This window comes from Priestia sp. MDV22-iso46 (genome assembly GCF_058629175.1).
The window spans coordinates 1-57,671 of record NZ_JBZVWT010000013.1; the positions used below are offsets into that span (position 1 = coordinate 1).

Consider the following 57,671-nt stretch of genomic DNA (forward strand, 5'->3'; position numbering starts at 1 on the left):
TAACTGTTAAGTTTGGAGTGGGATAGACTAAAGAGATGGAATCTAACTATAAATCTGTAGTAAGTAACTGTTAAGTTCGGAATGGGATAGACTAAAGAGATGGAATCTAACTATAAATCTGTAGTAAGTAACTGTTAAGTTTGGAGTGGGATAGACTAAAGAGATGGAATCTAACTATAAATCTGTAGTAAGTAACTGTTAAGTTCGGAATGGGATAGACTAAAGAGATGGAATCTAACTATAAATCTGTAGTAAGTAACTGTTAAGTTTAACTTGAGTTTGACTAAAGCTGAAAATCTGACTGTGATTCTGTATTTAATTGCTGTTAGGTTTGATTTAGGTTGAACTAAAAGGGGTGTGTGATTAAAAAACTATATTTAGTAGATATCATATTCAACTTAAGTTTAACTAAAGTCGAAGAAACTAACTATAAATCTATAGTAGGTGATTTTTGGATGTGAGGTTAATTGGGATTTTAATATTTCTTTAACTCTTAGAAGGATGAAAATGTCGACGATCAAACGCATGACATTATTAAGGTTTCTTTGCGAAAAGAAGCGAACAAATGGGTGGTCTATAGTATCGAAGAATTGAAAACAGAAATCATGAAATGAGGTGGCAGAAGTGGCATTTAAAAAGCAACTGGAAGACTACAGGTTTAATTTAAATCGCAATCGATCATGGAAGTATACAGCCGTTTTAATCTTTTTCTTTATCGGTTTTTTATCCTTACTTACATCAAAATTTTACTTGAAAACAGAAGATCCGTTGTATCATACGAATACCTATGAGGCGGTTTCTTCCAACATAACAGGAACCGTAACGATTGAAAATCGTGTGTATCATCCGTCTAATGCCTCACTGGATATGGTTATCAAAATGGATCAAACAGATGAAGAAGAAGTAAGCTTTGTTGCACAAGAAAAAGCGAATCCAAGCATCAAATTACCTGTTCATTTATTGTATGAAGATGATGGCTATTATGTGGTAAGAATCAGCGATTTATCTCCAAATTGGGAAGCCCTTGCCTTTGATCTGTATCAAGAAAATGAAGAAAAAGAAACGGTAAACGTGGATGATGTAACGAGTGATTCAGAAACAGATTCAACAGAAGAAATAGACGCTCATGCATTAATTACAACGCTCTATTCTGACCAAAGAAAAACGAAAAGTGAAGAAGGAAAAGGAACAAAAAGCAAACAAGAATATGCGCTTTTGGTGAATGATTTAGAAAAACAGTTTGTCAAAAAGAAAATGAAAAACTATGAAAAAGCAATCACGGTAGAAGCCAAACATAAACGTCAGACTCAACAAGAAATGAATGAATTACAACGTGATATGAAGTATCAAGTGGACGAGGAAAAAGCCGATACCGAATCAAAATTGCGATGAAAAAGGATGCCATTCAGTCGAGTGATGAAAGCATTCAGCTCTATAAAGATGAACAAAAAAGTTTACAAGAAAAGCTTCAAAAATTGAATGAAAAGCAACAAGATTTAGCCATGAAGTGAAAAAACACATGTTAACAGTAGGTTCACATGTGTTTTTTTGAGGTTCACAGTAGGTTCACATGCTCAATTTTCACGTTCACAGTAGGTTCACGTGAAGGAGTTTACGTCAACAGTAGGTTCACATTCAACAGGTTTTCTTGTACCCACGGTTTCGCTAGGCTCTGCCTAGCCCCACACCTATGGTGGGGGCAAAAACCCCTTATGCTCTTCTCTCTTTTTAGGGGAAAGAGCACTACTACAAAAGAGAGGTCAGATAAAATGGAAATTATAATTCGATATGTTGATCCAGTTGCACTAAAAAAATTGATAAAATCGCAAAAGAACCCTTGGGGCGGTAGGCTTCCACCAAGGATTCTTTACCCGAATCATGAAACTTTTTATGCATCGTTGACATGACTACGTTCTTTGGATAGTTGAAAGAAACAAGAACGTATAAAAAGTACACCTTTTATACATATGCTTATACGGAAAAATATAGTATCTGCAGCAAAAATGTGCTATTGTTTATTTGCAGTTATTTCTTTCATATTCACCTACGTGTGAACCCTATTAAAAGCAACCTCGCTTGCCAATGCCGAGGTTGCTTTTTATTTTGTTAACGATAATAATGACTTTCACATCGTATAATAGATTTAAATATTTTGTCCGTAAAAGTATATTTTTCATTTAAATAGACGTTTTTTGAATCATTTTTTCATTATCTAAAAAGGTGTAACTTTTGGGACTGTTTTATTAGGAAGAACTAAATTTTAAAGATCCTTAAAATTAAAAGATAAGCATATATTAATTATGGTTGATTATGAAATGGCTATCATCGTAAACCAAATTGCACATAAAAATAACTGAATTCTTGAAGATGGAGGAAATCAAATGAACTTTGTCCCATATGTAATTGAGCAAACACGAACAGGTGAACGAGCTTATGATATTTATTCACGATTATTACAAGAGCGTATTATCTGGATAAGTGGAGAAATTAATGGCGAAACTGCATGTAGTATCATTGCACAATTATTGTTCCTGCAAGCAGAGGATGACAAAAAGGACATTATTATTTACATTAACTCACCAGGAGGATCCATCACAGATGGCTTGGGAATTTACGATACCATGCAACAAGTTCGTCCTGATGTAAGTACATTATGCATTGGAATAGCTGCATCAATGGGGGCTTTTTTACTTGCAGGTGGTAAAAAAGGAAAACGATTTTCCCTTCCCAATAGTGAAATTATGATTCATCAACCATTAGGCGGGGCTAAGGGGCAAGCATCTGACATTGATATTAGTGCTAAAAGAATCTTAAGTATGAGGAATCGACTAAATAAGTTACTGGCTTATCATACAGGAAGAACAATAAAAGAAATTGAAAGAGATACAAATCGTGATTATTTTCTAAATGCCGATTCTGCAAAAGAGTATGGTTTAATTGACCAAATTCTAACAAAACAAATTTAAGAGCAAAGAGGGATTAGGGATTCAATGGTGTTATGCACAAAAAATCAACACTTAAATATAGCATTCATCAAATATTCATAATAGAAAATGAAACTGATAATTCTTTCAATGGGAAAAAAATACTTTTTTATTCAGTAAAATATATCAGTTGAGGTTTATCTGAGTTTGTTACCGAATTTTTTTGAAAAGGTTATTCCTCTCTTTGTCATACCGATACTACTACTTAAAAAGGGTGTATAATTAGTATGACAAAGTAGGACTTATTTAGGTAGAAATATTACAGATTATTAAATATACCAAATACCAAGATCTATAATTTGGATAATTTAAGAGGACAACATAGTTAGACCATAAAATGATTAAGAACATCAAGGGGGATAGTACACACACTAACGCCTTTTTTATTGACTTCTTTATTTTTTAGATGAAAAGGGGTGAGATAACGTTGAGTAAGAGTCAGAGAATCTGGACGGACGAAGAAGATTTATTCGTTACAGTACAATATGGACGAATGACGTTACAAAACATTGGCGAACATTTAAATCGGAGTAAAGAATCTGTTAATAAACGTATTAGTAGATTAAAACTTCGGACCGAAGAAACACGGTTACGCAAAAACTGGACGGAGAATCAAGATACTTTTCTTAAAGAAAACATCGATACCATGAGTAATCGTGAAATAGGCGAACATTTAGGGAAAGTAGCCAGTTCTGTTGTTACACGTATCAAAGTATTAAATCTTGAATGGAAAGAAAAAGTTCGTAGATGGACGGATGAAGAAGATGAGTACCTATTAAATTACTACGGCTCCGCACCTCTTAAACATATATCAGAAAGTTTACAAAGAACTGTAAAAGCCTTAGAGTCTAGGTTAAATCGTTTGGGTGTATATGGAGCAAAAGCAAATACAACAAACATTACAGTCTACGAATTAGCCGAGTGTCTTCAAGTTGATGTTCATACTGTTTACAACTGGATTAAGAATAACAAAATGCCCTATAAAAAGATGGTAGCGAAAACGCGTGAATTTATGTTGATTGACGTACTGATTTTTTGGGGATGGGTTGAACAGAATAGAGGGCTTATTAATTTTTATAAAGTGCCAAAGAACGCTCTTGTTCCAGAGCCAGATTGGGTAGATAAACAAAGGGACATTGATTATCTTACTCGTCCTAGGAATGAAAACAAAAACTGGAACGATGAGGAAGATGCTCGCCTAAGGCACATGTTTTACGGAGAAGGCCGTACTCAAAAAGAAATAGGCGAATTAATGGGACGTTCTACTAGGGGCATTCAAAAACGATTAGACCGGTTACGAAAAATGAAAGTTACTGGTTGAAATTGGTGAATTTAGTGAAAAATCCAAATATGATAGGAAGTATAATTGGAGTTGAGACAGGACTTCATTAAACTGAGTGAACGCAGAGCTAAGAATGAATACCATAAGATATGCGCTTCTTAAATAGAGCAGACTCTTAAAGTTAGTTTAATACCAATACCTTAAAACCATTTTGTCTTCTGCAGCAGGCTGTCTAACAAGCCTGCTGTTTTTTCTCTTTTCAACCTTGTATGGCTTACGATTTTCTTGTTGCATTCACTTAATATAACCCTGCTATTCAGTTACGAACACGAATTATCGGTAGGTGATTAGGAGTAATACTATCACTATACCTTTTTCCTTATCATGATATTAATCCAATAATATTGCATTTAGCAATGATCATTATAACGAGCCAAGTTATCTTCCACTGATTCTTCTAAGATTTTCTGAATGACAGTTATCGAAAGCTGATCAATATTTCTGAATCGAATACATCCTTTTCCGACATTTAGGTCTCTTAAAGAATCTATATTCTTTTGCAGAATAGGAGTATTTAGAAAGTACAGACTCATATAATTTTTTTGAGAAGCAAATGCACATAGTGAACCGTTTAGTTCATAATAAGGCATTCCATATTTAATTGACTCTATAGCATTAGGTACTATTTGAATAATTAAGTTGCGAAGTTGGATCAAATCATGCTTTCGATTGTCTGGCACTACTTGATCCATATACTGTTCTACTGTTTCAATGGTGTTTGTCATACTATTTTCTTCCTCCTATAATCTAGTTCAGTACTATCTAATTATTCTTAGCTAATTTGACATCGACTTAGCCGGTGTGTTTGTCATGTGTAAAATATTACTCCATCATCTTTTCTACTCTTACTATTACAAGGAAATAATTACAAACCCTGCTAATTAACTAATATTCTTTACATAACACACATTTGAGAAATTTATTTTTCAAAGTTATAGATACGGAGAATCAACCATTTCAACATGTAAACCTGTTAAAACTACTTTTTCTAAAGCATTAGAACATTTGTGAGAGGTTCCTATGTACATATAATAATCATAGCCAAAATGGACAAAGAACTGGTTTCCTAACTCTAATTTACACCACACTGCATTTCGTAATGTTAGCTTTACTAGCTCTTTTACTTCTTGAATACTTATCCATTGTCCTATCCATAATTTTGATATAAATTCAGTTGCATTTTGAGCTTCTATATCTTCAGACCATTGTTCTAACCCTTTTATATAAAGTTTGTTAATATTCATTTCATTCATGAATGTTACAACCGCATTAATATAATTTTTTTCCACTTTCAAATACTCATCCATATTTATCTTTACTCCTACTTCAGAAAAACAAGTCCATTCATCATTGAGAAAGTAACCATTATTATCTCTTTTTAAGGGGTTATACTTCGTTACCCTCCTAGAATACAACTAACACTCATCTCCTTTTCAACAGTATAGGTATTATACATGCTCGTTAACATACAAAAAACTTTTGGATGTAAGAAGAAATCTATTTGTTAAGGATAATTCGGTATTCAATTTGTACTTCCTGCAATCTTATCCAACTTATCTTTAAACCAATATAGGAAATAGGTATCGATAGTATCCAGAATAATATAAAATATTAAGTGCAAGTAACTTATGGAAAAGGAGGTGGAAGCTATGGCTAAAATCACAGGAAAAGAAAAAGTAGAGTTTTACTTAGATGGAAATTTATTAATGGAAGGTCCAGCCTCTGAATTTTTTAACGAAGGAAGCATGCATGGGGAAAATATTCCATTAGGTTTAGGAGATAGGTTTGATATGATGAATTTCCCGGTAATGGGTGACACAATAAAACTTCGAGTTATGAAAATGAAAGAGGATCTTCTAGATTCAGGAGAAATTCACACGCTTAAATACTTTCTTTCAAATTATGATGATCAGAAATAATGGCATATCAAAAGCACCCACTAAAACAGAAACGTGTAATTGAAGTAAATAGATAAATAAATCTATAAAAATTATAGTTATACTTTTCATCTAAGTATACTTATGCAGAATTTATCATACCAAACAATATATGAATTTCCGTATGTAAATCTTGGAAGGATAAAAAATGAAAATGAAAATAATGTAGGCGACCTTATGATTCTAATCGGATGAATAGGTCGTTTATTGCTGTTATAAATCTTTTTATAGGGAGCTAATTTGATGTCAAAAGAAAACGTAATGTTAAATTTGAGGATTAATTTATGTAAACAGATTAAAGATTTACTAGAAGAAATAGAGCAGGGGAATTTAGTTTAAAAAAGAATATATATAAAATAAAACCTCCTAATTTTCTTTAAAGCTGGTAAGGAGAAAGTCTAATTATTAGTTTATTAATGATTTCTTTTTAGTCATCTTAATATGTTATTAGTGCAAAAATCATCAAATAAAGCTAATTAAATTGCCCATGGGATTAACAACCCTTTGCTACAGGGATAATTTTTCTCTTCCCCCACTATCTTCTATGCGTATCCATACAAGTTCCCATTTTCTAATATAATACACTTATGTAACAGCCTCCACCTGCAATATTACGTAGCATTTTCATTATAGAAAGTAGAGTGTTTTTTTCTACACGCAGTTAAAAAGTTTTCTCGTTCAGTTTATAGTAACTATGTGGTATCCGGTTTTTAACTGTCTGAATTTTAGAAGGAGGAATACCTTGTGAATACAGCTGTTAATGAATTGTATGATTTTGGAACAGTCGTAAAGAGGAAGCTATTAAATAATAATCTTTATGCTCATTATTTGAGTGATGCAATGAAAAGAGGAAATCATTTTGAATTTTTATATTATTTTTTGACAGCAACTGTAGATAGTCAAACACCTATACCTGAACATGTCTCTAATGTTTTTTTGAAGGTTCTTAGAGATAAAACAAAGTTGAGTGATCTTACTCCATTTATCACGGGAATGGTCGGGAAATAAACAAAAGTTAAGAGGTGTATGTCTTAAATCCTTTAATTGAGGCACCCATTTAGGAATCGGTTTAATAGTTCAGTTTAATCGGGATATGAATATGATTTAAAGCTACGTCAATTACATTCGTTCCAATGATCAAATAAATCGATTAAATAACAGGAGGAGCACTTTATATGGATACTATATTAAGAGTATCATCAATATCAAATCCAAATTTAGTTGCAGGTGCAATTACAGCTGTATTTAGAGAAAGAGGTAATGTAGAAATTCAAGTAATGGGAGCCGGCGCTTTAAATCAAGCGATTAAAGCCGTTGCGATTGCAAGGGGATTCGTAGCTCCCAGTGGTGTTGATTTGGTTTGTGTTCCTGGGTTTAGAAATATTTCAATCGATAATGAAGAACGAACAGGAATCACATTAATTTTAAGCCCTAGAAAAAGACGATAGATTTACATTAAGTAAAAAGGACTTTTTAGCATGTTATTGCCGATAATTGCTGTTATGTAAACTTTAAAATGAATTATCACTCAGTGACTTCTTTTTCCACAATACTTATTATTCTATACAAAGCTAAAGATGTAGTCTCTACATCCGGAAAATGTTCAATATGGCCCGTTTCAATATTCTTCACTTGAAAATGCTTTAGTTCTTTAGAATAACTGAGAGAGAAGGTATGATTTCCACTACAAAAGGTATGAGTGATTTCACTATCTTCATATCGTAATAATGTTTCTAACATTTCTTTAATTTTTATTATTGTCATGTATCAGTAAACCCCTTTCTCACTATTTAAAGAAATATTACTAATTAAAGTTTAATCCATTTTAACATAGGGTATGTTTATAAGTTATTAACTCCAATAATTGAAATAAATTTGTAAAAAAACAAAAAAATGTAATGTTGTATTGGGATTAGGTGCTATATAACGAATGCAGCATAGTTACCGATTCTCCATATATATGGTAAAAAAGATGGATGTAAAATACATCTTTTGAGGGTAAAAATAAAAAGAGTCTTATTTAAAAATGATATTTTTGAGGAGGTAGGAGGTATCTGAAGTTGAGTAGTGCATCTAGATTCAAAATGCGAATTTACAGCCCTAGGTGGGGACTTAAGGACCTTTATCAGTTTAAAAAAACAAAAGGGGGTTGGACGTTTGAAAACTATAGATGTAAGGGTGAAGTAGATAAAGGCGGTAATCCTTTATTTTATAAAGCCCTTATTAATGAATCCATTTCCTATCCTGATCATCTAGAGATTTATATTTCTAGTGCATGGGAGAATGTTAACACGTTAAATAAAGAACAAGTGCAGAACATTTTTGATGAACTATCTGAATGGATATCAGCCAGTAAAAATAACCTCCATTGACCCTTTATCATGGTGAAAGAAGTGTCACTACCATGGGCATGTTCAAGATTTACCAATTGGTTATAAAAGTATTAGCATTTCTTATCTAAAGCCATATCTATTGGGGATCGTACAAGGAAGACTTTTCTTTATAGACAATGAAAAAATGACATTTTACTTTGAGGTATTGATTATTTAAAGCTAACTATAATCAAAAAAATAAGGGGGAGAATTTAAAATGGAGATTATTTATAATCCAAGAGAGAAAATGACTGATTTTATCAGAGATAACAAACAGAATTTTCAGGATAAACTCTTATCAGAGGCTGTTAATGTAGCCACTAAGATTAATGACATTTTAGAAACTGGAAATATTGATCTTTTAAAAAATGCTCAAAAGTTAGCTCTATATGTCGTAGAACAAAAGGAAGAACAACTCATTGCTTTCGCTCAGCAAGAAGGGGTAGCCTGGGCGGAGCACTCCTTAACTCTTGCCTTCAAACTAGAATGGGTACAGGCCATTAGGCGAACGTTGTGGCATTTTCTCTACCAATATGATCGAATAAATAACCAATTTAGCAGCCGTGAAGAATTTTATGCCTTGGAGAAGCGTATTAATGATAGGATTGATCAATTTCTTAACACCTTTCTCATTAGTTATTCCAAGTACAAAGATGAATTAATTGCCTCCCAGAGGGACTTAGTTGGACATCTATCGGTGCCTATTATACCACTTAGCCAATCTGTAGCTGTATTACCGTTGATCGGAATGGTGGACACATATCGTATCCAAACGATTGAGGAGAAAGTATTGATGGGCATATCAGATTTAAGAATTCAAACATTAGTTATAGACCTTTCTGGAATTGCCAACATGGAGATGCATGTTATTGACCATTTTCAAAAAATATTAACTGGCATTTCAATGATGGGATGTAAGGCTATTCTTACAGGTTTACGTGCTGACCTGGTGCGGACAATGATTCACTCGGGAATCTCTTTTGAGGACAAGGCAGAAGCAAAAGGGACATTACAGCAAACATTAAAAGAATATCTCGAACTCCACCAGATGTAGAAGGAATAGAGAAGTTTACCCTACACACAGAAATGAAAATGAGTTTATGAAATTAGAAGCGTTGTTAAAAAAATAAATAAAGTTTATTTTATCTTAGCAATAGTTACTTAGATAGCCCTAGAGTTATAACTCTAGGGTTGTTTTGCGATAGTACCGATAAGCAACATTAGGGTAACTGAAAATGTATGGAGTATACAGCTTAAAAACAGAAAACCACTGCTCCCGTTGAACTGAACCCAAAAAGTTAGGCACTTTATCTAGGCAGCTAATTATTAGTCTTTGTCTAACAATTGGGGTGCGGTTTCTTGATCAGTAGTTTTTTTCGTTTATTGGATGGTAGTCATTAACTAATGTTTTGCGGCGCTTTATATAGTTTGCTCAAATATAGAAAAGTATTTATGTTAAAGATCTTATAGATGAATTAGCATACTGAACAGCTTGATGTAAACTGGAAAAACTTTTAATTTCTTCAAGGTTTATTCCTAAATTAACCATAGTCTGAGCAATTTCTGGACGTAATCCACTAATGATTACGTAAATTCCTAAAAGTTTTAGCGCTGCTATTATTTTGAAAAGTTCATCTGCTACCATGGTATCAATAATAGGTACAGCTGATAGGTCAATGATAAGCCATTTTAATTTGTATTGTTTCCCTTTGTCCAATGCATTTTCCATTAAGTATTGTGCTCTTTTGGTATCTAGATCGCCTACTAAAGGAAGAATCCCTATTTCTTCGGTCATACGGACAACAGGAACAGATAATTCATCAATCGCATATTGAGCATACTTTATTTTTTTCGTGTAATCTTTTACGTACGATCTAATTACAGATTGAATGGCGTCATCTACAATGGTATTAAAGTGAGAAATAATTTCGTAAAAGGCATCAAGAGAGAATTTTTTGTTCTTTGCTTCTTCTTTTATAATCTCTCCGATTACATCCCGATAATAGCTAATCTCCTCTAGGGCTATGTTTAAGGGCAGCTGATTACCTACTAATAAATTGGCCGTATTTTCCCCCCATTGTTTTATGTTATCAATAGCTATACCTTTTTCCATTAAAATAGAATCGGCATAAGTCGTAAGGAGGTCAATTCGAAAATTAGTTAATTCTACATGGATGTTATGAGCCTCTGCAAGGTCTTGTCTTTTATTTTCAGCTAATTCTTCTTTTCGTTGTAAAATTTTAGTTCCAATAAAATGTAAATCTTCTTGTTTTATATAGTTCAAGGCTTGTCCTCCTTTTATATAAAATACTTCTATCTTTTGTAAAGCAGAGTACTTATGACATATTTCGGCATGCTTTATACTCTATGATTAGTGTTGAATCCTATCACATAACAATAAACTTCACATGTCAATTTACTTTAGTTCAGAGAGCTTTACTAACAAAATCTTATAGTCATTCTGGCCATCTCCAATTTCACAGTACCTATTCGTGTATATATGAATAATCGTATACTTCTTTGTAAGATAAATGACCTTTTCTACAATGATCATTAGCTTCTCCTCTTCTTTCATTAGTAAATAAAGCAACTAAAGGAGTTTATGATAAGGATACTTATTCCCACTAATACCCTTTTTTTACACTAATGTAACATAGTGAAGTAGCTATATAGTCATATTTAGTTGAAAAAAACACAACTGTTTAGCCTTGTAAGGTAAGGGTGAGACATCGTGAGGTTAAGGTAATAGCTAAAAAGCATTTTCATTATAGGAGAGGATGAGTCAATGAAAAACTGAACGATCAAAATTTACTCAGTTCTTATAAAAAGACAATTAAGCTTAACTTACATAAGGACTTTATCGGTAGCCTTGAAAAAGAAATACAAAGGATAAGATTACCATACTTTGTATTGGTAAGAAAAAAATAAAGTATATAGTAAAGGGAAGCTTATCAAAGTACAAGAGTTTCCTTTTCTTCACAAAATCTATAACGAGAAAATATTATGATTTCCCCCACTATTATTCTACCCCTTTATAATAAATAGAATTTTTTTAAAAAAAGGTAATTAATTTTTATATTAAGTAAAATCAATCTTAATACATATTATAATGGGACCGTCGATAATCATGTGTAAATAAGAATATGCCTCAATATAAAGAGATAATTAGTTATTAACCAATCAATAGGGTATATTCATGTGCAATACTCCCTGGGCGTTATTCTAAAGGAATCCCTCTTTTTATGTCGAAAATTAGTAAGGGATAAGGAGGATTTTAGATGCCTAAAGATTTAGTGAAAGAACTGTTAGATAAAGGCTTTAAAGTAGTGGACTTAACATGTGTGGGCACTATAGATATCATTTCAGCAAAGGAACTATCTTTAGAAGAAATAAGTACTGACGCCATAGTTAGCATGCTATCACTAGATGAAAACAGCATTAAGTTTTCTCTTGACGAAGAACTCCCTTATTTTGAGGCAAGCACCAAACCATTAGCTGGATATATCAATTCAGAAAGCGAACTGCCCATAATGGAGGATGCAATTATTGACTACAAAGTGTATGTTAAAGAAGCAATTCTTCAGTCTAAGTAGTCAGCAAAAAACAGCTTACATTTGTAAACAGCTTTTAATTAAATACGATATGAAATTCTAATGCAAAAACTTCAAAATACTCGCGGCTAATCTTCTAAGCTTGAAAATACTAATACTAGCAATCTAAAAATGAAACTAACATCCCGTACTATAATAGAAAAAACTAAATACTGGGGGCAATGAATGATGGAAGAATTAAAACAAGAAGACCAAGATGCAGGTAAACTGTATGTGAAAGGGTTTAAGTGGATGCGTTTTGTAAGCTTCTTTATGGTTGTGAACCTCATTTTCACCGTAGCTTTAGTAGCAGTTGCCTTAGTAGCCCCTCAAATTCAAGAAACTTTTCAATGGGTAGCATTTGGTGTATATGGGTTTACAGTACTTTATCTCATCTTTATGCGTGAAGTAGCCTTTAGAAAGACATATGGATTTTTGGTAGTTTGGATGCGAACTGTATGGAATTTTAGCTTTATTGCTAGTGCGTTCGGGGCCGTCACTATGTTTGTGGGAAACACTCACTGGACTTTATTTTAAAGGGATTGCCTGTTTATGTTGAAAGTAAAAATAAAGGAGGAATACATATGAATCCATACGAACAATTCCAATTAAATAAAGAAGTAGAAGAGATGGCTAAACAACGAATTGAAATCCATAAAAAGCGAATGGAATTATCTGAAGAGCTGGAAAACAACTGGGATAATAAAGAACTTCAAGATAGAATCATTGAATTAGAGCAAGAAAGCCAAAAGCTTAAGAAAAAGATTGAAGCTTTACAGGCTAACTTTTAAGCATCCTTTCAGGATGCTTTTTTGGATTAAAGTGTTTTTACCAGAGCTATATGTGTGAACTTAAGTGAATTACTACTTTCTTAAGCGACGTCTAGAAGTTTTTCTATAAATGGACCCAGTATCGGTATATGTACAACAATTTTCTACACCATATCCTGCTCGTACAACTATAGGCGTAGTATCCCTACCTCTAAGTGCCCAGATTGAAATAGAAATGATAGCTAGCAGATTAAAGTTGTAGATAAGTTCATAGAAATAACGAAGCAGCATGCCGAGATAAAAAGACACGGAACGCTGCTTCTTTTATGATCAATGTGTTAGTAGGACTACGATATATGTCATTTTCTATACATGTGTGTATCAAAGGTTATAGGACATCGTGCTTGTGGTATAGACAAAACATTTTATATGCAGCATGTTTTGTTCATTTTCTGCTGAGGCCAAATAATCGTATTATTTGACCTTTTTATTTTACATAATAAGTATTATCAGAAATAATATACGAGAAGGCTCTTTATAGAAAAATAAGTAAGAACCTTGATAAAATAGGGGTGCTTTTACGTATTTATTTCTTCTTTACCATCCAGTAATTCTCGCTTTAACGTGTCAAAGTCACTTTTAGCTACTTTTTCAATCTTATCAAACAATTCATCACCTTTGATTAATCCTTTCTCTTCTAGTACTTCTTCTAACGCTTTAAATCTTACTCTAGATAAAATAACCTCATTTACGGCATTAACCATCAACTTCTGATCTTTTGTAAGTTCTTTTTCTTTGGCTGGTTCTTGTTGTAGCTTAATTCTAAACACGACTTTTGTGTCATCTGATATCTCTGCTGCTTGATAAAAAGTACTGTGTGAAATATTTTTCATTTTAAGTTTCTCATTTGTATCAACAATAGTAAGTTCAAAATGGGGGCTCTCGAAAAAGAAGTCATATAAGTTATAATCTTTTTTTCCTATAACCGAAAATGCAAAACCAATCTTTTTTAGCTGCTCCCCTGTAGTGGAATGTGTAATTGTTTTTTCTTCAAAATTTTCAACATTAAATTCAACATTATTAATAATTAATTGTGTCAACTCAATCACCTCTTTATCTATATGAATACGACGAGACTTAAAAGATTCCCTGTCTTCTCAAAATAAAAAAGGACACTGATGAATTGGTATCCTTAAAGGATTATTTAGAAAACCTTGCGCTTGAAAGGATAATTAGTGAAGGTTGGTTGTAATGTCATATTTAAAGAAAAAATTATACTGTTTTGTGGTTATATAACAATGGTGCTTGTGAAATTAAGGAACAAAATTCATTAGGAAATGTTAAATTAGTATCAGTTTCTGAGTTTAAAGCGCTAAAAAAACATCAGTTTTTTCTAATCCGATGTTTTTTAAGTACTTATAAATTTAGTTTAAAGCGTTAGAAAAGATAGATTTTCACGAATGAGTTGTTAACTTTCGTAAATTTTGAAGGGCAACAAAACCTGCTTTAGTTCCATTACCAACTAGAACTAAAGCAGTACATACTCCAAATGTTGCTAGATTTGAATTAGCAATCAATTGGGCAGAACAGATACGAATATTACTTCTTGCAAACTCAACGGCTTTTACCTCATACTTGAAATCATTACCTTTATAATTATCATACGAGTGTCTCATTCTAGGTAGATCTCCTCCGTTATCTAAAAACATGTTAGTTGAACCAGAATAAGATTTCATATGTAAATTTATAAGCTTGTCTAAATCTTGACTACACTTAATTGTTCTTTTATCTAAAAACCCATAATTACTACCTAGATCAATTAATTCTTTTCTTTTTTTCACAATACACTTTAGTAAGTCTTCTTTTTGACCTACTGGATTGACTATCATTGACATAGCTTCTTCTCACCTCATCGAAATTTTTCAGTCTCTAGAAAATTTAGTAGGTCCATAATAAAAAGATAGAGCCAACACAAAATATTATGAGCAATATAAGATAAAATGAAAACGATTTCTACAAAACATATCAAAAAATCACAATAAAATACAAAAATTGCAGACATTAATGAGTTATCTGTCCGAAAAAGTGTACTTTCTAGTAGTAAGATGTCCTACTTATTACTTAGAATTCAGCATAAAGAGTGGGTTTTTCACCATGAAAAATAGTCCCCTTTAGAAGTCTAGCTCTAGAGGGGACTTGCTTATAAGGTATATTTATTTAACAGCTGCTTTTAATTCTTTTCCCGGTTTAAAAGCAGGAACCTTTGAAGCCGGAATTGTCATTTCCTCACCTGTTTGAGGGTTACGACCTGTACGAGCTGCACGTTCACGTACTTCAAATGTTCCAAATCCAATCAACTGAATTTTTTCTTCTTTCGCAAGTGTGTTAGAAATCGTTTCAAACAATGCTTCCACAGCTTTTTTAGCATCTTGCTTTGATAGTTCTGCTTGTGTTGCAACTGCATCTACTAGTTCAGTTTTATTCATATTCAAACACCTCGTCCTCTTATTTTTAGATAATATGTAGGAATGCTAACATATCATAGCTTCTACAAGCTTGTCACTTAATAAGGTTAGATAAAAAGAAGAAGAATTCCTGTTTTTCCGGGAATATTCATACTGAGATTTACTCTGTAGCGAAGTGAAGTTCGTTTAAGCTAAATAATGAGTTATTCATTGCAAAATCCCCGCCTATATAATATAGGAAAATATGTATATATATTTTTAATTTAGTCTAAACTAATAACATATTCCCCAATTGCCTGAATTTTAACAAGCCTTTGCTCTCGTTAAGCAAAGGCTACTTTTTTGACGAGTTTCTTCTATAAAATAGGCCATTTTGAAAAGACTTTTGTGTAAGTGAAATTAGTCGCTCTAAAAAATCCATTCTTTTAGAGCGATTAATTTTTTATGACTCTTTAGAGAGGCAACCATGAGTATGATCTCTATTAGCAGCAACCACAAACCTTGATTTTCCTTCTTGGCATTCATGAGCGATTTCGATATCGCCACAATAAGGGCAAGTGAGGTATCCTCTGGAGTGCATATGATTGAAGCTAATTATTTCCTCAGGTTTAAAAACGTTCATTCTTATTCCATAATGAGTACAAGCAACTTTTTTTATGCTTATCATAGGATTTCTTCCTCCTTCTTATTGTGTATTGGTTCATTTTTAGTATATAAGATGGATATGGATAATTTAACCTTTTTTAGTTAACTTGTCTTAAATATTTAGAAATCAAATTACAAAGGAATTATTGAGTAAAAGAGTTAAAGATAAATTCTAATTGTATACCTTAAGAAACGCATCCCTATCAAAACAAACATCAAAATAAAAGTAATCAACGTTAGATAATTTTAAAACAACTTATTAAATGAATCTTTAATACCTTTTAACTTCAGAATATAGATAATATTTATCGTTATATTATTCATTAGAGTAAATAATAAAACATTTTAGTTGAAAATAGTTTAATAATTACATACCTTGTAGAAAAATAACTAATTTGCCTCCACTAAACGTAAAAGGTAAAACTTTAATTTATAAAAAAGAAGATTGAGGAATTCCTTCTATAAATGAAGAGAGTTCAAAAAAGTATACGTCTTTATTTACCATAATGTCTCTTAAAGGAACCTCACAAAAGAATCCATACTGAAGACCTCCAACAAGGGTCCTTTTGCTGGTGTATGAAATTTTTTATACATCCTGATTTCTCATATTTTCTGAGTTAACCAAGCTCGAAATCTTTTCGGGAAAGTAGCTATTTTAATCACTCTAAATTAAGGATGAATTGCTTCCAGGTCTTTAAAGAGAAAACTTTTTCCTTTGTAAATGTTATGAATTTATTTAAGTAGTTGTACCTTCTAAAATTTTAACAGGCAGATATGTTTCAAGTTCTATACTGGTGAATTCGCCTTCAATCTCTTTAGATAAAATGTCAATTGCTACCTTCGCAATAGAATCGATAGGTTGTTGTATAGTCGTTAGTTCTGGTAGTATAGCCTTTACTGTTTCTGTTCCATCGTAACCAATCACTTTTAATTGAGTGGGTATATCTTTTCCTCTTTTTCTAGCTTCTGTTATGACAGCAGCCGCAATTAGATCATCACTTGCAAAAATACCGTCTACTTCCGGATGTTCATCAAAAAGCTCAGCAACTACCTCTTCACGGCTCTTTTGAGGAGAGACTTCATATGTAATTGGTAATTTTTCGTGTTCTTTCATAACATCCTCATACGCTTTTCTTCTTAAGTTTGCTGGTGTTTTCAGGTCGAGTGGGCCATTAATATGAATAATATTTTCACACTGTTTCTTTATTAACAATTCTGTAGCTTTTTTCCCCCCATCATAATTATCGGATCCTACAACAGGAATCTTTTCAGACAAATAATGATCAATTGCTACGATAGGTAAATTTTGTTTGTGATAATCTAGGACTCCTCGGTTGTATGTTACAACAATGACCCCATCTACCTGGTTTCGTATAAGCATTTCTAAGTATTTTTCCTCTTTATCCATACGGTTTAAACTGTTACAAAGCAACAATTTATAACCTAGTGAAGTACAAACACTTTCAATATGAAAGGCAAGTTCACCGAAAAATGGGTTACTTGAATTGGGTATAATTAACCCTATTAAATTTGTTTTTTTATGAAATAAGGAGCGCGCTAAATCATTTGGAAAATAATTAATTTCCTCCATCGCTTTATAAACTTTATCCTTTGTTTTTTCACTTATGTAACCTCGATTATTTAAGACACGTGAAACTGTTGTTGATGAAACTCCTGCGACTTTTGCTACATCATGGATATTAGGTTTCATTTTATTTCCTCCTACCCTATTAAATACCATTTGTTAATATTATATTAGGATTTTTTTCTCTTTATTATTTAAATAAGCTTTTATATTTTTTAGTCACATAATAAATTTTTTATTTAGGTTAGGGAAATAGCTTATTAAACATTAGATAAATACTTTATAACAATTAAAATTAATTCCTCCTTTGACAACTTTACAATTTCCTGATTAATAAAAATTCCATATTGTGAAATAGTTTATTGTGAGGAACACTTTAATTAATTAAAGTTTATTTGGTACGGACTTATTGTAGAAAATATCTCTAACATGTGCAAGAAGTAGGGATTAATTGCTATTAGCTCATATCGAACAAATATTAACTTTTATTATGAACTATATATTAATAATACATATATTCTAATATATTATAGCTCCGTTTTAAGGGTAGGAACAAAAAGTTTGATATTTCAAAAATAACATGTCAACCGATTGACATATGTAAACGGTTGACATAAAATACTTATTGAAAGCGCTTTTATATATTTGTTGTGAATAAGGAGAAATAAGGGGGACTGGAACGTATGAAAAAATGGTTTTTAGTAGGTCTATCTTTATTACTAATTCTTGCTGTAGCAGGTTGTAGTAAGGATAAAAGCGTAAGTAGTGATGGCAAACAAATGGTTACAATGTGGGTACACGTATCAGACGATAGTGAAGAAGGTAAGGTATATAAAAAACGAGTAGATGCCTTTAACAAGAAGTATGCATCTAAAAATGTTAAAGCTAAAATTGAATTTATTCCACGTAGTGGGAACGGCGGAGGATATGAGGATAAAGTAAACGCAGGGTTGACAACTGATACATTACCCGATGTTATTACGTTGGATGGGCCAAATACAGCTGCTTATGCAAAATCTGGCATCATTGCTCCACTAGATGATTATGTGAAAGATCAAGATGATTTACTACCTAGTATCAAGCAACAAGGAACATACAAAGACAAATTGTATGCGATTGGTGCGAGTGAATCATCTGTGGGAATTTACTACAATAAAAAAATGCTACAAGAGGCAGGCGTTGATTTAAATACGTTACCGACAGTTGACAATCCTTGGACATGGGATCAATTCATGGCCCTTTGTAAAACGTTGAAAGAAAAATATAATAAACCGGCTATTGATATGCAATTACAAGCAAAAGATGAAATGTTGACGTATGCACTAACGCCATTTGTATGGTCTGCAGGTGGAGAAATTCTCTCGAAAGACGGTACTAAAGCAGAAGGTGTGTTTAATAAAAAGTCTAGTGTTGAAGCCATGACTTTTATTCAAACGATGTTAAAAGAAGGTTATACAACGCGTACTCCGGTCAAACAAGCTTTTGAAACAGAAAAGTACCCAATGAAGTTTAGTGGTGTATGGACAGTAACGGATATGAAAACAAATTTTCAAAAAGTTGATTATGGTGTGATGCCTTATCCAGTATCACCAAAGACAAAGAAACTGGTTTCACCTTCAGGAAGTTGGCAGTTTGCAATGACACAGAAATCTGAAAATAAAGAATGGTCTGCTAAACTAGTAGATTGGATGACAAATAAAGATTCGAATTTAGAATTAAGTCGTACAATTGCAGCACTCCCAGTTCGTTACTCTTCTGAAAAAGTACTGACAAAAGAATTTTCTGATCAAATGAATGTATTTATGAAGCAATTAAAGGAATCAGGACACGCACGACCAGTAACACCAGCGTATCCACAAGTAACACGTGCTTTCCAACAAACAATTGATGATATCAGTTTCTATGATCAAAATAAAAACATCAAAAAAGTCTTAGATACACGTGCTACAGAAATGCAAGCAGCTATCGATAAGGCTAATCGATAAAAGCAGCTAGAAGGAGGCATTATGATTAAAACTGGATTAAAAGGAAATAAGACTGTTTACACATTCCCAGGAACAGAAAAAAAGGCTAAAAATAAAATTAAATGGAAAGAAAATGTAGTAGCTTATACATTTTTAGGACCAGCATTATTACTTTTATTGCTGTTTCTTATTATTCCAGCTATTATGTCTGTCTATTATGCATTTACGGATTATTATCTTTTAACACCCGATATGCGCAAATTTGTAGGAATAGACAACTTTATCAATTTATTTAAGGATCCTATTTTCTTGAAAAGCTTGGTGAATACACTGAAATTTGTCGTTTGGGTAATTCCTTTACAGATAGGGGCAGCTCTTGGGCTGGCCCTCCTGTTAAACAAACAACGGAAAGCTAACACATTTTTTAAAGTAGCTTACTTTAGTCCTGTGGTAATGTCGCTCGTTGTTATCTCAGTTCTTTGGCTCTATTTGTTAAATCCAAATGAAGGAATTATAAACAATGTACTCACTTATTTTGGTGTGTCAGCTCAACCATTCTTAACGAGCCCTAAACAGGCTATGTTTACAATTGTTTTTGTTTCAGCATGGCAGGGGGCTGGCTTTCAAATGTTAATTTTCCTAGCAGGTTTGCAAAATATACCTGGAGACGTCTATGAAGCTGCACAACTAGATGGAATGAATAAATGGCAACGATTTATATATATTACGTTACCATTATTAAAGCCAACCTCTATTTTTATATTTATTACGACATTAATTGGTGCGTTTAAGCTATTAGTCCAACCAATGGTTATGACACAAGGGGGACCAGTAAACTCCACGATGACGGTTGTATATTACATTTATCAAACTGGCTTTACGGATCGAATGGTTGGATATGCTAGTTCGATTGCCCTTCTATTTGGGACAATTATTGGATTGGTTACGCTAGCGCAACGGAAATTAGTGAAGGAGGAAGATGACTAATGAGACGAAAATTCGGGCCTTTAACAATTCTAGAATACATTTGTTTAGTTTTGTTGGCGGTATTATTTATATTCCCATTGTTTTGGATGATCGCATCCTCAATGAAACCTGAAGCAGAAGTTTATAATAATATGAACAGTATCAAGGCTTTCCTACCTTCCTTTCATCCGTCAGATTGGTTTATATCCTATAAGCAAGTTCTGTCACGTTTTCATTTACTTGGTTATATAATAAACAGCTTGTTTTATGGTTTATGTGTAGCAGCAGGTTCTGTCATTATCAACGGGATGGCAGGTTATGCGTTTGCAAAATTGAATTTTAATGGAAAAAGAGTGCTGTTTGGTCTTTTATTGGCGCTTTTAATCGTACCACTAGAAACAATCTTAATCTCACAATTTACTATAGTTCACAAACTAGGATTAGTAGACACTCGTCTTGCTGTAATCATGCCTGCTTTAGCAGGGGCATTCAATATCTATTTATTCCGAAATTTTTTCATGGCTATTCCAGCAGAGATTATTGAATCAGCCAAATTAGATGGAGCAAATACTTGGCAAATATTCTTGAGAATTATGCTACCCATGTCTAAACCGGCTGTTGCTACAGTTGGAACTTTAGCCTTTATCGGAAGTTGGAATGATTATATTTGGCCTTTAATGGTTTTAACGGACAAGTCAAAATTTCCGATTCAAGTAGCAATTACAGCTATTAATAGTACGGAGCCAGTTTACACGAATCAAGTTATGGCTGTTTTAACAATATCCACCATACCATTAATTCTTATCTATATAGTGGCTCAGCGTTATATTTTAGAAGGGATTGGTGGTTCAGGAACAGGTATTAAATAAGAAAAAAATTAGGTTATTGTTAAGAAAACAATACCTATGTATGGGTAATTTTTTAAAAAAGTGTCAACCGGTTGACATAAAAATATTGACTTGTGAAACCGGTTGACATAAAATGAATCTGAAAGTGCTTTCAGTTTTTGTTTCAAAGATTCTATATATCTAGTTAAAGGAGCAACAAACATGAAAAGTTCAAAAGTTCTCTATTGGAAATTAAGTGCTTATTTTTTCTTTTTCTTTTTTACTTGGTCTTCTAGCGCCTCTTTATTTCCTATTTGGTTAAAACAAGAATTAAATTTGAGTGGATCAGCCACAGGTTTGATTTTTTCTGTAAACGCTATCTTCGCATTGTGTATACAGCCTGTATATGGTTATATCTCCGACAAAATAGGTCTAAAGAAAAATATATTATCTTTTATTAGTTTACTGCTTGTATTTGTAGGACCATTTTATATTTATATATATGGACCACTATTGAAATATAATGTGATTTTAGGTGCAGCTGTAGGAGCTATTTATTTAGGAATTGGTATTTCTGCAGGTATTGGCGCCATTGAAACCTATGTTGAAAAAGTTAGCCGCAAATATAATTTCGAATACGGAAAGTCTAGAATGTGGGGTTCGTTAGGTTGGGCGTCAGCAACTTTTTTTGCAGGTCAGTTATTTAATATTAATCCCAATATCAACTTTTGGGTGGCATCTGTTTCAGCAATTATCTTAGTTGCAATTATTTTATCAGTAAAAATAGAAGTAACAAACTTTGAATTGGAAAAAGCTGAATCCGTTAAATTAAAGGATGTGGGACAACTCTTTCTTCTAAAGAAGTTTTGGTTTTTGATGATGTATGTGATTGGAGTAACGTGCGTATATAGTGTGTACGATCAGCAATTTCCAATTTACTACACATCTTTATTCGCTACTGAAGCTACAGGGAATCAGATATTTGGATATTTAAGTTCTTTTCAAGTATTTTTAGAGGCTGGAATGATGTTTATTGCACCTTTTATTGTAAATAAAATTGGAGCCAAAAACGGACTATTATTAGCCGGTCTTCTAATGGCACTTCGTATTATTGGGTCAGGGGTAGTAGTGGGGCCAATTGGGATTTCATCAATGAAATTAATACATGCACTAGAATTACCTATTATGTTGATTGCTATTTTTAAATATTTTGCAGCTAACTTCGATACAAGATTATCTTCTGTTTTATATTTAGTAGGATTTCAGGCTGCCTCTCAAATAGGTGCATCTTTGTTATCACCTTTTGCAGGTAAATTATACGACATGATAGGGTTCCGTCATACTTACCTTATTCTAGGCGCAATGGTCCTTTGTTTTACGATTATTTCAATGTTCACTTTATTAAGTTCTAATAAAAGCAAAGGTTTAGAAGGAAATATAACGGACATAAAACAAGTTATATAAGGAGATGTTAGAATGTTCACAATAAATAAACTTCAACAAGCGCAAGAAGCATTGGATACTGCAAAAGAAGGAGTAAATAACCGTTATCGGTTAGGTTATCATATTATGGCACCTGCCAACTGGATTAATGATCCAAATGGTTTAGTACAGTATAAAGGAGAGTATCATGTATTTTATCAACATCATCCTTACGATGAAAACTGGGGGCCAATGCACTGGGGACATGTAAAGAGTAAAGATCTTGTGCATTGGGAACACTTGCCTATCGCTTTAGCTCCTGGTGATGCTTGTGATACTGACGGGTGTTTCTCGGGAAGCGCTGTAGATAATGATGGTGAATTAACGTTAATCTATACAGGTCATCACTATATGGACAAAGAAAAAGATCTATTTTATCAAAATCAAAATCTTGCTGTTAGTACCGATGGCTTAACATTTCATAAGATGGCAGAAAATCCAGTAATTCCTGAGCCACCTACGGATAGTAGTCATCATTTCCGTGACCCTAAAGTATGGAAATACAAAGATAGTTGGTATATGGTAGTAGGAAATTCGACCAAGGAGAATGTGGGCAGAGTAATTTTATACCGTTCTCCAGATTTACGTACGTGGTCATATATTGGTGTATTGGCACAAGGAAACGAAAACCTTGGATTCATGTGGGAATGTCCAGATTTCTTTGAATTAGATGGAAAACACGTTCTCATGATTTCTCCACAAGGTATTAAAAAAGAGGGGGATTTATACAACAACTTATTCCAAACGGGCTATTTAATTGGAGATTACAATTACGAAACAAACGAGTTTACACACGGCTCATTTAATGAGTTAGATAATGGACATGATTTTTATGCAGTTCAAACGTTATTAGATGAAAAAGGACGTCGAATTGCTATCGGTTGGATGGATATGTGGGAGTCAGATATGCCAACAAAAGAAGATGGATGGTGTGGAGCACTTACATTACCACGTGAAGTGACTTTAGGAGAGAATGATAAAGTTCTAATGAATCCTGTGGAAGAATTAAACTTATTGCGTGAGATTGAACATAATACACTTCCCAATGTAACTTCTAATAGTTATTTAATAGAAACAAACGAAGATTTACTTGAAATAAAAGCTGTGTTTGACTTAACCAATTGTAACGCTCAGTCGGTTGGAATAAGAATTCGTGGAATTAACCAGGAAGAGACTGTATTAACGTATCACTTGGACAAACAAACACTAAAACTCGATTGTTCTAAGTCTGGTAAAGTTGAAGACGGTGTGAGAAATACCATTCTTAGGGCAAATCAAGAGCTTTCCTTACGCATATTCCTTGATCGATCCTCTATTGAAGTATTTGCAAATGAAGGACAAGCAACTATGACAAGTCGTATTTATCCAACTGAAGATAGATTAGGCATTGAAGTGTTTGCAGACGTTGAAGATGTAAGCATTAAGGAATTAACATATTGGAAGTTAAAAGATATCTGGAAATAAATTATGAATGAACAAGTGTACAAACACTTGTTCATTGTTTTGGGGTGGAGATGTTGAAAAGAGTTTTTTGTATTGGTGAAACATTAATTGATTTTATTCCTGTTCAAAAAGAAAAGTCTTTAAAAGAAGTTACTAGTTTTGAACGTTTGGCTGGGGGAGCTCCTATGAACGTTGCAATTGCGATTGCAAAATACGGAGGAAATTCTGTAATGCTAACGAAAATAGCTAATGATAGCTTCGGTGATTATTTAGTAGATGTTCTTGAAGGAAATGGGGTAGATACTTCCTACATTATTCGATGTAATGAAGGAGAGACCGGTTTGGCATTCGTATCTGTAGATAAATTGGGAGATAGGGATTTCAGTTTTTACAGAAAGAATTCAGCTGATTTATTACTCTTACCAAACGAGGTGAAAGTAGAGTGGTTTGATAAGGGAGACCTTCTCCATTTTTGCTCTGTAGATTTAGTCGAAAGTCCAATGAAACAAACTCATATAAAAGTAATAGATAGTTTTCAAAAAATAGGGGGGATTGTCAGTTTTGATCCCAATGTTCGTCTTCCCTTATGGCCTGATAAAGAAAGCTGTCGTCAAACAATTCTAGAGTTTTTACCTTTAGCAGATATCGTGAAAGTATCGGATGAAGAATTATCTTTTATAACCAACATTAAGGAAGAAAGAGAAGCTATTAACTCTCTTTTTGTTGGCAATGTAAAAGTAGTAGTTTATACAAAAGGAAAAGATGGGGTCATTATTTATTTGAAAAATGGAGAACAATTTGAGGATAAAGGGTTTAAAGTAACTGTCTCAGATACAACCGGAGCAGGTGATGCATTTATAGGTGGTTTTTTATCTGAATTGCTTTCAATTGATATATCGAGCGACAATCTATGTCAAGAAGTGAGTGAACACCATCAGCAATTGCTTACCTTTGCTAATGCAAGTGGGGCACTTACTGCTTCAGTAAAAGGAGCGATCCACGCAGCACCTGGAAAACAACATATAATGAATTTTATTGCTACTCAAAGAGGCAGATTAACTTAAGAAAATATGTATTTATAATTGGGAATTAGTTTGGAATTCACAATACAAGTAAGGGTTAAAAGAAAGGATTTAAATAATGAGGACTGAAAAAGAAAAGATGTTAGGTGGAGAAATGTATAACCCTGCAGACGCACAATTAAGAAAGGATCGAGAACATGCTAGAAGGCAGGTTAGAATATATAATGAAACTTTAGAGAGTGAAGGTAATACGCATATTAAATTATTAAAAGGCTTATTCGGTTCTACTGGGGAAAACGTATATGTTGAACCAAATATTAGAGTTGACTATGGCTACAACATATTTGTTGGCGAAAACTTTTTTGCAAACTTTGATTGTGTCATCCTAGACATTTGTGAAGTGAGATTTGGAGATAATTGTTTACTCGGCCCTGGTGTACATATCTATACGGCAACCCATCCAATTGACCCAAATGAACGGAATTCAGGAAAGGAATATGCAAAACCAATTATTTTTGGAGATAATGTATGGATTGGTGGAAGTGCAGTGATAAATCCAGGAGTGACCATAGGAGACAATGTTGTTATTGCATCTGGCTCAGTAGTGACTAAAGACGTACCTAACAATGTAGTGGTGGGTGGGAATCCAGCAAAAATCATTAAAAAAATTGAAAATTAAGGATATAAGAATATTTCACTAAATTTTAGTAACAGTACTCTAAATGAAATTTGAATTTTTACCTTATTAGTTAATTGGTGATTAAATTGGATATATGGATGGGGAAAATTAGAGATTATAATCATTTGGGTCATTATTTAGGGACTTATCAAGCAATTATAGAGAAACAGGATAAGATGCTTTATAAGATGACATGATCGTTTAATCCAGCATATACGCTAAAAAAGCGAGATAAAAATAATCATTTAAAAGATAAAATATTGTACAGTTCAAGTGTAGAGGTACTTAAAAGAAAATTTAGAAATAAAATCCCTCTTTTAAAGAAACAAACAAAAGTAGTATGGATAAAAAGAGGGCTAAATATTTAATTTTCAAGTGAAAGGTCATGATGACAAGAGATCATGCTGGTAAAGCTAGTTTTATTGGTCCAAGTATAAATCAAACCATGATTATGCATTTTTAAATAAATACAGAGTATAAAACTTAGAAGGGTATATCTTATGATATGTCCTTTTAGTTTAGTGTGGTTAATTTTCATCTTTTTTTCACTATAAAATGATAAATTAATTGTTCATCATGCTGTAAAGCATTTTTTCATAGATATTCCCCTTTCCAAGCTTACCTAAAAAGGTGAGCTTTTTTCTTATAAGCTGCATTTTATTTACATAATGTGATTTTTCGGAAGTAATTTATGTATATGAATGTATAGCGTATAGACAGACCCCCTTGAAATTTTCGAGGCTGTCTCCTTGGAAGTCTTCGTAATGGTATTCTGGACAAAAATGCATAACGAAAAGATATCCTGTTTTTAACAAAGCGTAATTATAGTTTCTCCTTTTGTTTCGACGAAAACTTTATAATGGCGTAACTGATAGTTAACACAAGAATAGCGCAAGTGTGCAAAAGTGTATTAACTGGGTTATCATGCTCTACAATAACCAGACGTATCAATGCAGTAATACCAATATAAAGAAAGTAGCGTAGAGGAAAGTGATAATTCTCCTGAAAATATTTTACGATCATTGCAATGAATTCAAAGTACAAAAAGAAAACTAAGATACTTTCAAGAATTTTGTAGTGAGTCTCAATTCCTCGATTAAAAATAGAGAAATGAATAAAATGGAAAATTTCCTTACCAAGCAAAACGGATAAAGTAACAGCTAGTAAAATCAATGCTGTATTTAAGATAAGCCGGAGAACGTGTGAAACCTTAAAGTTCGGCCTTTTGTTTTGGTGTATCATCAATATTCCTCCTACATACATAGACTCTTTACTTTATTATATCTTCGTTTTAGATTTAGCGTTAGCCGTTACAACTTGTTTGTTGGAATGTTTATTTTAATTTATATATTGCAATAAATGAAGACGTATATAATATACAAACTTGGTTAAGTCGGGTAAGTCATATTATGTAACTGAATCATGTAGACAAGTAAAAAAGAAAGAAATATCCAGTTGCGAATTTACAAGTGATGAATTGGTCACATTTCCTTTTTGACACAAAGTACATTGCAAAACAGACTATAGATGGATGTAATGGTATATTATAGTCAGAAATAGTATATTTGAGAATTATATTAGCCAAAGAGAATGCTGGAATAAGTATATAGATTATCAAAAGAAAAATATATGGAAGCTCTATAATGTTAAGTAAACAATAAAATACTTTTGTTATAAATACTTTATCTATTACCTGTGTTGTAGAAAAAGCCCATATTTGTCGTCAGGTAGAGTAAAAGGTAAAACCGTGATTTTTATAAGTTAATTTATATATTTATTCCTTTATATAAAGTACTTTTATTTTTAATCTTTAATAATAAATACATTATTAAAGATGTATAAAAGCTAAATATTTATAAATTTTATTCTTAATTATTATAAATATAAAAATTACTTTAAGGATGAAAAGAAAATATAGTGGTATATGATAAGAGGTTAAATTCTCTATTTGTTGTCAATAAGTGTAATTAATAAAACATTAATCTTCAAGATCTAATTTTTATTTTTTTCATCTAATTGAAGACATATGAAAAATATCTAAAAAGAATATAGGAGCGTAATCACGCATATTACATATTATTCTATGTCTCACTTCATCTATCAACCTTGCATAAAAAGAGTGCAAAAGGGAATACTGTTTGCAAAAGAGAAATGATAAAGGGGTTGACGTTTTATGGAAAGTAATGTACTTAATAAAATGAATCGAGTTGATCCAAATTTACGCGATGAAATGTTAGCTGAACTGTTTTTAGATCAAACGATGAATGACTTCAAAAGAAATAAGATTCTCGAGAAAATTGATCAGTCTTTAAAGCAGAAGGATAAAGAAGCTTTTTTACGTTTAACAGAGAAACTTAAATCTATACCTTGATAAAGGAGATATTATTATAATAGAAGAAACTTATAAAAAAACCTTTACGTGTTAAGTAAAGGTTTTTTATATAAAGAATTACATTACATAATCATTTTTAAATATTTAACTAAGATTTATTAAAAGAAAAACAGTTGTAAATTTGAATGCCTTTTTTGTATTTTTAGGGTTCTGGTGCAAAAACTTCAAGAAAACCTTGGCTGCTTCGCACGTTTCTAAGCTTCGTGTGATAACAGTAGACAAGAACCCAGCTTATCCCATTGCTATTCAAGAGTTAAAAGAAGAAAAACAGATGCCTGAAGGCAAGTTAAATATCTCAACAATATCGTGGAGCAGGATCATCGCTTTATCAAAAAGCGAATTCGCCCGAGGCTTGGATTAAAGTCCTTACGGACTGCCAAACAAATTATTGCGGGGATAGAGGCTATGCACATGATCAAAAAAGGGTAGACTCTTCACAGAGAGAACTCTGTCCAAAATCAAAAAGAATTCATCCATCAACTGTTTGGAATAGTTGCTTAAGACCAGAGGTCACTAGAAGTCTTTTGTTTTTTGTATTTTCTTCAAGTATTTGCACCAGAAGCGCTACGTTGGTATCAGGTCAATTATGATGTTAAGAGAGTAGCTGTAATCCAGTCACTCCAAAAACAATAAGAGCAACACTTACAAAACGTGCCGTGCTTTTTGATTCTCCAAATAAGAACATATTTAACAATACAGCACCGGCTGTTCCTATTCCAATCCAAACTGCGTAAGCTATACTTACTTGTAAAAATTGAAAAGATGTATATAAGAAAAAGAAAGAGACGCCAAATCCTCCTAAATAAATAACTACATTCAATAATGTTTTGTTCTGACTATACTTTTTAAGACCCATTACACCAATGATTTCACTAATTGCTGCCAAGAAGACAAATACCCAACCCATCTTTAAGCAACTCCTTTCGTTACTTTTTCCTCTTCTTTGTTATCAGCTAACTTCAGGCCGATAACGCCTGCCACTATAACTAATATCAAGGAGAATTTTGCAAGACTAAAACTTACATCAAAAAGCAAGACATCCATAAAGAACGTTCCCACTGTTCCTGCTCCTGCAAAAATAGCATACACCGTACCTGTTGGGAGACTTTCACATGCTTTAGAAAGGAAGTAAAAGTCGATAAGAATAACACCTAAAATCAACACCCAATGCCACCAAGTTTGGGCAGTATTAAAACCGAACACCCAAATGAGTTCAAAAAGACAAGTTAATATTACATATAGCCAAGCTTTATTTTTCATAAGACCTCTCCTCGTATACTAATTTAACGTTTATAATCTGCTAATAAGGAATTCATATTTTTAACAATTTCGCTTTTACACACCCCTAAGAATTGAATGAATGTCAGTCATTTTAAGAGTGAACAAAAAGTTATTGAAAAATATCCAATAACTTCTTCAGGTTCTTAATAACGATCTTTTTAAGAAGTTAAATATCTCAAACTTAAATACTTCCAGAGTATCATCTTGCTCAAGACCTATATAAAATCGTTCAGCAGCATTTTCAATAAGATTTATAATGAGTTTAGCCGTCCATTTTACATTAATGTCACTGACTATTTCATCATTTTTAATACCTTTATTTAATATCTCCTCAAACCAATGATAATAAGGCTGATATATCGACTCCCATTTTTCCATTGAATAATCTATAGCAAGACCAGAATAACAAAGGACAATAATATCTTTGTACAAACTGGTTATGTTAAAGGTTTTATCAATCACAACTTCTAAGACGGCCCAAAAGTTTTCTTTCCCTTGAGTATTTTCCTTAATTCCTTCTAACGTAGTTGTGAGAAGATTATCTGCAATAGCTGGTATTAAAGCCTTTTTTGATGAGAAATACAAATAAAAAGTGCCTTGTGCAATTCCTACTTTTTTTACGATATCTGAAATGGAAGTTTTATGAAGTCCTTTTTCAGAAATAACCTCAATGGCGGCTCTCAAAATTTTATTGTATTTTCCATCAGAAGTGCTTACCATACCGTTAACCTCCTCTTCTTAAAATGAATGACTGTCATTCATTTTATACCAGTACTAATATTATGTCAAAATAAAATACAATGTATTCAATTTCACCGCCAATTTCTCTTGTACTTCTACGCATAACGTTGGTTCTCTGGTAAGAGAAAAATAACGAATTAAAGAACCGTTCCTCATTCAATTGACATAATATATTAGTGGTATATCAACAGATATAATATAATAAAGCAAAAAGGGAGAAATATCCAATATGAAAAAAAGCTTGTGGAATTTGGGCATCTTCATTGGTATTATTATTATTATTCTAGCAATTGGTATACCAAGAATAACAAGTAATCAAGCAGACTCTTTAAGTTCGCCAGAAGAGAAAAAGAAAGTAGAACAACTTGAAGACCATTTCCGGAAATGGTCACTTAAACCACTGGATAAATTAATGGTACAAAGTTACCAAGCAAAACCGAATGGACACGAGTGGAACAGTGTGACACAAAAATCAATTAAAAATTACCGTGTTACATATTACACCTTTTTGGGCATCCGTTACATGGAAGTAGAAGTTAGTTAAATCTAATATACATAACCATCAAACAAAAAGCCGTCAGAACAAGCAGTTCCTACGGCTTCTTATCTTTATGTTGCCCCCAAAACTGCAACTATTGTAATCGATAAAACAATGCTTAATAGCAAAGAGATAATCCAATCCTTTTTATCTGTTGTTTTCAAAAGTATATTTAAAGTTGCACTAATTGCAAGCAAAAAAAGAAAAACAAATAAAGTCATAATAAATTCCATTTTTCCATCCCTTTTTTCCTTATAATTACATTTTGGCACATTAGAAAGATAGAAAAGGTAATGAATACGATATACAAAGTCAGTTAACATAATCACCGTTATCGGTAGAAAAATAAATAAGCTAAGGAATAAAATTGCTTTATTTCTTAGCTTATTAAAATGCGTATTTAATTTAGTTTTTTCTCTCCGTTATCGTAAATAATGATTTTATAAGAATCACCTTTTATGTTGGCCTTCATGTCTTGTGTTTGAAGGAATTTATTAATAGTTTCCTCAAGTTCATTCGCAAACTGTTTATTTTTTTCAGAGTGACTTAATGAAGTGTAGATGAATACTTGTGGTTCAGGGTGAACAGAATATCCGACCGTTTCCACGTGATATTTCTCTTTTCCTACTAAATCTTCACCAACGTCATTAATAATATTTCCCCATCGCCCCTCTTGTTCGCGTTTCTTGAGGTTTATTTTATATACTTTTATAGGCGTTTTTTCTTCCTTATTTTTAGCGAGAACATCGTTAATTATTTGTTTCATCTCTTCAATATGGTTTTCAGTATCAGGTACCTTTAGTTCCACTTTTACATCTTGATCAAATCCTCCAATAGTGGCAGATAACACATGGTAATTATGTTTTTTCAATTCATTATCTATCTCTTGGTCAATTTTGTCGTATTTTTCTTGACGAGGATCAGGTTCATACTCGTATTGAGAAGGGTCATATCTTGTAATCTTGACTTTATAACTATCATACTGACGTGCCTCTAACCTATTTTTTACAATTTTGTGGATATCACCTTTTACGCTCTTAAAGTATTTTTCTGATCCTGTTACAGATATCTCAATCTGTTTCTTTCCTCCATCATAAGTTTGACCTAAAGAATCAATTTTATATCCTTTTTTCTCAAGCTCTTTATACAATACATCTGATACGGGTTCTTGCTTAAACAGCTGTCCTAAATAAGGGATCTTAGCAGCCACTTGGGCCATTGCAGGAGAAACAAATGCTGAACTAACGAATGCTCCACTCAAAATAATAAGTGCAATACCACAATAGATAACATTTCTTAGAGGGCGATTTTGCTTTATGGGAAATATATACTTTTCGGGTTTTGCTGATTCTGATCGTTCTAATTGGTCAATGGCTTCTAAAAGTCGCTGCTTATGTTTTTGTTTTCGGTTTGATTTCCAGACCAATTCTTCATTTAATTTTTCTAGTGAACTATCATCCATAAAAGAATTAAACCGTTTCTTCATATATATATCCGTCCTTTACTAACTGCTTTCTCAAAGCAGGAATTGCCCTAAACTGTGTAGACTTTACTTTGCTTTCAGACCATCCTAGAATAGTAGCTGTATCTTTAACAGAAAACCCTTGTACTTTTCGTAGTAAAATAACCTTTCTGTGTGTGTCTTTAAGCTTTTCCAAAGCTTGATACAGCTCTAGAGAAGTTTCTTTAAGCTCAATCATCTCTTGAGGTAAACGAGTATGGTCTGTTTTTGAAAGAACAAAATCTTTCAAAAGACTTAAAGGTTTTTGTTTTCTAAAATAATCAATGGTGACATTATGCGCAATACGGAACAACCACGTCTTTTCACTAGAGTTTTGCTGAAAGGAATCATAAGAAAGGTAAGCTTTCACGAATGTTTCATGCGTCAAATCTTCAGCTTGCTGATAATCTTTCACCAGCATTAAAATAAATTTTAATATGGCGTCGCTATGGTCATCATACCAACGCTCGATTTCTTCTTTTTTTGTCTTTTCCAATATCCTGACCATCCTTTTAACCAATATTCGTTACTTAGACGAGAGTTTTTCAAAAAAAGTTGTGTTTTTTATACAAAAAATAAAAAAACTCTCTTATTTGAGAGTTTTTAATAAAGATCTTCATATTTTTTTCTGTTCTGTAAAATGAAAATAGAAGTATAATTTTTTAAAGCTTTCACTCATGCAATAGGATGTTGCAAACTTGCTATGGAAAGGTTGCATAGCTGGCGCAACCTTTAGAAAAAACATGATGTTCATTCTGTTGAACATTAAGTTCCCCAAAGCTGAACATATATGTTCACTTCTAGTTAACACAAAACGTGTTATCGGTAGTTTATGTTATCAACCAACAAAAAGAGACAGCTTAGTGTTCAATGTCTTTCTAGTTGTTTTATCTTCATTTATAAATTCCTTTTTAGACTGAATAGTCCGATATATACGTGAAAGACTATTCAGTCTAAAAAACTAAACTTTATTCATTTAATCATTATCTCTGCTTCCAGAAATGAGCGTTTATAGTCGCAAATTCAATTAATGAACGCGGCTTTCTACCGGTTATACGCTCTACAGTGTCAGCAGTACGATTCTCGGCACCTTTTTGAATTACTTTATCTAACCCTACCATAAATTCAGCATATTCTTTAGACATTCCAACTTCGACCATTCTATCTTTTAAAGTAGAAGTGGAAATAGGAACATGATGGATCGATTCTCTTATTACAGAACCAATAATGCTTGCTGCTTCAGTATAACTTAATGCCTCTGGACCTGTAATAAGATGATTAGTATTGTGAGGAATCTCGTCAATCAGTGCATGTACTCCAACTTCAGCAATATCATCTGCATCTACAAAACCTACTTTTCCATCTTCTGTAGCTGTAACAATTTCTTTATTTTCTTTAATAGTATAGCCGTGTTGAATACCAATAAAATTTTGCATAAAGTAGGATGGTTGTAACACAGCCCACTCCGGAGCTCTTTCTCTTACAGCTTGATGGATCTTTCCAAATACAGGACCTCCTTCATTAATCAACGAAGAGCTTAACAAAACAATCCGTTTTACACCCTTTTTTAAGGCTAGTTCTATAAACGGTAAGACGATAGGAGATGGATCCATTACACCTACAGGTGATACAAGGTACAATTTCTTTATATTTTCTAGTGCAAGGTTATGTGTTGCCTCATCATACCAATCAAAATACACGTGGTCTACTTCAGTTCCCAAAGTATTCTTGCGACTTGCTATCCGAGGTTTATAACCACGTTCTATTAGTTTTTTTGCAATACGACTTCCAGTTGTACCTGTTCCACCTGTTATTAGTATTTGGTTTTGTATGTTCATGTAAATCTCTCCTTTTTTCTTATGATACAAATATTTTTTTACTGGTTAAGAGTATGTGCCTTGTTCAGAAAATCGGTCATATTTCCTCCGAAAGATTCTATTGCTACTAAGGGATTCCAATAATCTTTGTAGTGACTAATTTTTCCGTTATTTATTTCAATTACGCTAATATAAGTTTGCTTATAAGGCAATCCAGTATGAACAACCTGGCCTTCACATTTAAACTCAGCAACTAAGATATTTGAGTTTAAAATGTGATGAATTTGAGGGGTAGTAAACCTAAATAAATTAATTTTTTCAGGGAAATCTTTTATATACTCATAGATATTTGCTTTACCCTCTATTTTCTGTGGAAAGTTTGGAAGGGCAAAAGGAAATTCAAAGACAGCATGTTCATCCCATAGGGAAATCCATTTATCCATATCTTTTTCCAACATAAATGTTAAAAACTGCTCAAGAATTTGTTCAGCATCTCTCTTATTGGTACTAGTTACATTTGAATTATTAGTCATAGTAGACACCTCGTTTATTATTTTATTTGAAATGTTTGTACTACATTTGCTGTTTTTTCCGGACTGAACAGTCCGAAAAGTATAAAAAAATATTCTTTTATAGGCAAAGTTCCATCATTTCCTTGCCTATAAAATTTACTAAGTTTAAAAAGTTTCTTACTTAATCAATAATTGAGAGACTAATACGAACCACATCTTGGAGCGATCTAAAATCTGGCGTTAATTTAGCTACAAAAGTAAGAGACAATCTGGCTTGATTTAAATAACGAGCAAGGCTTAAAAGATCTTTGTGATGGTCTTTTAATTCATTTTGGTTTTTAGCACGCACAAGCGCTTGATAAAAAGCTGTTTCAAGTTCCTGGTTTTTCTGATGAAAATACCGGGCAATCTCTTCGTTATGCGGCATCTGTTCAACTGCGCTGTTAATGATATAACACATTTTTGCTCGTTCAGGATCTTGAAGAGCATTTATACCTTCTTGAAATATTTCATGAATGGCTTCCTTTACAGAAGGAGAGTTATCAAGGTGTTTAATCACGAGCGCATTTTTTTCATCAACATAATGTTTAACAGCCAAGTAAAAAAGATCTTTCTTTGTACCATAGGTATCATATAAACTTTGGCGTGCAATCCCTAAATGTTTAAGTAAGTCTTGCAGAGATGTACCTTCAAAACCTTTTTCTCCAAAGATCTCCATCGCTTTATGAAGGACTAATACTGTATCAAATTCTTTATTTCTTCCCAAATTATTTCCACCTCTTGGATAAAATAATAACCTTTCCGGACTGATTAGTCAAGAATTAAAATACAATCATTTTCCTGCATTTTTTTAGCGATAGGATTTAAGTTTTTTCTAGTTTTAGCTTAACAATATATATAAAGGAAGTTAACATAATCAATTTTATCGGAACTATAAAAGGCCAAGAACTTTGAATGCTTCCTGGCCTTTGTTAAATAAATCCTTATATTTCTTTTAGAAATGGACTTTCAATCATTGTATATTTACGTGCAAATCTTTTATAATTGATTTCTGTAAAATTGTTTCCTTTTTGAAAGACTAACCTGTTGTGTTCTATATCTTTTTCTGATAGCTTATATCCTTTTTTGTTCATCGTTTTAATGTAGGTATCTAAATGTCCTTTAGGAACTATATACAAGATATCATTATCTACATTTGATGTTTCAGCTATCTCTTTATCTTTAAATTCTAGCTGATAGATTGCCTTAGCATTTGCGATTGGCCTATTAGCACCAAAAATGTGCTGCCAATTAACAAAGACAATAAACGTAATTAAAACAATGAAAATAATAGAACTACAAGCAATTATCATTATTTTTTTCATTCAAATTTCCCTTTATCATCAAAGATCTGTGCTTGTTCTATTTGTTTTTGCTCCTCTGCTGAAAGACTAACTTCAACCGTATTACCATTTTCCTGAGGTAGATTCTCAATATCTCTTACAATACCTTCTTGCTGCTTATTAGTTGTGTGCATGCTATTTAGCTCAGCTTCTTTTTGTTCCTCTGCTGTTATATGCGTAATAGTGTCATTATCACTGTTTAATGCTATATCGGAGCTTTCAAATAATGGTGATTGATTTGAACTTTGAATAAGCACCCCATAAGTTATAAAAAATAAGAAAACCTGTTGAAATAATTGTATTCCAACAGGTTTTCTTATTTACATCTCCTCTAATTTCTGTTTTCCTTTCCTCAAAAGTTTAAAGCTTAATCTATTTACATACTCTTCATTGTTTACTAATAACGTATATGAATAAAGAATAGGTAATGTTCGAAGTAAAATATAAGAGCTTATAGCAATCATACCTATACAGACAGGGTAATAAGGAACTAAATCAATTGAAACAAGATCCTTTCTTTCAAATAAGAAAGGCATCCCACCTGCTGCTAATAAACAAGATCCTATAATCATTACAACAGCATACTTCTTTTTAGTATGAGCGTATTTTAGAGATAATTCTTTTACATAATGATGATCCAGTAATAGAGGTTCTTTACTAAGTACCTTATATTGATGGTCTCCTAACAAAACCGCAGAAACGAGAGCGCCCACTCCCATGGTAGCAATTAGAATAATTAAAAATGTAGAAAGTTCTTTGTTTTGATCAAACAACCAATAAGGTATGGTCGATAGGATGAGCAAACTAACTCCCAAAGATACATATTTGTGTGTTTTTCCTTGAAAGGCTAAAAATCCTTCAGCCATTTCTTTACTTACATAATAGCCTTTTTCACTGCTGCTTTCTTGCACGACTGTATCTTTTAACAAATAATCAATTGAGACCTCAAATATATTTCCTAACAATAACAGCTTTTCAGTCTCCGGAAAGCCCTGGCCATTTTCCCACTTGCTAATCGCCTGTCTTGATGTATTTACCTTTTCGGCTAATGCTTCTTGTGAGAGACCTTTTTCTTTCCTTAATTTAAAAAGTTTTTCACCAAACGCCATATAGTAATGACCTCCTATCTTTTGATAGGTTAATCATCTCAAATACAACGCTCTTTTTCCATCTTATTACAGATGAACATTGTCAACTTATAGTTGCAATCCTGTTATATAGCTACTTTTATATATAATTTCTTAAATAACCTACATAAAGTGAGTTAACATATTCACAGTTCTAGGTAGTAAAAATAAAAGATGGTGAAAGAGAAACTTCTTTCACCATCTTTTATTTTGCTTTTAAATCAAATTCTTCTGTTTTACCGTCCCATTTGATAGTTACATGAAAGGGTTCAGAACTATCTTGTTTTGCACATCCTTCACAAGCATCATTGATACTCATTTGGCCATCCACTGGTGTTGAAGTTTTATCGATACTGCCATAATTACCTTCAATTTTATATGTAACTTCTCCAATATTATCTTTATTGTCTCCCTTATAAATAATACTTCCTTCCCCATTTTCCCTATCCTTATCTTGAGTTAAGAAATATTGAGACTTCCAATTATCACTTTCCCCTTCAAAGCGTAAACTCTTATCTTCTTCACTACAGCTAGCAAGAAGAATCAATGTACAAGCAAATACCATGACCAAACTGAGTTGTCTAAATTTCAAATTTATGTCCTCCTAATAATATCTATTTTTATGTTAACACATCCAATTTCGATTAAGGTGAAAAATGTATATTATATGCAATCCTTGTTAACATAGTGTAACTTATCGGCAGAAATAAAGCCCTAAAAGTGTTCAACACTCATAGAGCTCTATTTCTTATATCTATTATGTATGTAACTACTGTTTCTGCTGACTTTGACTAGACAGATATTCAGATACATCATTTGGAACTTTAATCTTTAAATTAAGATTTTTAATTTCAACGTCAATATAAGGAATACCTTTGTAAGTAGTAATTGTAGCAACTTGTTTAAGTTCTTTTTTACCCTTATTTGATGCCTCTCCCAATTTAACAGTTCCTTCTTGATACATTTTATAGACATTCTCTTTCTTAGCATCGGCATGGAGATCTGCAACATTCCATTTATCAACTTTTAGTTTATTGATAAATGTATTTATATCTTGCTTCTTATCAATAGTATCTAATACTATTTCTGGATGATTTACAGATGATACTTCTACTTTTTTAGCTTGGTCAAATCCTAAGTCTACGTCTTCCTTCATCTCTTTTTCCTTTGAGCTACAACCAAACAAGAGTATAGATATACTCAAAGCTACTATGACCCCAATATAAACTTTTTTCATAAATATCCTCCACATACTATCCATTAATTTACATAGAAAATTTTAACATTAACTCTCCCTTATTACTATACATCTAGAGACTTAGATTTCTATAAATCTCATATACAAATTTAGTTAACATAAAACGTATTATCGGTCGTGAAAAATAAGCAGTCCTCTTATTAAGGACTGCTTATTTTTCTTATAGGTCTTTGTATAGTTCTCCTGATTTAGAAGGAACAAAAACAATCGGATAGTCTATACCTAATTGTTTTTTTACTTGTTCAAAGAGCTGTAGACCTTTTTTGTTATATTCAGTTTCCATTTCTATTCCATTTTCCCTTAAAGAATCGGTATCAAAATCAATCCAGTTTCCATAATCATCAATCCACTCTTCAAGCTCACCTTTAAGATTTTCAGACAAAGGAAATTCTTCAAGATCAAGGTTTTCTCCACAATCATTACACCAGATGGGATCTGCGGAGAAATCAGCTTCTAATTTATATGTATTATGTTTGCATTTTTCCTTATTAAATAAGTTTGTAAAGAACATAATTTGATTCATCAATGTCTAATATTCTTCCCTGATTTTTTCTAACTAAATTGAAGCATATATCTTTAAAATGTTTCTCATCTATTTCATTCGGTTTATTATCTATTGAACTATGAAAACCGGTTACTCCATTAGGAAGGTTCATTAAATAACTCCTTTAAGAACGCTTAGTTACGTATATTTTATATGTATAAAGTATTTAATTCTCCCTCTTAAAACTCACGATTCATACTCCTTTTCTTCATCAATCCATCTATCTTCAGTCAATAGCCCACACTTAGGGCATTTATATTTCGGATCTATTTGAGTTGTTATTTCCTCAACATTACAAGGTTCACATAAATGAATTAAAAACAAATATCATCACACTCCCAATAAATAGCAACCACATCATTATTATTATGGGTTTCATAAGTGATAATAACATCTTTTTCATACTTTAGAAGGTTACGTAGGATCAAATTAGCTTCTCCTTTTAAAAAAGAGAGCATTAAACGCGCCCTTTAATAGAATAACTGTTTTTTAATAATTTTAGGTAAACCATCTTTATTGTTTGACAAAGGCTAAATTTTCCATTATCATCAACTCAAACTTATTTACGGGGAGAGCTAAAGATGAAAATTTATGTTGATGCAGATGCTTGTCCGGTAAAAGATATCATTATCTCTGAAGGTACGAATGCCGAAATTCCTGTTATCCTTGTTACTAGCTTTTCTCATTTTTCTAATGTGGAACAACCATCAGGAGTGGAAACCATTTATGTTGATTCTGGAGCAGATGCTGCGGATTACCGGATTATGAAGTTAGCAGGGAAAGGAGATATAATCGTTACGCAAGATTATGGTCTTGCTTCGCTAGGTTTAGCAAAAGGGTGCGCGGTACTTCACCATAATGGGTCTAGCTATACAAATGAAAACATTGACCAATTATTACAAACACGTTATTTGAGTGCAATGGCTCGAAAAAGCGGAAAGCGTACAAAGGGGCCAAAACCATTTACATCTGAAGATAGGGAGAAATTTAAGGGGCTTTTTAAAAGAGCCATTTCACGTTAAAAAAGAACCATCCATTTTTAAGAAAAACCTAAAAAAATAAATTGTCCCAATATTAAACTAACCTGCCCCGTTAGCTTAAGTACATTTCTTCACAATCTTCTCTATTTATTTTAACAAAATTTACCTGATTCTCTCATTAAGTATTATTCCACAAAAGGGCCCTTAACAAAAAAAGAGCAAAATTCTCGTTAAGATAACCACCGTTATGAGAACCTGTAAAAAAAGAGAAGATCATATTCCTAATCTTCTCTTTTTCTATATTTAAACTGTTCCTCTTTATAAATAAAATTCATTATTAAACAAAATCCTGCTAGAAGCCAACCAATAATAGGGGAATAAATAAAAACATTTGTTAATAATAATCCTCCACAAATAGAGATTACCGAAAACATTAATAAAAAAACGTTAGTGCCTTTATTTCTATTCATATAAAACACCTCTCTAATTAATCAACTAAGTGATAAAACAAAAACTTTCGAAAGAATTCCATAAAATTTCCTAAGCAAAAAAGGACATTTCTTTTATGCCCTGTTCCCTCGTATCAGCCCCACCTACGCTAAATACTATGACAGCCACTCATGCCATCCAACCTACACTTAGTATAAATGAAAGCGATTACAAAGTAAAGTAATTAATAAAATATTCTGTCTATTTTCATTATATTAAACTTGCCTATTTCGAATAATATTAAATACAATGAGCAAACTACCCAAGACACTATAAGGTGTCAAATACATCTATTTAGACATTCACCAGAAGAACTATCTTACTCGCATAAGGTAGTTTTTTCTGTTTTTAAGGTGTATAAGATATACAATTATAGTTTACATAATCACAATTATAAGAATCAAAATCATAGCATTTATTGATGAGATTTTTTCAATTAAACAATATAAAAATACCATTTTGTGTTAAATTTAATTTATGTTATTTAAAATATTTAAGGTGGTTATTTAATGAAAAAAAGATTAGGTTGTTTCCATGCTCATCACTCTAATATAGAACATATCGAAAAAGCTCTAAAGCCTTACAACATTGAATTAATTCATTTCGTAGATCCTGGCTTAGATCGTATTAAAATGGATTCTAACTTTACAGACGAGGTAGCACAAAAGAAAATTAAAGATACTTTAGAGTGGATATCAAATTGCCACGTAGACGCAATTTTGATTACATGTACCTTTTTTACAGCTAATATCGAACAAGATAGGCTTTCCTCATCAATTCCTATTATTAAAATTGATGATCCTTTATTTCATTCAATCTGTGAGAAAGATGAGCCCCAAATTTTAGTCTTCACTAATCCAAATACCGTAGAAGGAACAATGAATCAGCTAATTAACTTTGCAACTAAACAGAAAAAAAACATTCAAGTTGAACCTTATCTCTTAGAAAACACATTTGATCTTATTATGGAAGGTAAGAAAGAAGAATATATAGAATCTGTATCAAGTGGATTAAATAGACTTATAAGTAATCACCCTGATAGAATTGTTTCGGCAGCGCAATTATCAATGGTACCTGCAGCAGAAATTATTGAATCTAAAACAGATACTTACGTTGGAAACCATTTAAAATCATTATCTAATTACTTGGAAGAACTATTAAAACTAAACGTTTATCAAAAATAACTGAAGTGTTCATATTAAAGATTATTATGTATACCATATTCATTTTCAGTTTACATAACACCAATTATCGGCAGAAAATGAGAAAAAGCCCTCTTTTATTTGGGCTTTTTCTGCTTGGGGCTTTTTACTACATCCTAGTATTAATAATAAAGTTCAAATCGATTAATAATCAGTGGATTAAAGAATTTCTTTCCCGACTTTTGCTTTTTCTTCCCAATCACGAGTTATTTTTAATTCACCATCATTAGAAGATATAGTTAATTGTCCATTTTTTTCAACAATATCAGATGATTGACCCGTACCAATCTTTAATTTTAAAGTGTATGTATAATCAATTGATCCATTGTCATGTTCTTTTTCTTTTTTTAATTTCACATCTTCTAACTTAATGCTTTTATCGGTTTTACTGGCTACTTCAGGTGCCAAATCAAAACTACGATTAGCTATTTGTTTATCAAAAGTTTCCTTTGACAAATATCTTTTAACCTTATCTGCAATTTCTTCCCCAGTTGGCACATTAGAAGGATCTTTAATAGTATACTGCTTCTTTTTATACTCTGTAACAAAATTTTCTACATCTGTTTCTTTTATTGTTTCTTTACTACAAGCAACTGCACCAATAAGCATTATAAACAATATCGATACTACAGACCATTTTTTCATAAAACATATACACCTCCATGTAGAAAATAATACCATAAATGGTTGTTTTGTATGTGTATATCTTATACAAACTTAGTGACCATAACAGCAGTTATCGGTAGTGAGAGGCTTTTCTTCTAAGTTACCCCCACCACATAGCTAAAACAAATAATGACCAAAAAGAAATAAATAAACTAAAGCCTAAAATAACAAGCCAGTATAAATCCAAAATGCTCTTTTTAAGTTTGTTTTTCTTATTAAATATGTAAGTTAACAAAATTGTAAGTAAATATAAAAAAATGCTTATGTATGTTATAGCAGTCAGATAATATATTGGGCTTAATTTCATTATGTGCTTGTCTATAAAATAAGAAATATCCTGACCAAATATCCCTGATACCGTAGCTAATATTAGAGAAATACAAATAAGAAGGTTAGCTTTTATCATGGATTACACCACCAAAATAAGATTTAGAATGAATAAATTACATTATTAGTGTAATTTTACACTATATCTTATTTTTTTTCAATTTAATTTCAATAAAATAAATTCAATTAAAAGTCTATGAACTGTACCTTTTCAATTAACATAATCAACGTTTTTGACAATGAATAATTACCTTTTTAAGGAATTTGGTTTATAGTTAAGTTAATACCAAAACTGAGGTGAATAAAATGGTAATTACCATTATTGTAGGTGTTTTAGGTTTAGTTGGATTGATTGCTGCAGGGTTTGCTACAAACTATAAGAATACAAAATAAATATATAAACTATATACTCTCATTCTCTATTAGCTAATTTTCCTATATTGAATAATTTTTTATCAGTTGAGCAAACTACTCAAGAAGCCGTGAGGCATCCAATAATCCAACACGAATCTCTTCTCCAAGAGCAGAAAAACTCCCTTAACACATTCAGGGAGTTTTTCTGTTTTTTTAATGTATACCATATACATGCGTAGTTAACATAATGTGACTTATCGGTAGTTAAACAACAAAAAGCTCTTTCATAAGAGCTTTTTATTGTTTAAGAATAGAATTTAATTATCTACATCATTAGCATCAAATGTATCTTTTGTAACGTTCAATATATGACCACTAATATTAACTGTTTCGTTATTTACCCATTTAACTTTGGCTTTTTCCTGAGGATAATTCCAATAGATATTTTTCCTTTTATTAAAAACTTTATTTGTATAAGTCACTTCTCCTCTAATAGCAAAAGGTGTAGTCGCTCCACCACTCGAACGATAAATCTTCACTATGTAATCACCGTTAGGAGATGTACTTTGAGAAATGTATTCTCCCTTTGGAGCAAATTGTAGATAGCTAGGTGCAAAAAGAAACCACCAAACAAATCCTATAACTAGAAGAGCACTTAATGCAGCCAAACACACTATATATCGTTTTTTCAATTTCTAACCTCTATTCAGATGGACTAAATTATAATTTTGTTCCTATCTGATTATATATCAGAATTGAATTAAAAGATCATGAATATGATATACAAACTTAGTTACCATAATCATCATTATCAGAACAAAAAAATACTGATACTTTAGGGGGAAGATTTATATGGCAGAAAGACAATTTGGAACAGTTAAGTGGTTCAATGATGAGAAAGGATTTGGCTTTATTACACCAGAAAGTGGACCTGATCTTTTTGTCCATTTTACAGCTATTGAACGGACTAAAGGAACTGAAGGGGTTGTTATTAAAAGCTTAAAAGAAGGGCAAAAGGTTACTTTTGTAGTAGTGAATGGCCAAAGGGGTATGCAAGCAGAGATGGTACGGGTCCTAGGCTAATATCCTAAGAGAATTATTACACAGTAAAAAATGAGATAAAAAATGTATATCGCATGCAAACTTAGTTACCATAATACCAATTATCGGAAGACAAAAACCTTAAAAATCAACAGATTCTTAAGGTTTTATTTGCATTCGTCATTACTACAATTTCTTTGCTCTTTTTAATATGTCATCAACAAACTTCTTTTTTTCATTTGTATATGAAATAACATCATTTGGGTATTCATTTGCAAGTTTTTCTTTTAGTTTTATATACTCTATCTTTGTATCAAGATTTAATCGTAAATAATCTCTAAAGGAAATTTGATCTATCCATAGATTCTGATTATATATCATTACATGTAAAAAATGGGTGATTTTCTTTTCTTTATATCTCGCAAAAACATGTTTACCATCTATACTTACTGGCACTTCAACATATCCAGGTGCCTTTACTTTTTCTTTTAATTCTATAATTACGTTCAAAGAGCTAACACCAATTGCAATATCAATAATTGGTTTAGCAAAGAGGCCCTCAATAGACGTACTTCCCACATGTTCAATTGCGATGATAAGTTCCTTAATTGAGAAGATAACAATTCCCTCTCTTCGTCAAATAACTTACTCCATTTATTATTATAAGGTTCAAGTTTTACTAAACCACGTTCTAGTCCTAACATTACAATTCCCCCCTTGGTATCAGAAAGATAAATTACCTAGGCATTCCTTTTTAAGACATATCTAGGCGGTGCACCATACCCTTGTTCGGACTCAAAATATGCAAGCTCTCCTGGAATACAGGAAATGATCGAAGACATACCAAGACCTACTATATGCTCCAGAGCAGATGATAATGACATCTCTTTGCCATCTATATCTTCATCCCAGGAAATCACATAACACTGCTTAATAGGTCCATATTTCCTCAATAAGCTTTCTAAATTTTCTTTCTTAGAGTAGTAGTATAGTTATGACAAAGTCGGCTTAGAGCATCTAGACGCTTCTTTGGAGAAGCCAATTCATGTAGGACTCTTTCTTGTATTCGTTTTTCAAAAAAAGCCTTAACAATAAGCTGTTCTTGTGTTCTGTTCATTTATTTGCCTCCCTGTAGCCGCAATTACATAAATTCTTATTTCTTCAGCTAAAAGAAAAATCCTATATTTCTAGGCAACTGTAGTTAACATAAAACGGATTCCAAGAACCAAAACAAGGCTACTAAAGTAACCTTGTTCTATTTAATTAACTATTTACATATTATCTTCAACTAATATCGTGCAAATACTTGGTCAAATTTTCAGGTTGTGAAAAAAATGGTGCATGATCTGCATCGATACTAAATACATCATCAAAAGAATTTTGTCTATACATTTCTCTTTGAGCTTCAACAGGTATTGCATGGTCTTTTGTAGTTTCAATATAAACACAAGGGACTCTACCAAAATTTTTCTCAGTTAAAACAACTTTTCCGTTGAATGGTAAAACTGGTTGAGGCCTCATTTTTCTTCTAGCAGCTGTTACATCTTCTTCCGAACATTCATTAAAAAATTCATTTACAATATATTCATCAATAAGAGTTAATGTTTTTTCAGTCTTATTAAAGATAGCCTTTGGGCCACCATCTCCCATAATATCTTGAAGACTTTGGCCATTTTGCGGCACAATTGCAGAAACATAAACAAGCCTTTGTATTTTTTTAGGTAAATATTCTGCCACTTGAGAGATGACTACACCTGCCATACTATGACCTACTAAAATAACAGGGCTATCTACCTTTTCCAAAACAGCTATTACTTTATCTGTGTAGCTTTTAAGTGTTACTTCTTGAGGTGGTGTCATATCTTCACCACTTCCTGGTAAATCAACTGCGATAACATGATGATTCTTTTGTTCTAAAGAATATTTAACCTTTTCCCAACACCATTTTCCTTGGAATGCACCATGGATAAGAATATATGTACTCATTTATAACTCCTCCATTCAAATGTTTTGCAATGTAATCGTTATAGTTACAAATAATCAATTTTTTTATGCGATTTTTATCTAATATGGTTAACATATGAATTATATATTCCAGTGGTTAAAACTATTGTTCTTAAAAATAACAATACATTCCAATGATAGCTCGGTCTGAAAGATGCCTGCAGTTTCACTCAGCATTCATAATCATATCCTGTTGTTTTGTTGTTTACTGCACTAATACTGTTTGACATACATGCTTTTATAATCACAGCCACTAATAAAAAAACAAAGCAAATATTCATATTAAAAACGACTATTAATTTACTAAATAATGCTACACCAATACTCATACCGATAAAATTACATAAATTAAAAATACCAATATATATTTTTTTAGATTCTTTAAGTACAGAATCTAAAAGGTAATTTAAGGCCATTTGTACAAAGGAAAAAGCAACAAAGCAGCAAATACTTACCGAAATGCATACTATGGCAGTCATTGAACCAAAAATAATAATTAAATAACCTATAAAAAAAATATATAATCCTATTTTATAGAAGTTTTTTACATTTTCGATATTCATCTTCTTCCCAATTACTATACTTGCCATACCTCCCATTACAGAACTGATAAATAGTATGCCTCCAGACTGTACGGAATTAAGATTTAAGATAGATGAAAATATATAAGAGAGAAGGAATACATTTGCTCCCAGCAATAAAAATAATAAAAAACTAAGACTAGTTATTCTAACAAAAGATGAATTATTGAATATTTTTTTATTGATGATTGGATAAGAAATGGTGCTGATATGGCGAATAAATAATAGAAAAAAAATAATGCACAAAACAATAAAAAGAAAATTAATGTTCAAGGCACATAATAAAAAGAGAATAGATATTAATAAATAGAACATTCCCAGCCAATCAAATGGCGTCTTTTTTTCTAATTTCATTTCTGGAAAAGTAAGATATAAAATGGGTATGAAAATAATTGCACAACTCATAAATAAATATAATATGTGCCAATTAGTTACAGACAGAAGAATACCACTTAATAAAGGACCTAAGCCTGAACCCAAGGCCATAGCGAAGCTAATAAAGGCTAGACCTATTGGCAATAATGCTCGATCAAGTACATCCATAACTGCAACCATTGTTAATGATATAAAAGCTGCTCCTCCAGCCCCTTGAGCTAGTCTGCATAAAATAAGGAAATAAAAATTATTCATAAAATATCCCAAAATCGAGAATAGAACAAAGATAACTAAAGCGATTAGATATAATTTTTTTAACTGAATACTTTCAGCAAGCTTGCTATATACTATTGAGCCGATTGTGACCATAATCGTATACCCTAGGATAAACCAACTGCTGAAAGCTATAGAGATATTCAAATCTTTCGAAATTGGAACGACGGCTATATGAAAGAAAAAACTATTCATCACTCCAAGTAATACAGTGCTTAGTAAACAAAACAATGTTATTTTATCCTTCAAAATAAACCTCCGTTTAACTTATTTATAAAAAATAACCTCTTTCTATCCTTGAGTTATAATTCTAATAAAAATATAAATGAATCGCGATCAGGGTAGTCATATTTAATGGGCAGATTCTCTTTTGTAATCTTCTTAAATCCTACCTTTTTATAGAAACTGTGTGATCTAGTAGCTTGAGATGGAGTATCTAAAATCACCTTAGAAAACCCTTGATTCTTCGCAAAATCAAGCAAAGCTTCATAAAGCTTTTTTCCTGTCCCAAGTTCTTTGCCACGATAGTCTTTATAAACAAAAAATTTCTTTAGTATAGCTATATCATCGGTTTTCTTTTGTAAACCAATAGAGCCTACCACTTCTTTATCATCATTTAAAGCGATCCAAAAGTTTCCTCCTTCATTAATATAATTTGATTGAATATCTAGTATATCCGGTTGTTCTTCGATACTAATCCCTACACCAGCTTCTACATTTTGTACATACAATATTAATTTAATGACTTCTTCTTTATATCTCTCATCATAAACAGCAATCATTTATTAATCTCTCCTTCCTTTTATATTTCTTAACTTTACCGTGTAGTTCATTATTAGTAAAATTGAAGTTTTCGAAGTAATCCATAGATTTTTTTGATGTGATAGAATTAAGAGTCAGGGTCTTTTTTATAGAGAGTGTAATAGATGTAGTAACCTTTATGTTTATTCTTAAGATAAGTTGAACTTAATATAATCATGAATTCTAGACACTAAAAGAACTAAGCCATAAAAGGCTTAGTCCTTTTCAGTATAATAAATGAAATTTAAACCTTACTGAAGAAAAGTACTACGTTTACTCAGTAAGTAATCTTCTCACTTGACCAGTCTTTTGCATGTTTTAATGTAATATTTATAAACGCTGATAAAGCTGGTGAAATCCATTTGTTTTTATGATAAGCGACTTGGGAGAAAATTTGTTTAAATCCACCATCGCAGTGAATCATTTTTAACCGACCTTCTTTGATTTCATCCTCTACTGTCATTAAAGGTAAACAAGCAATACCAAGCCCACTCCTTACACAACGTTTTATCGCTTCTATACTCCAAAGCTCCATCGTTTGAGAAGGAACGATTCCCCGGACTCCAAGGTATTCTTCAAACATCACTCGATAACTGCACTCTTTTTCGTTGGCAAGAAAACACTCGCTTATCTTTTGATTTTTGTAGCTATTATCTAAAATATTTAATGAACAGTCAGGGCTTCCAACAAGGACAATGGGTTCGTCCAATAACGAATGAACGATTAAATCTGAATCCTGGAACTCTGGCATCATGACAAATGCAACATCTGCACTACCATTAAGTATGGATCTCTTGTTATCTCCGCAGGTTGCGTTACTTAAACTGATGTTTACATGAGGAAAATTATTTCTAAATTCTTTTAATATTGGTTCTAGGCGGTATACTGTTAGAGATTCCGGAGCAGCAATCTTTAAGTCTCCTCTTATATCTTCTCCATCAGTAGTGATGCTTTCAATTTTTTCATAGGTATCTAAAACTTCTTTAACATAAGGTAACAACTTACTCCCAATATCAGTCAATTTTATTTTTCTACCCATTCGATCAAACAGAGGTCCGCCTAAATGTTCTTCAAGTGCTTGGATGTGCGTAGTGACTGTTGATTGCGTGTAGCCTAAATGTTCTGCTGCTTGTGTGAAGCTCCCTGTTTCAATGACCTTTTTAAATGTTACAAAATGACGTATTTCCATCGTTTCACCCACTTTTATAGAATAATCATTTCTATACTATCAAAAGAATCAATGGATTACTTTTTAAATTTCAATTTTACTAATACTTAATTACGAGTTAACGTTAAGAAGACTAAAAAAATAGGAGAATTTTATATGAAAACAATATTGGATGCGCTTGGAATCGAAATTGTTGAAATATTAAATGACAAAGTTATTGCCACGATGCCTGTACATGACGCAACAAAACAACCCTTTGCACAGCTTCATGGAGGAGCTTCAGTTGTCTTGGCTGAAACGGTGGCAAGTGTAGGCAGTTGGAATCTCTTGGACATGGAAAATGAATATGCAGTTGGATTGGAAATAAACGCTAATCATATCTGTGGAAAGAGTGAGGGAACTGTGAAAGCTACTGGTTTTCCAATCCATAAAGGGAAAAAGACTATGGTTTGGGAAATTAAAATTACAGACGAGAATGATAAGCTTATCTGTATTTCTAGATGCACAGTAGCTGTTATTAAAAAGAATAAAGCGAAATAATTTGTGGAGTTTAGATCCCTGAATTGAAATCAGGGGTCAGTTCCGAATGGGGGAGTTTCTTCTATTTTTAGGCTGTATACGATATGAAAAGTGAGTTAACATAATGTGTCTTTTCGGAACGCAACCTACCGAAAACCCTTTTGAAAGTAGGGTTCTCGGTAGAGTGCCTTCTATCGAATATGGAACTTTTTCTTTTCACCCTTTATAGCACGTTTTCAGGCAATAAATCAAAAGACAAATGCTAATACCAAGGAATTTCTAATTAACGTAACAAACTAAGTATATTACGTTAATTATTACCTTTTTATCTATTCAATCGGAAGTAAAGTATTAACCATAATACTGTTTACAGCATTGATATACGCAAATGCACTTGCTTTCATAACATCCGTATCTGTTGCTTTGGCAACATACTTTTCTCCTCTATATTCCACTTGAATTTTCACTTTCCCTAATGCTTCCTTACCTCTTGATACACTGCTAATATTATATTCAATCAATTTAATATCTAAATCACTAATTTCTGTAATAGCAGAATACAAAGCATCAATTGGGCCAGAACCGACTGCACTGCTTTTCAATATTTGATCACCCTTTTTAATCTTCACACTTGCAGATGGGAAGTTTGTGTTACTAATCACTTGTAAATCCATTAGTTCATAAAAATGATTACTATAGTGCATCATATCCTGATTATGAATATCATTTTTTGCATAATAGTTCTCAACGATAACATATAAATCATGATTATATACTTCTTTTTTTGCATCTGCCAATTCAAGAAAAGCTTCAAATACCCCTTCAAATTGTATGTTAGTCATCTCATTAAAGCCTAATGATTCAAGGGCATTTTTTACCGCATGACGTCCAGAACGGGCGGTTAAAACAAGTTCCATATCATCTAGACCAACATCAATCGGGCTAATGATTTCGTAAGCATCCCTTGCTTTTAATAAACCGTCTTGGTGTATACCTGAAGAATGGGCAAAAGCATTATCTCCTGTAATGGCTTTATTTACTTGCACATCAAGCCCCATTAAACTACTTACCAACCTAGATGTATTCATGATTTCTTTCGTATTAATATTTGTGTACGCGTTATAGATTGACGAGCGCGTGTTAATTGCCATCACAACTTCTTCTAGTGCAGCATTACCTGCACGCTCACCAATACCATTTATCGTACACTCAACTTTATCTGCTCCATTTTTAATTGCAGCTAGCGTATTCGCAGTTGCCATACCAAGATCATTATGACAATGGATACTTAAAAGTACTTTATCATTCAAATTTTTCAAGCGATTATTTATTTTAAAGATTAGTTCACCAAATTCTTCCGGCTCGGCATAGCCAACTGTATCGGGCACATTGATAATGGTAGCTCCTGCCTTTACAACAGCTTCAATCGTTGCCCATAAATATTCAAAATCGGAGCGAGACGCATCCTCCGTTGAATATTGTACGTCTGGTAGAAGTGTTTTTGCATATTTTACTGAATCCACACCAAGATCTAAAATTTGACTTTTCGATTTTCCAAACTTCTTTTCCACGTGAATGTCTGAAGCGCCTAACACTATATGGATTAACGGTTTTCTAGCATATTTCACACTATTATAAACAGCATCAATATCAGCCTTTACTGCTCTTGCTAACGCTGTGATGATCGTGTCGTCTGTATTTCCTATTTTCATAGCAATTTCTTTCACAGCATTAAAATCACCAGCTGAAGACGAAGGAAAACCAGCTTCGATAATATCGACTTTCAGCTTCTTTAGTTGCTGTGCTACTTCTAGTTTTTCATACAGATTCAGCTTAGCCCCCGGAACTTGCTCTCCATCTCTTAAAGTCGTATCAAACATCCAAATTTTTCTCGTCATTTCAGAAACACTCCTTTGTCATATTAATGTATAAAAAAAGCCCCGTCTCTATAAAAATATAGAGACGAGGCGTTGCTCGCGGTACCACTCTAATTGATTAATCATTACATAATTAACCCACTCATTTTCGGCAGCTATCACCACCTATCTTCATAACGGTAGAAAACCGACATCCCCTACTTATAATATTCAGGGAGTAGCTCTTGGATGAGTTCAAAGGCAATAACTACCGATTCTCACCATCCATCGGCTCTCTGACAAGTTTATACATCCTTCTACTATTTCCAATCTTTGCTTATTATTATTTGATTACATGCAATATTATATCTATCCATCCGATTTGTCAACGTAATTTTTGTGAATAAAAAAACTATTTAAAATATAAATATATATTTTGGAAGTTATTAATTTGTACATAAACATCCACTCTTTTTGAATAATGTTTAAAGTACTTTCTTAAAAATATTTTTTATATTACCTATATTCTAGAAAAACTTCGTATTTGTCGTCACCAAGAGTAAATATTAAAACTAATATAATAAATGAAATAAGTTGATATTTACTCATTAAAATATTGTGTTTTTATAAACTTATCTTGTGATATAGATATAAAACGGTTATTCTTGCATATAAAGAACTTGTACTAAGAGAATAAGTAAAAAAGAAGAAGAATTTACTCCTTTAGAAATAGAAAAAGGCAATCTATTAATAAAATATAAACGACAAGAATAGATAAGTTATGTTAACTGGGTACGAATATTTCGAAGCACTAGAGGTACCTTGATTATATTCTTCTCCCTCTATAGGTGGTATAATATGGATGATTGTATCAGTGAAAGGGGAGAAAGAGATGAACAAACTTGTATTCAAGCAATTTGAAATTGGAAGAGAGTACTTCCTCAAAATTATAGAGGCTGTTTCTGAGGATCAAACTGATGTGCAGCCAGATGGTTTTAACAACACAATTCATTGGCATACAGGTCACGTTTTGACAGTTACTGAACAAACTATGTTTGGCTTTCCTCATGCAGCAACCCATCTTCCAGCAAACTATATGGAATTGTTCGGAAATGGTACGAAACCAGCCGATTGGACGGGGGATGTACCTACTATGGATGAGCTTATGATACAGCTAAAAGACCAATTGGCTCGTATTCAGCAAGTTCCTGCTGAACAGTTAAACAATACCTTAGAAAAGCCATTTCTGGGATGTAAAACCTTTGGAGAGCTTGCGGGTGTTACACTGATGCATGAAGCAACTCATATGGGACAGATTCAGGCAATGAAGCGAATAATTGAACATGTGGGTGTAAAAAATTGAATTTGACAAAATGATATAACAAAGTTATCGGCAAGTATAGACATTTTCTCCTTTTCTTTATATTAAAAAGAGAGAGTGGGGTTCACGTTATTACCTTGTATTAGATAGGCTTTATAAGATGTCTTCTTCAACTACTGGCTAGTCCCAGTAGTTTTTTCTCTTTTTAAGATGAATATAATATACAAAGTTAACATAATGTTGCTTATCTGTACAAAAACAAGACAAAACCTTTTTACTAAGGGTTTTGTCTTGTTAAATATATCTTAAAGGGTTTCAAGTTTACTAATAGCTTCTTTTAATTCTTCATATCTGCTTACATAGAGATAATTTTTGTTGCAACTGTTTGTTGAAATGCTTGATCATGCTCAACGATAACCATTGTGGGACTAAAGCTTTGAATAAGCTCCTCAATCTGCATACGCGAATAAATATCAATAAAATTTAATGGTTCATCCCAAATATATAAATGAGCTTTTTCACATAAACTTTTGGCTATAAGCAGCTTTTTCTTTTGTCCACCAGAATAGGAAGATATATCTTTCTCAAATTGAATTCGGTCGAAATCCATCTTACGTAGGATGGATTTAAATAACGTTTCATTAATCTCATATTCTTCAATAAAGTCCGATAATCGTCCTTTCAAATGAGAGGTATCTTGTTGGACATAAGAAATAATGAGGCCTGAACTTAAATTCATTGAGCCTGTATACTGTATTGGTTCTCCTAGAATTAGTTTTAGAATACTACTTTTTCCACTTCCATTCTTTCCATCAAGTACAATACGGTCACCTTGTTCAACTTTAAAGCTAATTGGCTTGTTTACTATTTGGTCATTATACTCAACAGATACATCAGTCAAATTAATCAATTCGTTTGATTGACATTCTAATGGTTCTAATTTTAATGACTCGGTTTTTTCCACATTTTTCAACAGCTTTGACTTTTCTTCAATAGCTTTTTGTTGCCTTGATTCAAGGTTCTTTGCTCTCTTCATCATCTTTGCTGCTTTATGTCCTACAAAACCTTTATCCAACTTAGAACCAGAATTTGTTGTCCCATTTTTGGAAGATTCCACTTGATTAGACCAACCTGTTGCACGCTTTGAAGATTGTTTTAATCTTCCAATGTCTTTTTGTAGACGTTGATTTTTTGCCTCTTCGTGCTCCTGCTGTCTATCAAAGTTTAATTTCCACGAAGAATAGTTCCCATTTTGAACTTCAATGTTTGCTCTATTGATAGATAAGATATGATCCACGCATCCATCTAAAAACACTCTGTCATGTGAGATTAAAATAAACCCTTTTTTCTTTCTTAGATAATCAGAGACTATGTTTCGTGCATCAGTGTCTAGGTGATTGGTTGGTTCATCAATCAATAGAAATTGACCCTCATTCAAAAAAAGTCCAGCAAGCAACACCTTTGTTTGTTCCCCATTTGATAATGTTTTAAATGGTCGGTACATGACCTCCGCATCAACATTTAAATAGGATATTTCACGAAGAAATTCCCAATCTTCTACTTGGGGGCAGATTTCTTCTAAGATTTCATGAGTATACTTGTTTTTATCTGAAACTGAATAAGGGAAATAATTAAATTCTACTGAGGAAATGATTTCCCCACTATACTCATAATTCTCTAATAATAAATTAAAGAATGTTGTTTTACCTCGTCCATTTCTACCGATAAATCCAAGTTTCCAATCTGTATCTATTTGAAAGTTTACATCTTCAAAAATATTGTCAAAACTGCTTGGATAAGAAAAAGTTAAATTTTGAACTTGTATCATTGACATAATAATTCCTCCTTTGTATATCAACACTTTTTACTTTTTATACAAAGTCGGCACATCCATCTATTCTAAATTACTCTGTATAAGTTTGATGGATATTAACGACTTATACAGAGTATTACATGCGTAACAATAGTGTCTGAATTGCTCATTTCTCTCTCTCCTTTATTCATTAGATTAAGTTGCAGAATTAAAAAATATTAAGCTTACCTATGAGAGCATAAAAAATCCTCCCAATTTGTAATTGGAAGGATTAGTCTTTCACTTATGTTAAATAAGTGCTTATTTGCCATTGGAATAATGACAAATGAAGTATAAACTGATTTATAAAAATGGATAGACTAACCCTATATTTTGTAGTTTGAAGTTATTCATTTCAAATGAAAATATAGATTAGTTAATCATTGTCCATTCATCAGTCCTCTCATAATTGTATCTTTATATTAACAATTTTTTTTATGGAATACAATGTCGCAATGTATTCCATATCGTTTACGATTTCCATCTGTAATAAAAAACAAATTAGAAGTAAGCTTTTATTTATAAATTTAATGTTAAGTAGTCTTTCTAGTTAACATAAAACATTTTACAGGAACCAAAAAAGCCCTTTAAATAAACAAAAATATTTTCTTCTAATGTAAAAATATATAGTTTTTATTCGTTAAACAAATGAAGGGTAGGGGTTGAATGAAAAAGGAAAATAACTATATATAAGAGAATGTATGTCAGTGGAAAGAAAATAGATTTATGACATTTTCAACAAGGCATCTTTACATAATTTTAATTTTTTTAGTGAATGGATCGGAAATTTTTTATAAAGGGGATGGAAATCATGTTTCACGCGAAGGATGTTTTAGCCGATCAGCTGTTAGCAAATGCTAATGACCCTAGCTGGTACCAGCCATTTTCAGCTTCAATTGAAAACTTGTCAGAAGAAGAGGCTTTATGGAAGCCTAACAAGGATAGTCATAGTATAGCTGAGATTGTGCAACATCTACTTTACTGGAATGAAACATGGCAGATTAGATATCAAAAGTCTCATGTCAATGCAGTACCTTCTATAGAAAATAATAATAAAAGCTTTATAATTGCCGAAAATCAACCATTTGATCATTTAAAAAATCGACTATTAGAAGTCCTATTACAATGGCAAGAGTTATTAACTGAGGAAAAAGTCGAAAGAGATGTAAATGGTTTTTCTGAACATGTAAAGTGGTGGGAAGTACTTGGAAATTTAACTACTCATAACGCATATCACATTGGTCAAATCATTTATATTCGGAAACTACAAAAAAGTTGGAAAGAAAATGGTGGGGAGGAGGATTAATCGAATTCGATAATTGATGTCTCTGAATGAAATGGAGCATAAAGTTCTCCTTTCTTATGTAGAACATATTATTTAGCAAGGGCTCGAAATGTTAATAAATCAACGATGTATAAATGTTGAATTTAGGCGAGCCCTTATGCATCAATGGCTCGTTTGCTTGCTTAGGTTCCTAGAAAATCCATTATGTTATGTTTACATAATGTGAAATATCAGTAGTAAATAAAAAAGAGAGCCCTAAAATAAATAAGGATCTCTTTTTATGTGTAGTCATTTTTGTATCCTTCTAAAAAATAGAATTTATTCTCTCTTCAATTTGTTTTAGCATTTTCTTCAGCACTGACTCCTCAAGATGTTCAGAGACATTTCCAAACAATAAATGATCTATAGGTTCAATTCCTGTAAACTCAAATATCCCAACATCTGATGTAATTTTTAACCCAGCTGTCATTCCAATTTTGTCATACATCTCTTTTGGAGCACCGTGAGTATTAATTATCAAACCTTTCTTACCTTTGAGTAACTGAATAATTCCTTCCTCACCATAAGCATACGCATAGCCATAAGAAAATACACGATCTACATAGCCTTTGATAATGGCAGGAAGACCAGCCCACCAAATTGGATATATAAATGTTATTACATCTGATTGAGTAATGAATTCTTGTTCCGTTTTAATATCATCTGGGATATGGCCAGATTTCATAGCATCCGTATCTTCAGGCTTCAGTACAGGCTGAAAATCTAATGCATATAAGTCTCTCACAACAACCTCATGACCATTGTTCTCTAAGGCTTGAACAATGGTTTCCATTATAGAATAATTAAAACTTTCTGGATGTGGATGGGCATATACAACAAGGTGTTTCATTCATATTCCTCCATTTATATTGGATATCTTACACCAGAACCAACATTACTGTTCTTTTGAAATATTATTCTTTCTTTTTCTTCTTACTATGAGAATAATGGCAACGACAAAGGCAATTGCACTATATATCCAGGTAAACATAAAGGCAAGACCCAATCCAATATTAGCGTCCACATAGTGGCTGTTCATATGGTCTATAGCTAAATAGAGAAGTGGGAAGCCTCCAATAATAAGTAAGGGTATCAAGAAAATACTTTTTTTTGTCTTTCTGGTTGTTAGTAAAATGATCAGAAAGGATAGCAAAAGAAACATTTCCGAAGCTATCGTCAAAATTAACAGCCTGTTCATATAAAATTTTCTCCTTTATGTAATTGTTTGGAATTTTGGAGTTGCTTGTAATATATTCAATAATGTCTATCATATGAAAATTTTCATTACGTTTCCATATGGAACCCAACATCCGTATATCAATTTTCATAGGGAGCTGATTTCGGACTATTTACTTGTTTCTTACTTTTTTTC

Annotated in this window: 67 protein-coding genes, 1 pseudogene and 1 other annotated feature (1 of these 69 running past the window's edge); of the genes and pseudogenes, 28 read left to right on the top strand and 40 right to left on the bottom strand. The window is 32.3% G+C overall.

The features are described 5' to 3' along the window. Positions 1-624 precede the first annotated feature (624 nt). From AC4NPH_RS27845 to AC4NPH_RS27855, 3 genes are all read left to right on the top strand, one after another. Positions 625-1,392, top strand: coding sequence for a hypothetical protein (locus AC4NPH_RS27845; protein WP_335482634.1), 768 nt, complete (start codon positions 625-627; stop codon positions 1,390-1,392). 989 nt (positions 1,393-2,381) lie between these two features. Then, the gene (gene clpP, locus AC4NPH_RS27850) at positions 2,382-2,966 is read left to right on the top strand and encodes an ATP-dependent Clp endopeptidase proteolytic subunit ClpP (protein WP_055992250.1); all 585 of its coding nucleotides are present in this window, start codon (positions 2,382-2,384) and stop codon (positions 2,964-2,966) included. Between the two features lie 445 nt (positions 2,967-3,411). Next, positions 3,412-4,305 carry a hypothetical protein gene (locus AC4NPH_RS27855; protein ID WP_098197660.1) on the top strand — a complete coding sequence of 298 codons (894 nt, stop codon included), beginning with the start codon at positions 3,412-3,414 and terminating at the stop codon, positions 4,303-4,305. Positions 4,306-4,676: 371 nt separating this feature from the next. On the opposite strand, the gene AC4NPH_RS27860 is transcribed toward AC4NPH_RS27855, so the two are convergent. Together AC4NPH_RS27860 and AC4NPH_RS27865 are read right to left on the bottom strand one after the other, a co-directional pair. Then, the gene (locus AC4NPH_RS27860; protein WP_055992245.1) at positions 4,677-5,051 is read right to left on the bottom strand and encodes an iron chaperone; all 375 of its coding nucleotides are present in this window, start codon (positions 5,049-5,051) and stop codon (positions 4,677-4,679) included. Between the two features lie 207 nt (positions 5,052-5,258). Continuing rightward, entirely contained in the window at positions 5,259-5,633 is a 375-nt protein-coding gene (locus AC4NPH_RS27865; protein ID WP_055992243.1) for a hypothetical protein, read from the bottom strand. Between the two features lie 342 nt (positions 5,634-5,975). Here AC4NPH_RS27865 and AC4NPH_RS27870 point away from each other — a divergent pair, with 342 nt between their 5' ends. The 3 genes from AC4NPH_RS27870 (at position 5,976) to AC4NPH_RS27880 (ending at position 7,711) form a co-directional block, all read left to right on the top strand. After that, positions 5,976-6,245, top strand: coding sequence for a hypothetical protein (locus AC4NPH_RS27870; protein ID WP_098315312.1), 270 nt, complete (start codon positions 5,976-5,978; stop codon positions 6,243-6,245). A 762-nt stretch (positions 6,246-7,007) separates the two neighbouring features. Further along, on the top strand, positions 7,008-7,271 hold the full coding sequence (locus AC4NPH_RS27875; protein WP_098197658.1) for a hypothetical protein: 264 nt from the start codon (positions 7,008-7,010) through the stop codon (positions 7,269-7,271). Between the two features lie 167 nt (positions 7,272-7,438). Next, positions 7,439-7,711, top strand: a complete 273-nt coding sequence (locus AC4NPH_RS27880) for a stage V sporulation protein S (protein ID WP_098197657.1) — start codon at positions 7,439-7,441, stop codon at positions 7,709-7,711. Between the two features lie 76 nt (positions 7,712-7,787). Here the strand turns inward: AC4NPH_RS27880 and AC4NPH_RS27885 are convergent, their stop codons facing one another. Then, entirely contained in the window at positions 7,788-8,027 is a 240-nt protein-coding gene (locus AC4NPH_RS27885) for a hypothetical protein (protein WP_098197656.1), read from the bottom strand. Positions 8,028-8,323: 296 nt separating this feature from the next. Between AC4NPH_RS27885 and AC4NPH_RS27890 the strand changes: the two genes are divergently transcribed. Together AC4NPH_RS27890 and AC4NPH_RS27895 are read left to right on the top strand one after the other, a co-directional pair. Next, positions 8,324-8,635, top strand: coding sequence for a hypothetical protein (locus tag AC4NPH_RS27890; protein ID WP_257141745.1), 312 nt, complete (start codon positions 8,324-8,326; stop codon positions 8,633-8,635). Between the two features lie 217 nt (positions 8,636-8,852). Beyond that, positions 8,853-9,689, top strand: a complete 837-nt coding sequence (locus AC4NPH_RS27895) for an STAS domain-containing protein (RefSeq protein ID WP_098315476.1) — start codon at positions 8,853-8,855, stop codon at positions 9,687-9,689. A 396-nt stretch (positions 9,690-10,085) separates the two neighbouring features. Here the strand turns inward: AC4NPH_RS27895 and AC4NPH_RS27900 are convergent, their stop codons facing one another. Next, on the bottom strand, positions 10,086-10,919 hold the full coding sequence (locus tag AC4NPH_RS27900; protein ID WP_098197965.1) for an STAS domain-containing protein: 834 nt from the start codon (positions 10,917-10,919) through the stop codon (positions 10,086-10,088). Between the two features lie 509 nt (positions 10,920-11,428). On the opposite strand from AC4NPH_RS27900, the gene sda reads away from it, so the two are divergent. The 4 genes from sda to AC4NPH_RS27920 all read left to right on the top strand — a co-directional run bounded on the left by sda (position 11,429) and on the right by AC4NPH_RS27920 (position 13,016). Then, complete coding sequence (sda, locus tag AC4NPH_RS27905; protein WP_097825589.1) at positions 11,429-11,563, top strand: sporulation histidine kinase inhibitor Sda; 135 nt, start codon at positions 11,429-11,431, stop codon at positions 11,561-11,563. A 350-nt stretch (positions 11,564-11,913) separates the two neighbouring features. Then, complete coding sequence (locus tag AC4NPH_RS27910) at positions 11,914-12,228, top strand: hypothetical protein (RefSeq protein ID WP_074898711.1); 315 nt, start codon at positions 11,914-11,916, stop codon at positions 12,226-12,228. 183 nt (positions 12,229-12,411) lie between these two features. Beyond that, positions 12,412-12,762, top strand: a complete 351-nt coding sequence (locus tag AC4NPH_RS27915; RefSeq protein WP_057242795.1) for a hypothetical protein — start codon at positions 12,412-12,414, stop codon at positions 12,760-12,762. A 47-nt stretch (positions 12,763-12,809) separates the two neighbouring features. Continuing rightward, positions 12,810-13,016 (top strand): hypothetical protein, encoded by a 207-nt coding sequence (locus AC4NPH_RS27920; RefSeq protein ID WP_074898712.1) that lies wholly within the window; start codon positions 12,810-12,812, stop codon positions 13,014-13,016. A gap of 557 nt (positions 13,017-13,573) precedes the next feature. On the opposite strand, the gene AC4NPH_RS27925 is transcribed toward AC4NPH_RS27920, so the two are convergent. The 5 genes from AC4NPH_RS27925 to AC4NPH_RS27945 form a co-directional block, all read right to left on the bottom strand. Continuing rightward, positions 13,574-14,095 (bottom strand): hypothetical protein, encoded by a 522-nt coding sequence (locus AC4NPH_RS27925; protein WP_098197966.1) that lies wholly within the window; start codon positions 14,093-14,095, stop codon positions 13,574-13,576. 354 nt (positions 14,096-14,449) lie between these two features. Further along, positions 14,450-14,890, bottom strand: a complete 441-nt coding sequence (locus AC4NPH_RS27930; RefSeq protein WP_098197967.1) for an aspartyl-phosphate phosphatase Spo0E family protein — start codon at positions 14,888-14,890, stop codon at positions 14,450-14,452. A gap of 318 nt (positions 14,891-15,208) precedes the next feature. Continuing rightward, on the bottom strand, positions 15,209-15,481 hold the full coding sequence (locus AC4NPH_RS27935) for an HU family DNA-binding protein (protein WP_034652973.1): 273 nt from the start codon (positions 15,479-15,481) through the stop codon (positions 15,209-15,211). Between the two features lie 421 nt (positions 15,482-15,902). Then, complete coding sequence (locus tag AC4NPH_RS27940; protein ID WP_098197913.1) at positions 15,903-16,127, bottom strand: hypothetical protein; 225 nt, start codon at positions 16,125-16,127, stop codon at positions 15,903-15,905. Positions 16,128-16,841: 714 nt separating this feature from the next. After that, positions 16,842-17,816 carry a LacI family DNA-binding transcriptional regulator gene (locus tag AC4NPH_RS27945; RefSeq protein ID WP_491939307.1) on the bottom strand — a complete coding sequence of 325 codons (975 nt, stop codon included), beginning with the start codon at positions 17,814-17,816 and terminating at the stop codon, positions 16,842-16,844. A 653-nt stretch (positions 17,817-18,469) separates the two neighbouring features. Between AC4NPH_RS27945 and AC4NPH_RS27950 the strand changes: the two genes are divergently transcribed. From AC4NPH_RS27950 to AC4NPH_RS27980, 7 genes are all read left to right on the top strand, one after another. Then, positions 18,470-19,675: an ABC transporter substrate-binding protein gene (locus tag AC4NPH_RS27950; protein WP_491939308.1), complete on the top strand. Its 1,206-nt coding sequence runs from the start codon at positions 18,470-18,472 to the stop codon at positions 19,673-19,675. A 21-nt stretch (positions 19,676-19,696) separates the two neighbouring features. Continuing rightward, positions 19,697-20,641 (top strand): carbohydrate ABC transporter permease, encoded by a 945-nt coding sequence (locus tag AC4NPH_RS27955; protein ID WP_097812892.1) that lies wholly within the window; start codon positions 19,697-19,699, stop codon positions 20,639-20,641. Next, complete coding sequence (locus tag AC4NPH_RS27960) at positions 20,641-21,489, top strand: carbohydrate ABC transporter permease (RefSeq protein ID WP_097812893.1); 849 nt, start codon at positions 20,641-20,643, stop codon at positions 21,487-21,489. The genes AC4NPH_RS27955 and AC4NPH_RS27960 overlap by 1 nt, the downstream gene beginning before the upstream one ends. 180 nt (positions 21,490-21,669) lie before the next feature. Further along, complete coding sequence (locus AC4NPH_RS27965; protein ID WP_097812894.1) at positions 21,670-22,911, top strand: MFS transporter; 1,242 nt, start codon at positions 21,670-21,672, stop codon at positions 22,909-22,911. A 21-nt stretch (positions 22,912-22,932) separates the two neighbouring features. Next, entirely contained in the window at positions 22,933-24,393 is a 1,461-nt protein-coding gene (locus AC4NPH_RS27970; protein WP_176543552.1) for a glycoside hydrolase family 32 protein, read from the top strand. A gap of 53 nt (positions 24,394-24,446) precedes the next feature. After that, on the top strand, positions 24,447-25,436 hold the full coding sequence (locus AC4NPH_RS27975) for a carbohydrate kinase family protein (protein ID WP_097812896.1): 990 nt from the start codon (positions 24,447-24,449) through the stop codon (positions 25,434-25,436). A gap of 76 nt (positions 25,437-25,512) precedes the next feature. Next, complete coding sequence (locus tag AC4NPH_RS27980) at positions 25,513-26,073, top strand: maltose acetyltransferase domain-containing protein (RefSeq protein ID WP_097812897.1); 561 nt, start codon at positions 25,513-25,515, stop codon at positions 26,071-26,073. An 822-nt stretch (positions 26,074-26,895) separates the two neighbouring features. Here the strand turns inward: AC4NPH_RS27980 and psiE are convergent. Next, positions 26,896-27,315 (bottom strand): phosphate-starvation-inducible protein PsiE, encoded by a 420-nt coding sequence (gene psiE, locus AC4NPH_RS27985; protein WP_057274199.1) that lies wholly within the window; start codon positions 27,313-27,315, stop codon positions 26,896-26,898. Between the two features lie 931 nt (positions 27,316-28,246). On the opposite strand from psiE, the gene AC4NPH_RS27990 reads away from it, so the two are divergent. Continuing rightward, positions 28,247-28,444, top strand: a complete 198-nt coding sequence (locus AC4NPH_RS27990) for an IDEAL domain-containing protein (protein ID WP_491939309.1) — start codon at positions 28,247-28,249, stop codon at positions 28,442-28,444. Positions 28,445-28,628: 184 nt separating this feature from the next. Next, a pseudogene (locus AC4NPH_RS27995) lies at positions 28,629-28,966 on the top strand (DDE-type integrase/transposase/recombinase); the annotation flags it as partial. Between the two features lie 91 nt (positions 28,967-29,057). Here the strand turns inward: AC4NPH_RS27995 and AC4NPH_RS28000 are convergent. The 3 genes from AC4NPH_RS28000 to AC4NPH_RS28010 all read right to left on the bottom strand — a co-directional run bounded on the left by AC4NPH_RS28000 (position 29,058) and on the right by AC4NPH_RS28010 (position 30,466). Next, positions 29,058-29,372: a DMT family transporter gene (locus tag AC4NPH_RS28000; RefSeq protein WP_098197674.1), complete on the bottom strand. Its 315-nt coding sequence runs from the start codon at positions 29,370-29,372 to the stop codon at positions 29,058-29,060. A gap of 2 nt (positions 29,373-29,374) precedes the next feature. Next, positions 29,375-29,725 carry a DMT family transporter gene (locus AC4NPH_RS28005; RefSeq protein ID WP_098197673.1) on the bottom strand — a complete coding sequence of 117 codons (351 nt, stop codon included), beginning with the start codon at positions 29,723-29,725 and terminating at the stop codon, positions 29,375-29,377. A 156-nt stretch (positions 29,726-29,881) separates the two neighbouring features. Then, on the bottom strand, positions 29,882-30,466 hold the full coding sequence (locus AC4NPH_RS28010) for a TetR/AcrR family transcriptional regulator (protein WP_098197672.1): 585 nt from the start codon (positions 30,464-30,466) through the stop codon (positions 29,882-29,884). Positions 30,467-30,716: 250 nt separating this feature from the next. On the opposite strand from AC4NPH_RS28010, the gene AC4NPH_RS28015 reads away from it, so the two are divergent. Further along, positions 30,717-31,031 (top strand): hypothetical protein, encoded by a 315-nt coding sequence (locus AC4NPH_RS28015; protein WP_098197671.1) that lies wholly within the window; start codon positions 30,717-30,719, stop codon positions 31,029-31,031. Positions 31,032-31,096: 65 nt separating this feature from the next. Here AC4NPH_RS28015 and AC4NPH_RS28020 read toward each other — a convergent pair whose 3' ends face one another. From AC4NPH_RS28020 to AC4NPH_RS28075, 12 genes are all read right to left on the bottom strand, one after another. After that, positions 31,097-31,258, bottom strand: a complete 162-nt coding sequence (locus AC4NPH_RS28020; protein ID WP_170959632.1) for a hypothetical protein — start codon at positions 31,256-31,258, stop codon at positions 31,097-31,099. A 167-nt stretch (positions 31,259-31,425) separates the two neighbouring features. Next, positions 31,426-32,511, bottom strand: a complete 1,086-nt coding sequence (locus tag AC4NPH_RS28025; RefSeq protein ID WP_335482638.1) for a DUF4030 domain-containing protein — start codon at positions 32,509-32,511, stop codon at positions 31,426-31,428. Beyond that, complete coding sequence (locus AC4NPH_RS28030) at positions 32,495-33,022, bottom strand: RNA polymerase sigma factor (protein ID WP_098278516.1); 528 nt, start codon at positions 33,020-33,022, stop codon at positions 32,495-32,497. Before AC4NPH_RS28030 ends, AC4NPH_RS28025 begins: the two co-directional genes overlap by 17 nt. Positions 33,023-33,509: 487 nt before the next feature. Then, a complete protein-coding gene (locus AC4NPH_RS28035; RefSeq protein ID WP_335482641.1) occupies positions 33,510-34,364 on the bottom strand; it encodes an ergot alkaloid biosynthesis protein in 855 nt (284 codons plus the stop codon). Positions 34,365-34,402: 38 nt separating this feature from the next. Next, the gene (locus AC4NPH_RS28040; RefSeq protein ID WP_491939310.1) at positions 34,403-34,876 is read right to left on the bottom strand and encodes a nuclear transport factor 2 family protein; all 474 of its coding nucleotides are present in this window, start codon (positions 34,874-34,876) and stop codon (positions 34,403-34,405) included. 160 nt (positions 34,877-35,036) lie between these two features. Further along, positions 35,037-35,621, bottom strand: a complete 585-nt coding sequence (locus AC4NPH_RS28045) for a TetR/AcrR family transcriptional regulator (RefSeq protein ID WP_335482720.1) — start codon at positions 35,619-35,621, stop codon at positions 35,037-35,039. Positions 35,622-35,838: 217 nt separating this feature from the next. Continuing rightward, positions 35,839-36,219, bottom strand: a complete 381-nt coding sequence (locus AC4NPH_RS28050) for a hypothetical protein (RefSeq protein WP_491939311.1) — start codon at positions 36,217-36,219, stop codon at positions 35,839-35,841. Further along, positions 36,216-36,494 carry a hypothetical protein gene (locus tag AC4NPH_RS28055; protein ID WP_098197667.1) on the bottom strand — a complete coding sequence of 93 codons (279 nt, stop codon included), beginning with the start codon at positions 36,492-36,494 and terminating at the stop codon, positions 36,216-36,218. Before AC4NPH_RS28055 ends, AC4NPH_RS28050 begins: the two co-directional genes overlap by 4 nt. A gap of 63 nt (positions 36,495-36,557) precedes the next feature. Next, positions 36,558-37,346 carry a helix-turn-helix domain-containing protein gene (locus tag AC4NPH_RS28060; protein WP_491939312.1) on the bottom strand — a complete coding sequence of 263 codons (789 nt, stop codon included), beginning with the start codon at positions 37,344-37,346 and terminating at the stop codon, positions 36,558-36,560. A 223-nt stretch (positions 37,347-37,569) separates the two neighbouring features. Beyond that, entirely contained in the window at positions 37,570-37,956 is a 387-nt protein-coding gene (locus AC4NPH_RS28065; RefSeq protein WP_098197665.1) for a hypothetical protein, read from the bottom strand. 177 nt (positions 37,957-38,133) lie between these two features. Next, positions 38,134-38,601 (bottom strand): hypothetical protein, encoded by a 468-nt coding sequence (locus AC4NPH_RS28070; protein ID WP_098197664.1) that lies wholly within the window; start codon positions 38,599-38,601, stop codon positions 38,134-38,136. Positions 38,602-38,782: 181 nt separating this feature from the next. Beyond that, entirely contained in the window at positions 38,783-39,145 is a 363-nt protein-coding gene (locus AC4NPH_RS28075) for an immunity protein CdiI family protein (protein WP_308282033.1), read from the bottom strand. A 602-nt stretch (positions 39,146-39,747) separates the two neighbouring features. Here AC4NPH_RS28075 and AC4NPH_RS28080 point away from each other — a divergent pair. Then, the gene (locus AC4NPH_RS28080; protein ID WP_011106179.1) at positions 39,748-40,188 is read left to right on the top strand and encodes a YaiI/YqxD family protein; all 441 of its coding nucleotides are present in this window, start codon (positions 39,748-39,750) and stop codon (positions 40,186-40,188) included. Positions 40,189-40,427: 239 nt separating this feature from the next. Here AC4NPH_RS28080 and AC4NPH_RS28085 read toward each other — a convergent pair whose 3' ends face one another. Further along, on the bottom strand, positions 40,428-40,616 hold the full coding sequence (locus tag AC4NPH_RS28085; RefSeq protein WP_097813092.1) for a hypothetical protein: 189 nt from the start codon (positions 40,614-40,616) through the stop codon (positions 40,428-40,430). A 528-nt stretch (positions 40,617-41,144) separates the two neighbouring features. Between AC4NPH_RS28085 and AC4NPH_RS28090 the strand changes: the two genes are divergently transcribed. Then, positions 41,145-41,819 carry a hypothetical protein gene (locus tag AC4NPH_RS28090; RefSeq protein WP_097813090.1) on the top strand — a complete coding sequence of 225 codons (675 nt, stop codon included), beginning with the start codon at positions 41,145-41,147 and terminating at the stop codon, positions 41,817-41,819. 177 nt (positions 41,820-41,996) lie between these two features. On the opposite strand, the gene AC4NPH_RS28095 is transcribed toward AC4NPH_RS28090, so the two are convergent. Beyond that, positions 41,997-42,482 carry a hypothetical protein gene (locus AC4NPH_RS28095; protein ID WP_098315451.1) on the bottom strand — a complete coding sequence of 162 codons (486 nt, stop codon included), beginning with the start codon at positions 42,480-42,482 and terminating at the stop codon, positions 41,997-41,999. Between the two features lie 1,019 nt (positions 42,483-43,501). Continuing rightward, on the bottom strand, positions 43,502-43,876 hold the full coding sequence (locus tag AC4NPH_RS28100) for a DUF5412 family protein (RefSeq protein WP_097813087.1): 375 nt from the start codon (positions 43,874-43,876) through the stop codon (positions 43,502-43,504). A gap of 160 nt (positions 43,877-44,036) precedes the next feature. On the opposite strand from AC4NPH_RS28100, the gene AC4NPH_RS28105 reads away from it, so the two are divergent. Then, complete coding sequence (locus tag AC4NPH_RS28105; RefSeq protein WP_053488517.1) at positions 44,037-44,267, top strand: cold-shock protein; 231 nt, start codon at positions 44,037-44,039, stop codon at positions 44,265-44,267. A gap of 144 nt (positions 44,268-44,411) precedes the next feature. Here AC4NPH_RS28105 and AC4NPH_RS28110 read toward each other — a convergent pair whose 3' ends face one another. The 7 genes from AC4NPH_RS28110 to AC4NPH_RS28140 form a co-directional block, all read right to left on the bottom strand. Then, on the bottom strand, positions 44,412-44,804 hold the full coding sequence (locus tag AC4NPH_RS28110) for a GrpB family protein (RefSeq protein ID WP_491939313.1): 393 nt from the start codon (positions 44,802-44,804) through the stop codon (positions 44,412-44,414). Next, positions 44,732-44,929, bottom strand: coding sequence for a hypothetical protein (locus AC4NPH_RS28115; protein WP_179864946.1), 198 nt, complete (start codon positions 44,927-44,929; stop codon positions 44,732-44,734). Before AC4NPH_RS28115 ends, AC4NPH_RS28110 begins: the two co-directional genes overlap by 73 nt. A 257-nt stretch (positions 44,930-45,186) precedes the next feature. Beyond that, the gene (locus AC4NPH_RS28120; RefSeq protein WP_257141763.1) at positions 45,187-45,342 is read right to left on the bottom strand and encodes a hypothetical protein; all 156 of its coding nucleotides are present in this window, start codon (positions 45,340-45,342) and stop codon (positions 45,187-45,189) included. A 167-nt stretch (positions 45,343-45,509) separates the two neighbouring features. After that, complete coding sequence (locus tag AC4NPH_RS28125) at positions 45,510-46,211, bottom strand: alpha/beta fold hydrolase (protein WP_097813410.1); 702 nt, start codon at positions 46,209-46,211, stop codon at positions 45,510-45,512. Positions 46,212-46,399: 188 nt separating this feature from the next. Next, the gene (locus tag AC4NPH_RS28130; RefSeq protein ID WP_098197910.1) at positions 46,400-47,707 is read right to left on the bottom strand and encodes an MFS transporter; all 1,308 of its coding nucleotides are present in this window, start codon (positions 47,705-47,707) and stop codon (positions 46,400-46,402) included. Positions 47,708-47,760: 53 nt separating this feature from the next. Next, the gene (locus AC4NPH_RS28135) at positions 47,761-48,240 is read right to left on the bottom strand and encodes a GNAT family N-acetyltransferase (RefSeq protein WP_097813412.1); all 480 of its coding nucleotides are present in this window, start codon (positions 48,238-48,240) and stop codon (positions 47,761-47,763) included. Positions 48,241-48,536: 296 nt separating this feature from the next. Next, a complete protein-coding gene (locus AC4NPH_RS28140) occupies positions 48,537-49,448 on the bottom strand; it encodes a LysR family transcriptional regulator (protein ID WP_097813413.1) in 912 nt (303 codons plus the stop codon). Between the two features lie 135 nt (positions 49,449-49,583). Between AC4NPH_RS28140 and AC4NPH_RS28145 the strand changes: the two genes are divergently transcribed. Beyond that, positions 49,584-49,967 carry a hotdog fold thioesterase gene (locus tag AC4NPH_RS28145; protein ID WP_097813414.1) on the top strand — a complete coding sequence of 128 codons (384 nt, stop codon included), beginning with the start codon at positions 49,584-49,586 and terminating at the stop codon, positions 49,965-49,967. Positions 49,968-50,275: 308 nt separating this feature from the next. On the opposite strand, the gene AC4NPH_RS28150 is transcribed toward AC4NPH_RS28145, so the two are convergent. Next, positions 50,276-51,844 (bottom strand): 2-isopropylmalate synthase, encoded by a 1,569-nt coding sequence (locus AC4NPH_RS28150; protein ID WP_279823156.1) that lies wholly within the window; start codon positions 51,842-51,844, stop codon positions 50,276-50,278. A 57-nt stretch (positions 51,845-51,901) separates the two neighbouring features. Further along, positions 51,902-52,145, bottom strand: a binding site (T-box leader). Positions 52,146-52,694: 549 nt separating this feature from the next. On the opposite strand from AC4NPH_RS28150, the gene AC4NPH_RS28155 reads away from it, so the two are divergent. Then, positions 52,695-53,165 carry a DinB family protein gene (locus AC4NPH_RS28155; RefSeq protein ID WP_097813434.1) on the top strand — a complete coding sequence of 157 codons (471 nt, stop codon included), beginning with the start codon at positions 52,695-52,697 and terminating at the stop codon, positions 53,163-53,165. A 313-nt stretch (positions 53,166-53,478) separates the two neighbouring features. Here AC4NPH_RS28155 and AC4NPH_RS28160 read toward each other — a convergent pair whose 3' ends face one another. Beyond that, on the bottom strand, positions 53,479-54,957 hold the full coding sequence (locus AC4NPH_RS28160; protein ID WP_097813416.1) for an Lsa family ABC-F type ribosomal protection protein: 1,479 nt from the start codon (positions 54,955-54,957) through the stop codon (positions 53,479-53,481). Between the two features lie 829 nt (positions 54,958-55,786). Between AC4NPH_RS28160 and AC4NPH_RS28165 the strand changes: the two genes are divergently transcribed. Further along, positions 55,787-56,281 carry a DinB family protein gene (locus AC4NPH_RS28165; protein WP_098315516.1) on the top strand — a complete coding sequence of 165 codons (495 nt, stop codon included), beginning with the start codon at positions 55,787-55,789 and terminating at the stop codon, positions 56,279-56,281. 283 nt (positions 56,282-56,564) lie between these two features. Here the strand turns inward: AC4NPH_RS28165 and AC4NPH_RS28170 are convergent, their stop codons facing one another. From AC4NPH_RS28170 to AC4NPH_RS28180, 3 genes are all read right to left on the bottom strand, one after another. Further along, entirely contained in the window at positions 56,565-57,149 is a 585-nt protein-coding gene (locus AC4NPH_RS28170) for an NAD(P)H-dependent oxidoreductase (protein ID WP_098315517.1), read from the bottom strand. A 45-nt stretch (positions 57,150-57,194) separates the two neighbouring features. After that, a complete protein-coding gene (locus AC4NPH_RS28175; RefSeq protein WP_098197927.1) occupies positions 57,195-57,497 on the bottom strand; it encodes a hypothetical protein in 303 nt (100 codons plus the stop codon). A gap of 119 nt (positions 57,498-57,616) precedes the next feature. After that, a protein-coding gene (locus AC4NPH_RS28180; RefSeq protein WP_335482673.1) for an NAD(P)/FAD-dependent oxidoreductase crosses the window boundary here: on the bottom strand, positions 57,617-57,671 show its end. Its footprint extends 1,313 nt past the window's final position; the window shows 55 of its 1,368 coding nt (coding positions 1,314-1,368); its start codon lies off the right edge, out of view; its stop codon occupies positions 57,617-57,619.

Coding starts and splice junctions, on each gene's coding strand:
- clpP (WP_055992250.1), top strand. CDS start 2,382: ATGAACTTTGTCCCATATGTAATTGAGCAAACACGAACAGGTGAACGA.
- AC4NPH_RS27860 (WP_055992245.1), bottom strand. CDS start 5,051: ATGACAAACACCATTGAAACAGTAGAACAGTATATGGATCAAGTAGTG.
- AC4NPH_RS27865 (WP_055992243.1), bottom strand. CDS start 5,633: ATGGATGAGTATTTGAAAGTGGAAAAAAATTATATTAATGCGGTTGTA.
- AC4NPH_RS27870 (WP_098315312.1), top strand. CDS start 5,976: ATGGCTAAAATCACAGGAAAAGAAAAAGTAGAGTTTTACTTAGATGGA.
- AC4NPH_RS27880 (WP_098197657.1), top strand. CDS start 7,439: ATGGATACTATATTAAGAGTATCATCAATATCAAATCCAAATTTAGTT.
- AC4NPH_RS27885 (WP_098197656.1), bottom strand. CDS start 8,027: ATGACAATAATAAAAATTAAAGAAATGTTAGAAACATTATTACGATAT.
- AC4NPH_RS27895 (WP_098315476.1), top strand. CDS start 8,853: ATGGAGATTATTTATAATCCAAGAGAGAAAATGACTGATTTTATCAGA.
- AC4NPH_RS27910 (WP_074898711.1), top strand. CDS start 11,914: ATGCCTAAAGATTTAGTGAAAGAACTGTTAGATAAAGGCTTTAAAGTA.
- AC4NPH_RS27915 (WP_057242795.1), top strand. CDS start 12,412: ATGATGGAAGAATTAAAACAAGAAGACCAAGATGCAGGTAAACTGTAT.
- AC4NPH_RS27920 (WP_074898712.1), top strand. CDS start 12,810: ATGAATCCATACGAACAATTCCAATTAAATAAAGAAGTAGAAGAGATG.
- AC4NPH_RS27930 (WP_098197967.1), bottom strand. CDS start 14,890: ATGTCAATGATAGTCAATCCAGTAGGTCAAAAAGAAGACTTACTAAAG.
- AC4NPH_RS27935 (WP_034652973.1), bottom strand. CDS start 15,481: ATGAATAAAACTGAACTAGTAGATGCAGTTGCAACACAAGCAGAACTA.
- AC4NPH_RS27940 (WP_098197913.1), bottom strand. CDS start 16,127: ATGATAAGCATAAAAAAAGTTGCTTGTACTCATTATGGAATAAGAATG.
- AC4NPH_RS27945 (WP_491939307.1), bottom strand. CDS start 17,816: ATGAAACCTAATATCCATGATGTAGCAAAAGTCGCAGGAGTTTCATCA.
- AC4NPH_RS27950 (WP_491939308.1), top strand. CDS start 18,470: ATGGTTACAATGTGGGTACACGTATCAGACGATAGTGAAGAAGGTAAG.
- AC4NPH_RS27955 (WP_097812892.1), top strand. CDS start 19,697: ATGATTAAAACTGGATTAAAAGGAAATAAGACTGTTTACACATTCCCA.
- AC4NPH_RS27960 (WP_097812893.1), top strand. CDS start 20,641: ATGAGACGAAAATTCGGGCCTTTAACAATTCTAGAATACATTTGTTTA.
- AC4NPH_RS27965 (WP_097812894.1), top strand. CDS start 21,670: ATGAAAAGTTCAAAAGTTCTCTATTGGAAATTAAGTGCTTATTTTTTC.
- AC4NPH_RS27980 (WP_097812897.1), top strand. CDS start 25,513: ATGAGGACTGAAAAAGAAAAGATGTTAGGTGGAGAAATGTATAACCCT.
- psiE (WP_057274199.1), bottom strand. CDS start 27,315: ATGATACACCAAAACAAAAGGCCGAACTTTAAGGTTTCACACGTTCTC.
- AC4NPH_RS27990 (WP_491939309.1), top strand. CDS start 28,247: ATGGAAAGTAATGTACTTAATAAAATGAATCGAGTTGATCCAAATTTA.
- AC4NPH_RS28000 (WP_098197674.1), bottom strand. CDS start 29,372: ATGGGTTGGGTATTTGTCTTCTTGGCAGCAATTAGTGAAATCATTGGT.
- AC4NPH_RS28005 (WP_098197673.1), bottom strand. CDS start 29,725: ATGAAAAATAAAGCTTGGCTATATGTAATATTAACTTGTCTTTTTGAA.
- AC4NPH_RS28010 (WP_098197672.1), bottom strand. CDS start 30,466: ATGGTAAGCACTTCTGATGGAAAATACAATAAAATTTTGAGAGCCGCC.
- AC4NPH_RS28015 (WP_098197671.1), top strand. CDS start 30,717: ATGAAAAAAAGCTTGTGGAATTTGGGCATCTTCATTGGTATTATTATT.
- AC4NPH_RS28020 (WP_170959632.1), bottom strand. CDS start 31,258: ATGGAATTTATTATGACTTTATTTGTTTTTCTTTTTTTGCTTGCAATT.
- AC4NPH_RS28025 (WP_335482638.1), bottom strand. CDS start 32,511: ATGAAGAAACGGTTTAATTCTTTTATGGATGATAGTTCACTAGAAAAA.
- AC4NPH_RS28035 (WP_335482641.1), bottom strand. CDS start 34,364: ATGAACATACAAAACCAAATACTAATAACAGGTGGAACAGGTACAACT.
- AC4NPH_RS28040 (WP_491939310.1), bottom strand. CDS start 34,876: ATGACTAATAATTCAAATGTAACTAGTACCAATAAGAGAGATGCTGAA.
- AC4NPH_RS28050 (WP_491939311.1), bottom strand. CDS start 36,219: ATGAAAAAAATAATGATAATTGCTTGTAGTTCTATTATTTTCATTGTT.
- AC4NPH_RS28060 (WP_491939312.1), bottom strand. CDS start 37,346: ATGGCGTTTGGTGAAAAACTTTTTAAATTAAGGAAAGAAAAAGGTCTC.
- AC4NPH_RS28070 (WP_098197664.1), bottom strand. CDS start 38,601: ATGAAAAAAGTTTATATTGGGGTCATAGTAGCTTTGAGTATATCTATA.
- AC4NPH_RS28075 (WP_308282033.1), bottom strand. CDS start 39,145: ATGAATCAAATTATGTTCTTTACAAACTTATTTAATAAGGAAAAATGC.
- AC4NPH_RS28080 (WP_011106179.1), top strand. CDS start 39,748: ATGAAAATTTATGTTGATGCAGATGCTTGTCCGGTAAAAGATATCATT.
- AC4NPH_RS28085 (WP_097813092.1), bottom strand. CDS start 40,616: ATGAATAGAAATAAAGGCACTAACGTTTTTTTATTAATGTTTTCGGTA.
- AC4NPH_RS28090 (WP_097813090.1), top strand. CDS start 41,145: ATGAAAAAAAGATTAGGTTGTTTCCATGCTCATCACTCTAATATAGAA.
- AC4NPH_RS28095 (WP_098315451.1), bottom strand. CDS start 42,482: ATGAAAAAATGGTCTGTAGTATCGATATTGTTTATAATGCTTATTGGT.
- AC4NPH_RS28105 (WP_053488517.1), top strand. CDS start 44,037: ATGGCAGAAAGACAATTTGGAACAGTTAAGTGGTTCAATGATGAGAAA.
- AC4NPH_RS28115 (WP_179864946.1), bottom strand. CDS start 44,929: ATGTTAGGACTAGAACGTGGTTTAGTAAAACTTGAACCTTATAATAAT.
- AC4NPH_RS28120 (WP_257141763.1), bottom strand. CDS start 45,342: ATGAACAGAACACAAGAACAGCTTATTGTTAAGGCTTTTTTTGAAAAA.
- AC4NPH_RS28125 (WP_097813410.1), bottom strand. CDS start 46,211: ATGAGTACATATATTCTTATCCATGGTGCATTCCAAGGAAAATGGTGT.
- AC4NPH_RS28135 (WP_097813412.1), bottom strand. CDS start 48,240: ATGATTGCTGTTTATGATGAGAGATATAAAGAAGAAGTCATTAAATTA.
- AC4NPH_RS28140 (WP_097813413.1), bottom strand. CDS start 49,448: ATGGAAATACGTCATTTTGTAACATTTAAAAAGGTCATTGAAACAGGG.
- AC4NPH_RS28145 (WP_097813414.1), top strand. CDS start 49,584: ATGAAAACAATATTGGATGCGCTTGGAATCGAAATTGTTGAAATATTA.
- AC4NPH_RS28150 (WP_279823156.1), bottom strand. CDS start 51,844: ATGACGAGAAAAATTTGGATGTTTGATACGACTTTAAGAGATGGAGAG.
- AC4NPH_RS28155 (WP_097813434.1), top strand. CDS start 52,695: ATGAACAAACTTGTATTCAAGCAATTTGAAATTGGAAGAGAGTACTTC.
- AC4NPH_RS28160 (WP_097813416.1), bottom strand. CDS start 54,957: ATGTCAATGATACAAGTTCAAAATTTAACTTTTTCTTATCCAAGCAGT.
- AC4NPH_RS28165 (WP_098315516.1), top strand. CDS start 55,787: ATGTTTCACGCGAAGGATGTTTTAGCCGATCAGCTGTTAGCAAATGCT.
- AC4NPH_RS28170 (WP_098315517.1), bottom strand. CDS start 57,149: ATGAAACACCTTGTTGTATATGCCCATCCACATCCAGAAAGTTTTAAT.
- AC4NPH_RS28175 (WP_098197927.1), bottom strand. CDS start 57,497: ATGAACAGGCTGTTAATTTTGACGATAGCTTCGGAAATGTTTCTTTTG.